The sequence below is a fragment of the Nonomuraea sp. NPDC050643 genome (assembly GCF_040654715.1).
Lineage (GTDB): Bacteria > Actinomycetota > Actinomycetes > Streptosporangiales > Streptosporangiaceae > Nonomuraea.
Window position 1 is genome coordinate 56,345 of the sequence record NZ_JBFAIM010000045.1, and the last position, 57,250, is coordinate 113,594.

Sequence of the window (57,250 nt, forward strand, 5' to 3'; positions counted from 1 at the left end):
GGAAGCCGAGCACCACCAGCATCAGCGGCACGACCCAGGGGCGCCTCCACAGCCGCGGCTTCCGTACGGCAGGCGGCGGCGTGGCGTGATCTGCTGGTCTCGCGAAATCAGTCATGCCCGGAGCCTGAGGTCAGACGCTGACCACTCACCTACCGCGCGCTTACCGGGGGCATACTGCGCCGGCCCGTGGCCGGACGAAGGTGAGCGTGTCGGCACCTCAGCCTGGGCCAGTGGGGGATCGGGCCGCTGAGGTCATTCGGCTGATCTCGGTCAGTGCGGCGTCGATGCGCGTGCGGGTGTCCTCGGTGCTGTACCACTCCGCCGGACACTCGTCACGAGCCCGGATGAGGAGGGTACGCGCCTCCGCCACCTCGCCGCGTGACAGCTCCATCTCTCCCATGCCGAGGTAGGCCAAGGCCATCGTCTCCATGGAGCCGTACCTGCGCGACAGCTCGGCGGCCAGCTCGTAGTCGGCCCCCGCGCCCGCCGGATCGCCCAGGCTCAGCAGGGCGTCGCCCCGCCGGCACAGCGCCTCGGCGATCTCCGTCCCGGCGCCCAGCTCGCGTGCCATCGCCAGCGCTTCACCGGCCAGGGCGTGGGCCCTGCGGTGGTCGCCCCGCTTCTGGTGCAGAGAGCCGAGCCCGGACAGTACCAGCACGGCGCCCCAGCGCTCGCCGATGGCCTTGAACGCGGCCAGGCTCCGCTCGAAATGGGCCAGCGCCTGCTCCACGTCGCCGAGCACGTCGAGCACGAACGCCGAGCCGGCCATCGCCAGCGCCGCCTGCCACGGGGAGAGACTGGCGGACTTCCGCATGACCTCTCCGTATGCCTTCGCGAAGTCGCCGGGCGGTCCCGTGAACATCGACAGCAGCATCACCAGGAACTCGACGCGCTGTGGCACATAAGTCGGCGGAAGCAGCTCGCGGACCTCCTGCAGATGGGCACGCAGCTCGTCGTCGATCTCTCCGGCCCAGGAGGTGACGAGCACGCACATGACGTACTCCTCCTCCATGCCGTCGAACCGATGTGAGCCCAACCTGGTCAGCAGCGCGTCGGCCAGACCGGCGGTGGCGGTGCGGTCGCCGCGCATCCACCAGTAGCAGGTGCTGTGCGCCAGCAAACGCAGCGCCGTCTCCAGGTGTCCCGACTCGGTCGCCCTGCGTACGGCCGCGCTGAGGTCGTCGCTCTCCTCGTCGAGCCTGGCCAGCCACTCCAGTTGCTCGCGGGTGCGCAGCCGTGCGTCGGCCGCGACGACCAGGTCGAGGTAGTACGCGGCATGCGCGTCGCGCATCGCCTCCACCTCGCCGGACTCGGCCAGGCGCTCCGCGCAGAACGCCTGGATGGTCTCCAGCATCCGATAGCGCCCGCCCACGAACTCCACCAGCGACTTCTCCGCCAGCGAGAACAGCACCTCCTCGGGCAGCCCGCACACCCGCTCGGCCGCCTCGGGCCGCGCGCCGTTCACGAACACGGTCAGCCGCCTGATCATGCGCTGCTCGTCGTCGTCCAGCAGGTCCCAGCTCCATGCCACGACCGCGCGCAACGTCTGGTGCCGGGGCAGCGCCGTACGGGAGCCGCGCGTCAGCAACCGGAACCGGTCGTCCAGTCGCGCCGCCACGTCGGCCACCGACAGCGTGCGCAGCCGCGCCGCCGCCAGCTCGATGGCCAGCGGCAGCCCGTCGAGCGCCCGGCAGATGCGCACGACCTGCGCCGCGTTGCCCGCGTCCACGGTAAAGCCCGGCTGGACGGCCGCGGCCCGGTCGGCGAACAGCCGGACGGCCGCGTAGTCGAGCGGGTCGTCCACCTCGGGCGGCGGCAGCCGCAGCGGCGACACGGGCAGGATCGCCTCGCCGGTGATGCCCAGAGCCTCCCGGCCGGTCGCCAGCACCCGCAGCCCCTTGCAGGAGGCCAGCAGCACGTCGGCCAACTCAGCGGTGGCCGCGATGAGGTGTTCGCAGTTGTCCAGCACCAGCAGCAGCTCGCGGGCGGCGAGCGCGGTGACCAGCCGCGCGGCCGGCTCCACGGCCGGTCCCGGCGGCGGTGTGCGCAGGGCGTCGCGGATGCCGAGTGCGGCCAGCACGGCCCTGGGCACGTCCGCGACGTTGGAGACCGGCGCGAGCGGGACGAAACAGACGTCCCCCGGCTCCTGCTCGGCCGCCTCGATCGCGAGCCGTGTCTTGCCCGCGCCGCCCGGGCCGATCAACGTGACCAGCCTGCCGGCTCGCAGGCTCGCGCCGACCTGGGCGAGCTCCTCGGCGCGGCCGACGAAGCTGGTGAGCTGCGCCCGCAGCCCGTGCCGTTGAACGGGCGTGCGTGGCGCGGACGCGCCCAACACCGGGTCGGCCCGCAGCACGGCCAGGTGCGCGGCGGTCAGTTCGGGACCCGGTTCGACGCCGAGCTCCTCGTCCAGGATCTTCCTGGCCTCGTCGTAGACGGTCAGCGCCTCGGCTTGGCGGCCGCTGCCGTAGAGAGCGCGCATGAGCTGGGCCCGCAGCCGCTCCCGCAGCGGGTGGGCGGCGATGAGCCAGCTCAGCTCGGCGACCAGCTCCCGGTGCCGGCCCAGATCCAGATCGGCCTGTACGCGGTCCTCGATGGCGGTCAGCCGCAGCTCCTCCAGCGCCGTCGCGGCGGCCTCGGCGTGCGGGGCGTCGGCCAGCGGAGCGCCCCGCCACAGCTCCAGCGCCTCCCGCAGCAGCGTGGCCGCCCGGCCCGGGTCGCCGCCGGCCAGCGCCTGCCCGCCCGCCCGCGCGAGCTGCTCGAACCGCCGCGCGTCCACGTCCTGCGGGTCGGCGATCAGCCGGTATCCGGCCGGGTGGAACTCCACCAGGTCCCTGCCCAGCGACCGGCGCAGCCTGGACACCTGCGACTGCAGCGCGTTGGCCACGCCCTCCGGGGGATGAGCGCCGTACATGCCCGCCGCCAGTTGCTGCGCGCCCACGATGCGCCCGGCGTGCAGGGCGAGCAGCGTGAGCAGGGCCCGCCCCCGCGGGCCGCCGAGCGCGACGGGCTCGCCGTCCTCGCCCAGCACGATCGTGGGCCCGAGGATCTTGAAGCGCATGCGTCGATTATCGCGGATACGGCAGCGGCGCGGCTGGGTTTGCTGCGTGAGGGGGATCGGCTTCCGACGGTCAGGGACGTGGTGGGCCCAGGTGACGATCAATCCCAACACGGTGCTCAAGGCCTACCGGGAGCTGGAGCACGCCGGGCTGGTCACCGCCGTCCGGGTGCCGGGACGTTGGTGACGGCGACGCTGGCCGGCCAAGGCCCGCCTGGCCGGGCTCGGCGACGAGGACGTCGAAGCCCTGATCATGACCACGTTTCAGGCCGCCGCTCGGGAGGAGATAGCGTGACCGCGGTTCTGCGGGCCCAAGCTCTGGGCAAGAAGTACAAGCAGCGCTGGCGCTGACCGGCTGCACGCTGGACATCCCGGCCGGACATGTGACCGGCCTGGTGGGTCCATGTTCCTGGGCGCCCAGGCCCTGCACAGCCCGGGCGGCAAGGACACCACCTGGGAACGCGACTGGGCACACCGGATGGAAGCGCTGGCTCGTGGTGGCCGGCGCGGAACACGCCTCCTTCACCGACACCGCACTCCTGGTGGAACAACTCGGCATCTACCGCAACCCCAACCTGACCGCGCCCCGCGCGTCGGAGATCACCCGCACCTACACCCGAGCCTTCTTCGACCAGCACCTGCGTAACAAGCCCCAGCCTTCCTTGAGCACGGCCTCCGGCTGGAGCTCTACCGGTCGGCTCCGCTCCCGTACCTTGCCGGTGTCGCCCACACGTTCAGGGCCGGGAGTTCGGCAGAAGTGTCCATGGCGGAGGCACCGCACCAGTCCGTAGGCTCGGAGCCGTCTGCAGCGCGACACGACGAGGAGCCTCCGGTGTCAGCGCGCGGGCCCTGTCGGACATGGAGCGGGGCGCAGCACCGGCCCCCAGCAGCGGACGGTCACCGCCCTGGCGAAGGCGCTCTCGCTGGGAGAGGAGGATCGTCAGCAGTTCACCGACCTCGCACGAGAAGGCCGGCTGCGGGATCACTGGAGGCGCCCCTCCGGCCTGTTCGAGCTGCCTCGGTCGGTTGACGACTTCACCGGTCGGGCCGCCGAGCTGGCCTGGGTGGATGACTTCGTGCACGCCGGTGATACGCCTGGAGCCGCAGGCGTGGCCCTCATCACCGGCGCGGCCGGTCTGGGCAAGACCACCTTCGCCGTCCGGGCCGCTCATGTCCTACGACCGAGCTTCGCCGGCCTGGAGGGGGTGCAACGGCTGAGCCTCGGCCCGTTGCCCATGACGGAAGCGGCCGAACTGCTGACCGGGATCGTCGCCCAGCGTGACTCCTCGGACGGCGGAGCGGCGATCAACGAGCTTGCCGAGTTCTGTGGTGGTTTGCCGTTGGCCTTACGGATCGTCGGGAATCGGCTGGTCAGCCGTCCCGCCTGGCCGGCCGCGGAATTCGCCGACCGGCTGGCGGACGAGGAGCGGCGCCTCGACCAGCTCAAAGCCGGCGACCTCAAGATCGCGACGGCATTCGGGATGTCCTACGAGCAGCTCGCCCCGCTCGCGCAACGCGTCTTCCGCCGCCTGGCGCTCGTGCCCGGCCCGGACTTCGACGCCACCCTCGCCGCGGTGTCTGCGTCCTGTTCTGCGTGGCCGCGCCGCGTGCGTGCGCCTTGGATGAGTGCGTAGGGACAGGCGTCGGGCCTGTCCACCACGGTCAGGAGCGACCATGTCCACCATCAAGGACATCGTGCTCGTGCACGGTGGTTTCGTGGACGGATCCGGCTGGCAGGGCGTCTACGACGAGCTGACCAGGGACGGCTTCCGCGTCCGCATCGTGCAGAATCCGACGCTGTCGCTGGAGGACGACGCCGTGGTGACCCGCCGGGTCCTGGACGGCCTCGACGGCCCGGCCGTCCTGGTCGGCCATTCCTACGGCGGGGTCGTCATCAGCGAGGCCGGCACCCACCCCAACGTCGCGGCGCTGGCGTACATCGCAGCCTTCGTCCCGGACAAGGGTGAGTCGGTCAACACCCTCATCGCCGACCCGCCGCCCGGCGCGCCGGTGCCGCCCATCCTCCCTCCCGAACAGGGCTTCCTCTTCCTTGACCGCGACAAGTTCGCCGCTTCGTTCGCCGCCGACCTGCCGGCGCGGACGGCTGGGTTCATGGCCGACTCGCAGGTCCCCTGGGGCGTGGACGCTCTCGGCGGGGCCATCACCGAGCCGGCGTGGCGGCACAAGCCGGCCTGGTACCTCGTGGCCACCGAGGATCGGATGATCCCGCCTTCCGCCCAGCGCGCCATGGCCGAGCGCGCCGGGGCGTCTTCCGTCGAAGTCATCGGCAGCCACGCCGTATATGTCTCCCAGTCCGCCGCCGTCGCCGATCTCATCCGCGAGGCCGCGGCCTGACGGCGGCCACCGCCCCGGCCTCCCTCCAGGGGATCGGTCAGGACCGGCGTGCCCGGGCCGGCGGCGGCCCGCTCGGCCCCGGTGACCTGCAGGCCGCGGCATGCGTCTCGCCCAGGACCGGGCAGGTGTGGCTGTCGCCGCTGCCGACGGAAGGCGCGAGCCGGAGGGTGTTGTCCCGTTGGCCCCAAACGCTGTAACCTGCCGATTCATCGGGCAGTTATCGATAACAGCGCGGAGAGTAGTCATCTGTGTCGGATTCCAGGGCGACGATCTACACGGTCGCGCGAGCGGTCGGCGTGAGCGCCCAAACCGTGTCGCGGGTTCTCAACGGGACCGGCCAGGTCAGCGCGAAGACACGTGCTGCCGTCCTCGCCGCGATCGAGGCGCAGGGCTACCGGCCGAACGCGGTCGGTCGGAGCCTGCGGGCATCGCGCACCCCGATGATCGGCGTGCTCGTGGCCGACATCGGCAACCCCTTCTACGCCCGGCTGCACCGCGCGCTCGAACGCCGGCTGGCCGGCAGCGGCTACTCGTTGATGCTGATGAACTGTGACGACGACGCGCAGATCGAGCGCCGTCAGCTTGATCTTCTCCGTTCCTACCGGCCGGCCGGGCTCGTCATCGTCCCGTCGAGCGGCAGTTCGCTGAGCGACGACGACCTTCAGGCGTTCGGTCACGTCGTGGGCGTCAGCCGAGTGCTCGACGACGTGCACGTCCCCGCCGTCGTCACCAACGAGCAGGAGGCCGTCGGCTCGGCGGTGGCGGAGCTTCTCGCGCACGGGCACACCGAGGTCGCGATGGTGCTCGGCCCGCGGAAGGCGTCCACCACCCGCGCCCGCGAGAAGGGCTTCCGTGCCGCCCTTTCGAGTCGTCCCGAGTGCCGCGCGGTCGTGCGGTACACCGATGGGACGCGGTCCGGCGGGGAGGCCGCCGCCGGTGAGCTGCTTCGCGCGCATCCCGGGGTCACCGGGATGATCGGCTTCAACGCGCTCGTCACGGAGGGAATCGTCAGCGCTCTCCTCGCGTCCGGGCGGCGTTGCCCGGACGACGTCTCGGTCATCGGCTTCACCGACGCCGGGTGGATGACGCTGCACCGCCCGGCCATCTCGGTGATCGACCAACCGGTGGAGGAGATGGGCGCCCTCGCCGGCCGGCTGCTGCTCGACATGGCCGCGGGCAAGGTCGTTGCCCCCGGCCCCCGGGTCGTGCCGAGCACGCTGATCCGGCGCGGCTCCGTCGCCCCGCCGGCACCGACGAAGGAGCGCAAGGCATGAGAATCGTGGCGGTCAACACCTACGTCGTCACCGAGAAACTGCAGACGCCGTTCGGCATGTCCCAGTGGTTCTGGGAGACCCGCGGCAGTTGTCTCGTCGAGATCGTGACCGACGAAGGCATCACCGGGTGGGGCGAGTGCTTCGGCCCGGCCGAAGGCAACCGTGCGCTGATCGACTCGGTGTTCGCTCCGCTCCTGGTGGGAGCGGACCCGTTCGAGCACGTCTCCCTGTGGGAGTCGATGTACAACCGCAGCCGCGAGTGGGGGCGCTCGGGCGTCCCGATCGCCGCGATCTCGGGCATCGAGATCGCTCTGTGGGACGGCATCGGCAAGGCGCTGGACCAGCCGATCCACCGTCTCCTCGGCGGTCGCGCATCCGCTTCGTTCGACGCGTACGCCTCGGCGTTCTACTACGGCGGCGAGTGGGAGGGCGACGTCGAGGCGGAGGCGCGGCACCTGGCCGCGCAGGGATACCGCCACGTCAAGATGAAGGTCGGCGCCGATCTGCGGTCCGACATCGATCGGGTGCACCGGGTACGCGCCGCGCTGGGGCCGGACGTGCGCCTCGCCGCCGACGCCAACCGTGGCTTCACGACGGCTGAGGCGCTCGTGTTCGCCCGCGAGACCGAGACGGACGCGCTGTGGTTCTTCGAGGAGCCGGTCATCCCCGAGGACCTGGCCGGTTACCGTGAGCTGCGAGCGGCCACCGCGGTGCCCATCGCGGGCGGGGAGTCGTCGTTCACCCGCTGGGGGTTCGCGGAGATGATCGAGTCGCGCGCCGTGGACCTGTTGCAGCCCGACGCCACGGCCTGCGGCGGGCTGCGCGAGACGTTGCTGATCGCGGGCATGGCGAGCGCCCACGGCATCCCCACGCTTCCCCACGTGTGGGGGTCCGCGATCACGGTGGCCGCCGGACTGCACCTGGCCACCGCGTTGCCTGTCGTGACCCCTTCCCTCGGACGCACACCCCCGGTCATCGAGCTCGACCAGGCGCCCAACTCCTTCCGGCAGACCCTCTCGGATCTCCACATCGGCCCGGTGATGTCCGTCCCCCAAGGGCCGGGCCTGGGGATCGAGATCGACCGAACGGTAATCGAGGCGTATCGAGCCTGACAACCCGACATCGAGCCCCGCACACCGCCAGCGTTAAGGAACCACACCGTGCCCTTGGACCCCCGCCCCGGCCCGCACACCCTTCCCGCACCAACCCCGTCCCTCCCGCACAAATGGCTGCGCATCGGCGGGCTGCTGCTGGTCGGCCTGTTCGTCGCCTATCTCGACCGCTCGAACCTGTCTGTCGGGATCAAGAACGTCGCGACCGACCTCGGGTTCGCCGGCGACGACTTCGCCGCCACGTCGAGCCTGGCCCTGACCGCGTTCCTCGTCGGATATCTGATCTCGAACTTTCTCGGCGGCTTCCTCACCGCCAGGATCGACGCCAAGTGGATTCTGCTCGCCACCGTCGCGGGCTATTCGCTGTGCACGTTCCTGATCGGGTTCGCGGAATCGGTCGAAGTCCTCATCGCGCTTCGTGTCGGCGTCGGGGTGTTCGAAGGGATCTACTGGCCGCAGCAGTTCAGGATGGCCAAGGCGTGGTTCGACGAGCGTGAGATGACCCGCGCCAGCGCGATGATCCAGTACTACGGACAGTATCTCGCCCTGGCGCTCGGGTTCTTTCTCCTCACCCCCATTGAGGCGTCGTTCGGATGGCGCCCCATGTTCTGGGCGCTGGGCGCGATCGGCCTCGTCGTCGTTCTCCCGCTCTACGCACGCTTCCTGCCCACCGCGCCGGCCGCCACCACCGCTCCCGCCCGCACCCCGGACAGCCGCGGGCCGTCACCGAAGAAGCTCACCTTCGCCGCCTTCGGCGGCTGGCGATTCGTGCTGATCGTGTTCAGCTACTTCACGAACGGCATGCTCTTCTGGGGCATCACGCTGTTCATCCCGCTCATCGTGCCCACGTTCGGCTTCGCGACCAGCATCAACGGCCTGCTCTCCGCCGCGCCCTACCTCCTCTCCCTGCTGCTCACCGTCCCGATGATGATTCTCGGCGACCGCACCGGCCGCCGCGGCCCCATCGCGATCTCCGGGCTCGTCGTCGGCGGCGTCCTGCTGGCCTGCGTCGCGCTCACCGACTCTCCTGTACTGCAGTTCGCGCTGATCTGTCTTGGCTTGGGCTACTTCACCGCCTCCTACACCCCCAACATCTGGGCGATCGCGGTGACCGATCTGCCCGCCCACGTGGTGGGTCCCGCCACCGGGATCATCAACGGTTTCGGAGCCGGCGGCGGCGGCATCGTGGCGGGCGCTCTCGTCGGCGCCCTGCTCGCCGCCACCGGTACGTACACGCTCGGCCTGTCCATCCTGGGCCTTGTCGCGATTCTCGGTGGCCTCGCACTGTTCCTGTACACCAGGATGCGGCCGGGGACTCCTGCCGCCTGATGAGCCGGTCGGCGCGGCGGGTGGCGGCGACCTCGACGGCCTCGTCAAGCGCCTGGCGCTGGCGAGTGTCAGGTGATGCGGGTGGCGACGATCTCGATCGCGACCCTCAGGTGCCTGGCGGCCATGCCCCGGCCCTTCGTCAGGCCGAAGGCGTAGCGGTCGATCGTGACCGTGGCACCGGCCGTCAGGAGGGTGTCGTTGCCGGTTGCGGAGCGGAGGGCCAGGCTGAGCGGTCGGCCGACGCCGCGTACGGTCAGGTGACCGTGCAGCACCGTCGGCGCTCCCGCCTGGACGGGCAGCCTGCCTCGGAAGGACATGGTCGGATGAGTGTCCACATCGAGGAAGTCCGCCGCGCGCACATGCCGGTCGCGCATCCGCAGCCCGCTGGTGAAACTGTCCGCGGGGACCTCCACGACGACGTCCGACTCGTCCAGCGGGTTCCGGACGCTGATCACTCCCTTTCCGATCGTGAACGTTCCGCGTACCGGAAGCACCCCGAACAGGGCGCGGGTCCTGAACCGGATCGTGGACCTGCCGGGGTCGATGCGATAGTCGCCGACGGGCGGGGACGACTCCCGGCCGGCAGGGAGAGTGCCTTCCGGCGTCTCGGCCTGATCGTCGATCGACACGCAGCCGATCATGCGATGGGTCATGGTGCTCCAAAAGGTGTCCGAGACGGTCTCGCTCGCGCGTCGAGGTCAAACCCAACGGCGAATGGCGTCGATCGTTGTTTCCGGTGAGGTGTTGAAGCAGAAACGAATTCCGGGAGTCGTCGCCGCCAGAACGTTGATCAGCCGTTCGAACAGGAGGGTGTGCTCAGGGGCCATGCGGACCCCGCCGCCGATCATGACCACGTCGAAGGGCCCCTCCGGCAACCGTTCACGGACGGTCTTCTCTGCCTCGTCCGGGTCGGTGCCGACCTGGCACGGCACCGCGTCGAGGCCCGCCGCGCGCAGAGCCGCGTTGCCCTGCTCGATCCGGGCGGTGAGCGTCGCCTCGTCGAGGCCGGGGAATCCGGTGTAGTCGATCGTGCTCGGATGCAGGCCGATCGTCAGGATCTTGGTCATCTTCACTCCTACCATGGGATGGGGCCATCACTGCCGAAGAAGCCTCCCGTCGGCCCGCCTGGGTCCACGGTGGCCAACCTGATGATGGCATCGGCTCCCTCGGCGACGGTGTGGACACCCGTGTGGTGGTTCATGTCGGTGGCGGGGTTGCCCGGGTCCGCGGCGTTGACCTTGAATTCGGGCAGCGCCCGGGCGTACTGGGAGACGATCATGTTGAGCGCCGCCTTCGACGAGGCATAGTCCAGGCTCAGAAAGCCGTGCTCGGGGCGGGCGGGGTCGGCGCCGCGTGCCAGCGAGGCGAGGGAGCTGGACACCATGACGATACGGGGCCGCTCCGACCTGCGGAGCAACGGCAGGAACGCGTGGGTGACCCGCACCTGACCGAACACGTTCACCTCGTACAGCACCCGGAGCGCGTCGGCGTCCATGTCGGCCGGGCTCATCATCGGGCCACCGACGCCGGCGTTGTTGACGAGCACGTCCAGGCGGTCCACCCGCTCGGAGACGGCCTTCACGGCCGCCGCCACGGACTCGTCCGAGGTCACGTCGAGCTCGACGAACTCCACCTCGGCGCCCTCCTCCGCCAGCGCCTCGGCGGCCCGGCCGCCGCGTTCCCGGTCACGCGCCGCCAGGAAGACCTGCCACCCCTTGCCGGCCAGGCGGCGTACGGTCTCCCTGCCCAGCCCCTTGTTCGCTCCGGTGACCAGCGCGACTGTCTTCACTTCTGTCATGGAGCCGAGCTTGGCCGCTTGCGCCGGGGCCCACCAGGACCGGTGCGGCCTGGGACCGGCCGTACCACCCGGCCGCGGCGAACCGCGAGGCATAGTTGAAGGGTGAACCGCGCAGAACTCGCCGAAATACTCCGCACGGCCCGGGCTCGGGTACGACCGCACGACGTCGGGCTGCCCGCGGGAACGCGTCGCCAGGTGCCAGGTCTGCGCCGAGAGGAACTGGCCATGCTCGCGGGCCTGAGTGTCGACTATGTGGTCCGGCTGGAGCAAGGGCGCGGACCTCGGCCCTCCCGTCAGGTCATCGCGGCCTTGGCCCAGGCTCTGCGGCTCGACGACGACGACCGCGACCTGGTGTTCCGGCTCGCCGGTCACGAGCCGCCCCAGGCGGGGCGCATCGCGATGGTCGTCCGGCCGAGCGTGCTCCGGCTGCTGGACCGCATGGCGGACCTGCCCGTGCTGGTGTTGTCGGCCAAGGGCGACGTGCTGGCCTGGAACCCCCTCGGGGCGGCGCTCCAAGGCGACATGTCCGCCTGGCCGCAGGGGCGACGCAACCTCATCTGGCAACGTTTCCTCGGCAGCAGCCGCTGCGAGGTCGCCGCGAGCCCGGAGGAGGACGATGCCGCCGCCCACGCCGCGGTCGGCACGCTGCGTGCCGCCCAGGCCCGCTACCCCGGCGACCCCGACCTGATCGAGCTGATCGCGGAACTACGTCGTGGCAGCCAGCGGTTCGACGAGCTCTGGCGGGAGGGACGGTCCTCCCCATGGCGTACCGCGACCAAGACCATCAGGCACCCCAGCCTGGGCACGATCTCGCTCGACTGCGACACCATGCTGCTCCCGGACGGCCACCAGACCGTGCTCGTGTACTCGGCCGAACCCGGGTCCCCGGAAGCGACCGTGCTCGACATGCTGCGGGTGATCGGGCTGCAAAAGGTGTGAGGCTCGACCCGCGCGTCGTACGGCTCCGCCTGGACACTGAGCATCCCGGCCTTCGTCGGTGTCGATGTCGATGCCCTGCTCGATCACGTGTAGGCCGATCTTCCGCTCGGCGGCCTGCGGCATCTACGGCGTCGCACCGTACGGCCGATTGCTCGCCGGACGGGGTTCTACCTGGTACTGGCTGGCTTGGAGGCGGAAAAGCCTGGCGTACAGGCCCTCCAGTGCCATGAGTTCGTCGTGGGTGCCGCGTTCCTCGATCCGTCCGGCGGATATCACGACGATATGGTCGGCGTCTCGAATCGTCCCGAGGCGATGGGATATGAGCAGGCTGGTCAGGCCGGCGCGATGCGCGTGCAGGCTGGAATGTATTTCGTACTCGGCCATCGGGTCGAGGCCTGACGTGGGTTCGTCGAGAATGAGGAGATCGCGCCTGTCCCTGAGCAGGCCGCGAGCCAGCGCCACGCGCTGCCATTGCCCGCCCGACAGCGGCGCCCCCGCGTCCGTGCCTTCCGCGTCAGGGCTTGCGGAGAACATGCGAGTCAAGAGGGTGTCATATCCGCGGGGCAGCTCGGCGATCGACTCGTGGATTCCGGCAAGCCGGGCAGCCCGTACGATTTCCTTCCGGTCGTCGATGGTGGCGAGGTCACCCAGTCCGATGTTCTCGGCCGCGGTCATGTCGTACTGCATGAAGTCCTGAAAGACCGCTCCCGTTTTCTGCCGGAGTTCGGCCACGGGAAGGTCGCGCAGGTCGACGCCGTCCCACAGAATCGCTCCACGAGTGGGGTCATAGAATCGGCACAACAGTTTCACCAATGTGCTTTTGCCTGACCCATTCCGGCCCACCAGCGCCGTCGCTCCGCCGGACGGGATGAACAGGTTCACCCCTCGCAGGATCCATGGGTGCTCGTCCGAATATCGGAACCAGACGTCCCGCAGTTCGATGCCTGAACGCAAGGGAGGCACGGGCCGCGCGACGGAAGGTGAGGGCAAATCCGGCTCAGCATGGATCACCGTCAGATAGTGGTCGAACATGAGGAGCTGCTGATGTGCCGCCGCCGTGGCCGACGTCGCCGAGTTGATGGCGCTCTGGATACCGGCGACCGCTGCGACGAACATCGCCACGTCACCGATTCCGATGCGGCCGGATGAAGCGGCGACGATCGCCCAGATGAGTCCTCCGCCCCCGATCGCCGCCGCGAAGAACGCGAGACCGCCGTGCACGGTCAGCTCGCGCCGGTCGACAAGGGCGTGTTCCCGGTTGATGCTGATCCGTTCGGTGAGCATCCGCCGGTGCAGGAACGGCCCGGTCCCGAACAACCGCAGTTCTTTCGCCGCCTCAACGGTCGACAGCAGGCTCGCGTAGAACCATTCCCGCCGTTCCACAGGGCTGACCTTCCACATCATCGCCACATTGCGTCGAGAGAGGTGAAGTTCCGCGGCGTAGATCGGTACGGCGGCCAGAGTCACCGTACCCGCCATGACCGGATTGATGATGACGAGCGAACCGAAGAACCCCGACCCCGACAGGACGGCGGCCAGCAGGCTCAAAGCGGTACTGACGATATGGCAGGGGGCCTGGCCACCGGCTTGCTGCGCCAGCCGCAGCCGATCCAGGAAGACCGGATCCTCGAAGCGGGCCAACCCCGAAAACCGGCCCACCGCGGTGAACAGCCGATCCTGTACCAGGAGACGGACGGACCGCTCACCCTGGGCTTGAAGGTATTGCCCGACACGCGGCAGGACCGCGCCGACCAGCGTCGCGCCCGCAAGAGCGCCGGCGACCGGGAGGACACCGCTCACGGACCCACCGGGCGAAGCGAGTTGATCGAAAACGTTCTTGGTCAACCAGGCCACGCCCACGGGAAGCGTCCCAGAGACGATCCTGCACACGGCGAGCAGGAGGAGATACCGGGGGGCCGCCCGCCAGAAAATCGCCAGAGCCGCCGCCAGAACCGACCCGCGTGCCGCTCCGGTTCCCGTCGTGGCCGTCGCCGGAGTCGACATCAAGCGGCCACCGTGGACGGTAGCTCAGCGGCGCGAAGAGCGCTTCCCCGAACAACGCCGTCCGCGACGTACAAGAAGCTCGGCCACGCCTTCACCTGAAACGCAGCGGTGATGCCCGCGTGCGAGTCGGTCACCGTCACGACCTTGGCGACAGGTTCCAGGTCGGCGGCCATGCGGTGGGCAACCTCCTCCGGACCTTCCACGACGGCGAGGACGCCGATGGAACCGCCGGCCTGCCGCGCCGCCCAGTCAACGAATATCGGCAACTGCTCATGGCAGAAGTCGCAGTCGGTGGAGAAAAAGGCCACCAGAGTGCGGTCGGCGAGAAAACCGCGGTCGATGACCATGCCATCGTTGGTGAGCGCAGAGAATTCACCCACCGGCTCGCCGTCTGCGATTCGAGGCCTCACCGGGGTGCCAGGCGCCGTTCTCGTCGCCAGCAGATCGCCGTGCTCTCGTAGTCGCCGGATGACGCCGTACGTGAAGGCGAGATTGAACGTACAAAGGAGGGTGAGGCCGACGAGGGAGATGATTACAGGAGTCATGACAAGTTTAAATCTCGCGCCACATGGCATCGATTCAAGGACACCATCATGGCGTCGCCCGAATCGATGCAGGTGGCGGCGTTATCCGCACACAACATCACTTGTGTAGCATTCTCCGCACTTCAGGGGTCCGCCAGGCTGGCCCACCCACTCGCAGTTCTTGTAATTATGATATTTGTCGGTGAAGATGTTGTCCCTCCAGCAGCCGCAGTACTGCACGACCGTGGCCGCGGCGGTGGTCCGAGGTGCGACGAGCTCTACCAGCCGGTCGCTGAAGCGCGTGAGCAGGGTCATTTAATGCCTCCGAGAGTTGATTGCCCGGTAAAAGTCGCCCCTGGGTGACGGAGAAATGTCGAGGTGAATTCGACTGGTGCAAGGAAGCGATGTGCGCGAAGCGGAAGCCGCCTGCGGGGCTTCCTGACCTCACGAAGAACATTGTGCCGAAGATATCTTTCACTGGGCTGTCGTGCGTCTGTCGTGTGTCATCGCCCCCGGATCCGACGTGCTCCCCGCTGTGTGGAGCACGTCACCGCCGATCCGTTCGATCCGCCGGCCCTGACCGCGCAGCCGCCGCGGACTGCCGAGCGCTCCACCATGGAACTGCCGTCCGGAGCGTGGGAAGGGTTGCTTGGGACGGCCACGGGCCAACGCGGTGCGGTGCGCCTCCCGGCACCCCCGGCGGCGAGAGCCGTTGATCAGGCGATCGCCCGGTGGCCCGGCCGGTGGCCGGGCGCCACAAGATCGTTGATCCACCCATGTGCGAGGCTTTGCCCGCTGGTTGGTGGCACAATGTGAACACTGCGACCTACAGTGTCTTTGACCAAGTGCACGCGTGTTCTTGACCAAATGTTCCGTCGATCTGTCATGGGCTCCGTTGGCCTGTGACGCCTCGGTCAACGCTGGGCCCAGTAACTTTTGGTGACTCCCCGCAGCTTATGGAAGGTTGATGATGGCCGACGAACCCGGTCGTACGGACAAAATCCGGTCGCACGTGCCGCACACGGCGCGGATCTGGAATTACTGGCTGGGTGGCAAGGACAATTTCGCCGCGGACCGGGAGGTCGGTGACCGGGTCCGGAAGATCTTTCCGGTGGTGATCGAGCTGGCCCGGGCCGACCGGCTGTTCTTGGGGCGGGCTGTGCGATACGTGGCCGCTGAGGAGGGGGTGCGGCAGTTCCTCGACATCGGCACGGGGCTGCCGAGCCAGGACAACACCCACGAGGTCGCGCAGCGGGTGGCCCCCGAGTCGCGGATCGTGTACGTCGACAACGACCCGCTGGTGCTCGTGCACGCACGAGCCCTGCTGACCAGTTCCGCGGAAGGCGCCACCGACTACATCGAGGCTGATCTGCGCGACCCCGACACCATCCTTCAGTCGGCGGCCAAGACGCTCGACTTCTCCCAGCCGGTGGCGATCATGCTGCTGGGCATCATGCACTTCATCAGCGACGATGACGAACTGCAGCGCATCATCGACCGATTGCTGGCCGCCGTGCCGTCCGGGAGCTACATGGTGGTGGCCAACACCACCACAGCGGTCAACGGTGAGGCCACCGCCGAGGCGGTACGCGTATGGAACCTGGACGCCCAACCGAAACTGAAGCTGCGGACTCCCGAGCGGATCGCCGCGTTCTTCGACGGACACGAGGTGGTGGAGCCGGGGTGGGTCTCGTGCTCACGCTGGCGGGCGGAGCCGGAGTACGACGGCAGTCTGCCTGTCGAGGTCGACCAGTGGTGTGGGATCGTCCGCAAACGCTAGATGATCGCTTCCAGGGTGTGGGCTTGAACCTCACGTAGCGAGAGGTTCAAGCGTTGCTGTCGTGATCGGGAAAGACGCCGCCAGCCGCCGACGGAGCATTGGCGAGCGGGCGGACCGCCTCGAGCCACCGCCGCTATACCGCGGAGGACATGCGGCGGCTGTACCGCGTGCGGGCGCTACGTGCGCTCGGGATCCCGCTGGAGGAGATCAAGGGTGTGCTCGCGGCCTCGTCGGAGGACGTGGCGGGGATGCGCGGTCTGCTGGTGGCGCAATTGGGCCGGCTCACCGTGCAGGCGGAGACGATTCAGCAGCTCATCCAGCAGGTCGGCGGACTGCTGCAGCGGCTGGAGGCAGGGTCGATGCCCGATCCGCACCAGTTCATGACGACCTTGGAGATGATCTCTGTGCTGGAGAGCCATTTCACCGACGAGCAGCGCGTACAGATGGCCCAGGGCCTGGCGGCGGCGGCCCGGAGGCGGTCGAGGAGGCCAAGACCCGCTGGGCCGGGCTGGTCGGGCAACTGCTGGGCCATGTGCGGGACGACACCCCGGTCGACGACCCGCAGGTGCAGGACCTCCCGAGCAGGCGAACCGATCCGATCGTGCCCTGTTGCGGCGACGGTTCCGACTCCGGGTGTGCTGCTTCTTGACCGACGGCGGCGGGGCGTTGCGGAGGTGTCATGGCCGGGTAACGGTTGGAGAACAGCGGGTTACCGCGCGGTGCGCAGGCCGGGCAGCATGGAGGCTGTGGCACTATCCCGGGGGGCTTTGCGTGAGCGCCGGGCCTCCCTTGTGAACCAGGCCGTGCACCAGTTGCGGTCCTGGCCTGCTCTGGTGTTCGTTCCCACTACGGCGGGGGCCGTTTTCACCAGCGGCGGTCATGAGATCGTCCGGCTGCCAGACTCCGGCAGCGCGCACCTGCACCTGACCGTCCCCGTGATCGACCGCTTGCGTGCCGTCCTGTGCGCCTGTACGCATCTGGGGATGGGTGAGGAGCGAGGGTGGGTGGCCGTCCCGGTGGAGACCTCGGTCGATCTCGACCTGCTCCTCGCGCTGGTCAGCGTGGCGATCAAAGCGAACGAGTGACCTTCAGGCGATCTGGCCCATCGCGTATTGGTGCTGGAGCCGTAGTACGCCTCCGGCGTGCCCGAGCGGAGATCGCTTGCGTGGCTGTCGCGACGGAGTGTCGAATGGGGTCGGTACGCGGGAGAGACGTCGGCGCACCCCTTGGAGGGGCAATGAGGCCGTTGGCCATCGCCTTGGTCGTGGTTCTGGTGGCCGCGGGCTGTTCGACGCCGAGACGGGACAAGATCACGGTCGCGTGCGGCGCGAGCGAGCGATGGTGCGCGATGATGGTCAAGAGGTTCGCCGATTCCACCGGTGTGGAGGCCGACTTCGTCCGGCTGTCGAGTGGGGAGGCGCTGGAGCGGATCAAGGCGGCCAGGGCGCGGCAGGAGTTCGATGTCTGGCATGGCGGTGAGGCCGCCTCCTACGTGGCCGCCAAGGGGCAGGGATTACTAGAGACGTACAAATCCGAAAAATCCGGCGAAATCCAGCAGGGGTGGGCTGATCGGGAGAACGCCTGGAGCGGGATCTACGTCAGCGTGCTGGCGTTCTGCAACAACACCAAAGAGCTGGCCAAACGAGGCATGCAGCCGATCCGCTCCTGGCGGGAGTTGCTGGACGAGCGGTTGCGCGGCGGCGTCGCCATCGCCCATCCGGCCACCTCCGGAACCGCCTACGCCGGACTGTGGACGCAAATGGAGCTCAGCGGCCGCGATCAGGACGCCGCGCTCGGCTACATGAGCAGGCTTCACCCGAACGTGCTGAGATACAACGCGGCCGGCGGCGCGGCGGCCTTGCAGGTGGCCAAGGCGGAGGCGGCGGTCGGCGTCGTCTTCTCCCATGACTGCGTCGCCGCCCAGGAGCAGGGTTATCCGAACCTGCAGGTGACCTTTCCGCAGGAAGGCACCGGATACGAGCTCGGTGGCCTGGCGGTGCTGGCTGGGGCCCACAACCCCGGCAGCGCACGCAAGTACGTCGACTGGGCGCTGAGCGGCGCGTCCCAGCGGCTCGGACCGCTGGTGAAGTTCTATGCCCTGCCCACCAACACCAAGGTGCCGGCGCACTCCAAGGCGGTCGACCTGGCGACGGTCAAGCTGGTCTCCTACGATGTGGAGGTCGCTGGGCGTGCCAAGCAGGCGCTCGTCGACAGGTTCGGAGCGGAGATCGCCGGGCCGCCCGCCTAGGAGCACCCCTCGAACTGCGGAACCGAGATCACCGACAGGTCGATGCCCGACCTGCCGAACCACTTGTCCAGCAACATGTGCGCCGTGCCGTCCTGGTACATCTGGGTGATGGCCCGGTTGAGCTCCTCGCAGCCGTCGACGTCGCCCTTGCGGACGCCGATCGATGTGCGCTGCTCGTTGAAGGTCGCGCCGACCAGGTGCAGGTCGACGCCCGGCTTGGTGAGCAGCCCCGCCAGGATCTGGCTGTTGGTGGAGATGGCGTCGATCCTGCCGTCCTCGATCATCTCCAGGCAGACGTTGTAGTCGGGTGCGGAGACGGGGATCGCCTTGACCCGGCGCTCGTCGACGATCCGCTGGGCGATGTTCGTGCCGCGCACCCAGCAGATCTTGCGGTCCTCCAGATCGCGAACGTCGCGGATGACGCCCTTGTCGGCCGGCCGTACCGCGATGTCCTGGAAGTCGACGTGGTACGGCCCGGCGAAGTCGATCACCTTCTTCCGCTCCGGGGTGACCGACATGTGGGCGAAGACCAGGTCGGCACGCCCGTCCGTCAGCACGGTGAGCTGGTCGCCGGCCTTGATCTCCAGCCAGCGGATCCGCTTGCCCAGTCGGGAGATGAGATCCTCTGCCACGTCGATGTTGAAGCCGTCGTAGGCTCCGTACCGCCCCTTGAAACTGATGAGCGGGACGTCGGAGCGGATGGCGACGGTCACTTCGTCCTTGTCCACGAGGGATTCCGGCCGTGTGGCGCCGCAGGCGGTGAGCAGCAGGAACAGGCAGATCAGCAGTCTTCTCACCGGTACTCCCTGAGCCGTGGCCAGATGCCGATCAGGATGAGCAGGGCACCGGCGGCCAGCCCGGCGGGCACCGATCGCCACAGTGCTTCCAGGGCTCTGTCGCCGTTGTCGACGGCGCGCTCGAAGTCGGACTCGTGCCGCCGTATCAGCCCCTCCAGCACCTTGTCGTAGCCCTCGTAGGCCTGGGTGAGCTCCCCGTCCCAGAACTTGATCGCCGCTTCGCCCGACAAGGTCCGCATCCGCGCGTCCGCCTGCTGGAACTTCTGGTAGGCGGCGAAGAGCCGTTCCCGGTCCTGGCCCGTCGATGTGCCGAGCAGGCCCTGGAAGTTCGCCCGCAGCTTGCTCTGGTAGTCGGGCAGGCTGGTGGACTCGACGGCCGCGATCGTCCGGGACTTGTCCAGGAAGGTGTGTTCGTAGGTGTCCTTGCGGAAGCGGTCGAGCAGGTAGCGGCTCTGGTCTCCGTGCATGCTCCTGCTGATCGCCCGCGCTCTGGTCAGGGTGAGCACCGAGTCGAAGCCGTCGCGCTTGGCCTCCTCCAGTGCCTGGCCCTGCCGGTTGAGCAGGGCCGTACCGGTCACCAGGCCGGCCGCGGTGAGCACGGTGGCGACCACCAGGGCCGGCGCGAAGACCCGGCGGAACCTGCGGGTCAGATAGACCTGCAGGTTCAGCAGGCAGACCAGCGCGAGCAGCCCGGTGACGATGATGGCTGAGCGGGCCAGCGAGGTGGCCGAGCGCTCGGCCTCGTGCGCGCGCCTGACGATCGTCCCGGTTTCCAGCGTCAGGTTGTAGGCCTGGGGGAGCAGTTCGCGGTGCATGAGGTCGGTGGCCTTCTGATAGGCCTGGACCACGTGGTCGGGCGGTTGTCCCGCGGTGTGCTCGGACTGCATGTCCAGCAGCCGGGCCTGGGCCGCCAGCCGTTCGTAGCGGCCCAGCCCCTCGATCAGCGACTCGACCGTACGTTGCTCGGCGGGGTTGTCCAGGGCCAGCCGGTAGGCCTTGAGCAGGCTCTCGGAGATCTCCAGCCGTCGCTGATCATAGCTGGTCAGGTCGGCCTGCTGCTGCGGGCCGTACTCCCTGCCCAGCAGCAGGGTCTCGGCCACCAGCGCGTCCATTTCCGACATCTGCCGATACAGGCCGGTAGTGGCGAGCACCTGCGGCCCCGCGTCATGCCCGATCGTCCGCAGGCCGGAGCCCGTACTCGCCGCGCCGGCCAGGATCGCGGCCAGCAGCAGCGTCAGGGTCAGCAGGGACAGTCCGGCCAGCGTGCGCAGCCGCCCGGAGACCGACTCTCCGCGCAGGACCGGAGGCATCGCCGTCACCGTCATGGGCTGCTCCCGCGGGAGACGCCGGGATCGTTGGCGTACACCGCGCCTCCCGAGATCAGCTCGTGCTGGGAAATCGAGCATGGCTGCGAAGGCGGCAAATCCGCAAGAGGCAGACGGCTCCGCGAAGACCACGCCCGCAAGGTCGTCGATTTCGAGCGCGGCCCGGCCTGGCAGGGATCACTCGACACCGCGCCGATGACGGGCCGGAGCCGTTCACCTGGGCCCCCGGCTTTGTTACCGAGCAATTTCTTTTGGGCTGAGCCCTTGACCTGGACCCCGGGAGGGGGGAGTTTGGTCGGCATCGGATTTACGAGTCATTTACGAACCTGGTTCGTAAAGGGGTGTCGTGTGGCGATTGTGATCGGAGTGGTGACCCACTCGACGCACGGGGAGTTGTTCCGGGAGGCCGCGAACACGCTCGGTGGGGTCGACCTGGAGTGGGTCAGCTACGACCATGAGGACGAGATCCACGCCAAGGTCGCCGAGTTCCTGAGCACGACCCGGCTCGACGGTTTCCTGGCCGGCCCGGTCCCGTACACGGCCAGCCGCGCGCTCCTCCCACCCGGCCTCCCGGTCGGCGTGATCCGCTCGTCGGCGCTCGACCTGACCCTCGCGCTCTACCGCGCCCAGGAGCGTGGCTGGGGTCGCACCCCGGTCAGCATCGACACCTTTCCCGCCGAGGCGGTCGACGCGGTCGCCGCCGCGCTCGAACTCGACGCCGACGCCATCGACTGCCTGCCGTACGCCCCCACGCAGTCCGTGGAGGACATCGTCGAGTTCCACCGTTCCGCCTACCACCGGTTCGGCGACCGCAGCTACGTGATCAGCGTCCGCGCCGCCGTCCGCGAGCGACTGTCCGGCGAGATCCCGATCATGAGCGGCATGCCGGTGCCGGCGACGATCCGGACCGAGCTGCACGAGCTCGCGCTCCGGATCGAGTCCGAGCGGGCCAGCGCACAACGCTTCGCCGCCGGAGTCTTCCTGATCTCGCATTCGCAGGACGAGGAACGCGCCCGGATCGGCCTGATGAATCTGCTGCTCAACACCCCCGAGTTCGCCGGCGCGTGGATCGAGGACCGCGGCCGGCGCGGTGTCGTCGTCTTCGCCCACAAGGCCCTGTTCGAGCGCATCACCCGCAACTGGGTCGCCGTACCCGCGCTCGCCGAGGCGGCCGCGGCGCTCGGTGCGCAGGTCTCGGCCGGGTTCGGCGTCGGCGCGTCCGCCCGTAACTGTGTGGCCCTGGCCGAACAGGCGGCCGCCCGGGCCGAGCGGGAGAGCGAGCCGTGCGGCTACCTGATCGAGGACAGCGGCGTGATCATCGGCCCGATGGGGCCGGTCCGGGCGGCGCTCAGCTACTCGTACCGCGAGCACGGCGACGACGTCGAACAGCTCGCGAAGTCCGTCGGCCTCAGCGCCGCGACCGTCTCCCGCCTGGCGGCACTGGACCACGAGCTGGAAGGTCGCGCGATCTCGCCCGGTGAGCTCGCCGGCCATCTCGGCATCACGGATCAGAGCGGCCGCCGGCTGATCCGCACACTCGACGCTGGGGGCCTGGTGAGCGTCGAAGGCACTGCTCAGCACCATCCGAAAGGACGCCCGACGCGTCTGTACCGGCTACGCATTGCCCAAGCGTTACTGCGCCCATCGCGTTGAAGGGACGACCATGGAGCTCAACCGCCGCCAGATCCTGAAGTACGCCGGCCTCGGGCTGGCCCTGCCCGCCGCATCGCCCCTGCTGTCCGCCTGCTCCAACGACAAGTCCGCAGGCGCCGGCGACGGCAGCGTGAAGTTCGAGGGCTGGGACTACGAGGCCGCGCTCGTCCAGCAGAACCTCGACAACTTCACCAAGACCAGCAACATCAAGGTCAACTACACCCCGATCACGAGTGCCCAGTACGTGCAGAAGGTCGTCGCCGAGTTCACCGGTGGCGGCGGCCCCGACGCCCTCTATGTCTACGACGACTCCCTCGCGGGCTGGGTCGAGGGGGACTACCTGCAGCCGCTCGACGGCATGCCGGGCGTCGACGAGGTGTACGGCGCGATCTACCCGGGCAACGCGGCCGCGATGACCTATCAGGGCAAGCGCTACGGCCTGCCGTACTACACCGACTCCAACTGCCTGACCTACAACGCCGACATCCTGGCCAAGGCCGGGATCACGAAACCCCCTGCCAGTCTGGAGGAACTGGAGGCGCAGGCAGTCAAGATCAAGAGCGCCGGCCTCCTGGAGTACCCGATCGGCGTACCGGCGCAACTGTCCGACACCTGGTGGTCCTGGGTGTGGGCGCTGGTCTTCGGCAGCGGCGGCAACATGTTCGACGACCAGCAGACGCCGATCATGAACACCACCGACTCCGTGGTGAAGGACGTCTTCGCCTGGCTGCAGCAGGCGGCGACCAAGTCGAAGGTGATCGACCCGGCCTGCCTGCAACTGCTGGCGGTCCCGATCGACAACGCGATGAAGGCGAACCGGTACGCGTACACGATCGGCGCGCGGTACGCGAGCCGCGACTACAACGACGCGACCAAGTCCAAGGCCGCGGGCAAGATCCGGATGGCGCTGGTACCGAGCCTCGATGGTCAGGTGCACGGGACGGTCAGCAACACCCGGCTCTATGCGCTGGCCAAGGACACCGAGGTGAAGGACAACGCGTTCAAGCTGCTCACCTACCTGGGCGGACTCGACGCGAACAAGAAGCCGTACACCGCGAAGTTCTGGTTCCTGCAGCGTGGTCTCGGGTTCGCCTACAAGTCGATGGCGACCGATCCGGAGATCGTCGCGTCGCTGAAGAAGTTCGCCGACCCCGCCATCTACGCCCACCTGGGCGAGATCGCCAAGCCGCGCAACGTGCTCGGTGTGCCGTGGTACACCGAGTTCGAGATCGAGATGCACAAGGTCGTGCAGGGGGTGCTGAGCAACCAGACGCAGCCGTCCGCGGCGGTGGCGAGCTTGGCGCAGTCCGTCGACACGCTGAAGAAGAAGTACAGCTGAGGATGGCCGTCCTCGCCGAACGCCGGCCGCTGGGCGACACCGCCAAGGCCTGGGCGCTGAACGCGCCGGCCATGATCGTGATCGCCCTGCTGGTCGCCTACCCGATCGCGTACTCGTTCTGGGTCAGCCTGCAACGGAACAACCTGAAGCGCCCGCGGGCGAACAAGTTCATCGGCTTCGACAACTACCAGGCCCTGCTCAGCGATCAGGCCTTCCTGTCCGCGCTGAAGGTGTCGGCCCTGTTCGTCCTCGTGGTGCTCGGGCTGACCGTCGTGCTCGCGCTGATCCTGGCGCTGGTGCTGAACGAGCAGTTCCGCGGCCGCGGTCTGCTGCTCAGCCTGGCTCTGCTGCCTTGGGCCATGCCGGGGGTGGTGAACGGCCTGATGTGGCGGACCATCTTCGACGCGAAGACCGGAGCCCTGAACGGCCTGCTGACGCAGCTCGGACTGATCGACGGCTATCACGCCTGGCTGACGTCCGGGACCGGCGCGTTCCTGTTCACCGCCCTGGCCCAGGTGTGGAACACGCTCCCGTTCTCGGTCATCATCCTGCTCGCCGGACTGTCGACCATCCCCTCCGAGTTGTACGACGCCGCCACCGTCGACCGAGCGGGCGCGGTGCAGCGGTTCGTCCAGGTGACGGTGCCGTGGTTGCTGCACCCACTGCTGATCGTGCTGATTCTCGAGACGATGAACGCGTTCCGCGCCTTCGACACCATCTACGTGCTGACCGGTGGCGGACCGGGTGACGCGACCACCACCATCGCCCTGCTCGACGTGCAGACCGTCCTGACCTTCACCGACTTCGGCCTGGGCAGCGCCTACGCCTGGGTGATCACCGCGATCACCCTCCTGATCTCGGTGGGCTATATCGGCCTGCTCTACCGGAAGGGGAACTTCGAGGTATGAGCACCGTGGTGAAGGTCCCCCTGCGCTACCGCATCCCCTGGAAGAAGATCGTCCTGTACGTGCTGGCGGTCGCGTTCGCGCTGTATCTGGTGTTGCCGTTCTACTGGATCGTCGCGATGAGCTTCATGCGCGAGGTGGATGCGATCGCCGTTCCGCCGCACTGGATTCCGAGCCACCCGACGTTGGAGAACTATCTCGGTTTCATCCATCCGAGTGAGGCCCAGCAACTCGTCGGCGGCCGGGCGATCGACGAGACGCCGTACTCCTTGCGGAACAGCCTGATCGTCGCCACCTCGACGGCGGTCCTGAATCTCGTGCTGGCCACGTTCGCGGCGTACTCGTTCTCGCGGCTGAAGTTCCGTGGCAGTCAGGTGCTGCTGGTGCTCTACCTGCTCACCCGGATGGTGCCGGGGATCGCGATCATCATCCCGTTCTACCTGCTGATGCGGACGCTCGGGCTGCTGGACACCTACCTGGCGCTGATCCTGTCGTACACGACGTTCGCGCTGCCGATCACGATCTGGATCCTGAAGGACTTCTTCCGCTCGGTGCCGCGCGAGCTCGAGGAGGCGGCCCGGGTGGATCGGTGCGGCTGGTTCCGGACCATGTGGTCGGTGTTCCTGCCGGTCGCGGCGCCGGGGCTGGTCGCGGCCGCGGTGTTCGCGTTCATGACCGCGTGGAACGAGTTCATGTTCGCGTTGTTCCTGACCAGTACGAAGGCGGCGAAGACGATCCCGGTGGTGGCGGCGAACTTCGCCACCGACTTCAACACCCAGTTCACCGTGATGGCCGCGGCCGGCGTGCTCGCGGTCGTCCCACCTCTGGTGCTGGCCCTGCTCTTCCAGCGCAAGCTGGTCCAGGGCATGGCCGCCGGATCCGTGAAGGGCTGACAGATGGCAGAGGTTCGACTCGAAGGCATCACCAAGTCGTTCGGCGGCAAGACCGTGGTGAACGACCTGAATCTGACCATCGAGGATCGGGAGTTCCTCACCCTGGTCGGCCCGTCCGGTTGCGGAAAGTCGACGACCCTGCGGATGATCTGCGGCCTGGAACGGGCCTCCGAGGGCAACATCTTCTTCGACGGCAAGCCGGTCAGTTGGCTGCCGGCCAACAAGCGCGACGTCGCGATGGTGTTCCAGAGCTACGCGCTCTATCCGCACAAGACGGTCCGGCAGAACATCGGGTTCGCGCTGAAGATGATGCGGGTGCCCAAGGCGACGATCGCCGAGCAGGTGCTGCAGGCGGCCCGGACGCTGGACATCGAGGACCTGCTGGATCGCAAGCCGCGCGAGCTGTCCGGTGGCCAGCGGCAACGGGTCGCGCTCGGTCGCGCGATCGTGCGGGATGCCGGCGCGTACCTGCTCGACGAGCCGTTGTCCAACCTGGACGCGCAGCTCCGGGTGCTGATGCGCGCGGAGATCAAGCGGCTGCACGTCGATGTCGCCCGGACGTTCATCTACGTCACCCACGACCAGGTCGAGGCGATGACGATGTCGGACCGGATCGCGGTGATGCGCGACGGCGTGATCCAGCAGTGCGCGACGCCGGAGGAGATCTACGAACGTCCGGCGAACCGTTTCGTCGCGTCGTTCATGGGCTCGCCGCCGATGAACTTCGTCACCGGTGAGCTGGCCGACGTCGACGGCGTCCGGACCTTCCGCAGCGGCGCGTTGAGCCAGGAGCTGGGCCGGTACGACGTTTCGCCGGACGACCCGGCCGTCGTCCTGGGCGTCCGGCCGGAGGACATCACGTTGTCGCCGACCCCGGTCCCGGGCTACCAGCCCGGGAAGGTGTTCGTGTCCGAGCCGCTCGGCCCGGACGTGCTCGTCACGGTCCGGATCGACGGCGAGCTGCTGAAGGCCCGCGTGCCAGTGCCGTTCCGGCTGGGTCACGACAGCACGGTGTACGTCGGCTTCGACCAGAACCGCCTGCATTTGTTCAAGGCCTCCGACGGCACCGCGCTGCACGCACCGCATCGGGCCTAGGCACCGCCCCGCAAGCCCCCTATCGAGAGGACCGCTTTTGAGAAACCCCGAGAATGCGATCGTCGAGGTCGAGCTGCCGGACGACTTCGACGAGTTCTGGGCGGCCGGCCTGGCGGACTGCGCGTCGTACCCGCTGGACCCGGTGCTCACCGAGATGCCGTCGCTGTCCACGGACAAGGTGATCGTCTACGATCTGCGTTACACCAGCTACGGCGGTTTGCGGGTCGCAGGCTGGTACACCGTCCCGCGCGATCGGCCGGCCCCGGACCAGGCTCGGTATCCGGCGTTGGTGACGATCCCCGGTTACATCTCCGAGCCGACGATCCCGAAGGAATGGTCCGAGCTCGGGTACGCCGCGCTCGCGGTGGCGCCGCGCGGCAAGCTGCGGTCGAACGGCGTGTTCAACCCGGGCTACCCGGGATTGCTGACGCACAACATCGTCGACCGCAACACGTACGGGTATCGCGGGTTCTACCTCGACGTGGTGCGGGCGGTCGAGGTGCTGCTCGATCGTCCGGAAGTCGACGATCTGCGGATCGGACTGCAGGGGTCGAGTCAGGGCGGCGGCCTCGGGATCTCGACAGCCGCGCTCATGCCGGAGGTGATCCGGTGCGTTGCGGCGGGAGCGCCGTACCTGTGCGGGATCATGACCGCGCCGACACTGACCCGGTCGTACCCGTACGAGGAGATCAATGAGTACCTGCGGCTGCACCCGAAGGACGTCGACCGGGTGCGGGAGACGGTCGCGTACTACGACGGGCTCAACTTCGCGCCGAAGGTGCGGGCGCCGACGCTGCTGTACATCGGGCTCGAGGACGACGTGTGCCCGCCGGAGACCGGGTTCGCGCTGCGGCGGGTGCTGACCTGTGAGACCACCCTGCACGCCTACCCGCACTGCGCGCACCACGCCGGGCTGCCGGGTGTGATGCGGATCGTGGAGGACTTCCTTGCCGGACACCTCACCCCGGGACGGTGAACCGATGAACTTCGACAGCTACTGGTCCGCCGTCGACGAAGAGCTGGCCGCGATTCCCGCTCGGCCCGTGCTCGATCTGGTGCCGGCGCGGACGACGGACGAGGCGACCAGCTACACCGTGCGGCTCACCAGCACCGGGCCGTACCGCGTCTTCGGTCATCTCAGCATCCCGGCCGGTGACGGGCCGTTCCCCGCGCTCCTGCAGACGCCGCGTCACGGGAGCGTCAACGACATGCCGCACCCGAACGATCGGAGCCGGTACGTCGTGTTCGGCCTGATGCACCGTGGTCAGCGACTGGCCGACGAAGGGTTCTCGGCGGCGTACCCGGGATTGCTGACGATGGGCATCGACGACCCGGCGTCGTACGTCTATCGCGGGATCGCAGCGGACTGCCTGCGGGCCGCGGAGTTCCTGATGAGCCTGGACGAGGTCGATCCGGCGCGGGTGGCCGTGCGTGGAGACGACCTGGCGCTGCTGACGGCTGCCCGGCGGCCGGGGTTCAGCGCGGTCCGGCTCTCGGGGTTGCTGTTCTACCGGGCGGCAGAGGCACGGCTGAAGTCGAGCCACTATCCGCTCGAAGAGCTCAACGATCACCTCCGTGCCGGCTCGTCGGCGCAGGTCGTCGACAACACTCTTGCCTACTTCGATCCGGTCCGGCATGCGTCCGCGGTGACCGCCCGGACGTTGCTCGCCGTCGACGATCCCGACTGGTGCGCCGCGCTGATCGAGGCCTTGCCCGCCGCGAGCGTCTACAAGCTGACCCACCTCGACGGCACCGACAACGACTTCCTGGATGCCTGGCTGGCCGAGCTCGCCGGCGTACCACCGATGTCGAAGTTCCTCGTATGACCAATCCGTTCGGGGTCCGGCCGGTCATCAACGCCTCCGCGACACTCACCGCACTGGGCGGCTCGCTGATGCCGCCCTCAGTGCTGAAGGCGATGACGGAGGGCGCGGCCCACTTCGTCGACCTGCCCGAACTCCACGACCGCGTCGGTGAGCGGCTGGCCGTGCTCACCCGCAACGAGGCGGCCTGCGTGACGTCTGGTGCCGCGGCGGCGATCACCCTCACGGTCGCGTCATGTGCCGGTGAGCCCGCGCAGGCGTTCCCGGCCGATGCCGAGGTCGTCATGTTCGCCGGCCAGCGCAACGGCTACGACTACGCGGCCCGCCTGACCGGCGCCCGCATCGTGGAGGTCGGTCCGTCGGCCGAGGAGCTTCGAGCCGCCCTGGTACGACGCCCCGCCTGCGTACTGTGGTTCGCCGGCGCCCACTACGCGGCGGATGCTTTGCCGATCGAGGACGTGATCCGGGTCGCCCGGGAGCTCGCCTCGGCCGGCCCGGCCCCCGCCGGTCGACCGGCCGTGCCGGTGATCGTGGATGCGGCGGCCCAGATCCCACCCGTCTCCTCGCTGTGGCGATTCACCACGGAGCTCGGTGCGGATGCCGTGATCTTCAGCGGTGGGAAAGGGTTGCGCGGACCGCAGTCGAGCGGGCTGGTGCTGGGGAGGCGATGGATCGTCGACGGGTGCCGGGCGCATGCGTCGCCGAATCAGCAGATCGGGCGCGGGATGAAGGTCGGGAAGGAAGAGCTGCTCGGGCTGTACGCCGCGGTCGAGTGGACCCTGGAGCAGGACGAGAAGGCACTGCTCGCGAGCTATGAGCAGATTGTCGAGCGGTGGATCGCCGGCCTGCGCGGAGTGCCGGGTGTCGTCGCCGAGCGCGGGTACCCGAGTGAGGCGGGCCAGCCGCACGGGCGCGCGGTTGTCCGACTGTTGACGACCAGCGGCTGGACCCGGGACGGGTTGGCGCAGGCCTTGTGGGACGGGGACCCGCGGATCGCGGTCGGCGTGTCCGGCGTACCCGACGACGCGATCGCGCTGAACCCGCAGACGCTCGCGCCGGGGGAGGACCTGATGGTTCTCGACGCACTGGTCCGTCACCTGAGTCACGGCAGCACACCATACCCCCACGGGGAACCCATGTGATCACCTTCGGGCACGAGGAGACTCCCTTCTGCCGCTCGATACGGTCGGCCGGAAATGCCGCTCGTGCCGGCGTGAACCGTACCGAATCGTCGAGCCGGCGACCGCCGGTGTGGCGGTCCTGGAGGGGATTGCGATATTCATGATCACGCCCCAAGATGGGGGGCCAGCCGACACCTCCTGGAGGAGCGACATGCTGACCGTGATCGGCGCGGGGTTCCCGCGCACCGGTACGAGTTCGATGAAGGCGGCACTGGAACGGCTGGGATTCGGGCCCTGCCACCACATGTTCGACGTCGGGTCCGACTCCGACCGCGCCCGGCGGTGGGCGCCTCTGGCCAGCCATGACACGGTCCCGGAGTGGGAGCATGTGTTCGAGGGATTCCGTTCCGCTGTGGACTGGCCGGCTTCGTTCTTCTGGCGCGAGCTGGCGGCCAGGTACCCGGAGGCCAAGGTGGTCCTCACGGTACGCGACCCGTACGCCTGGTTCGCGAGCATGAGGACGCTCATCACCAGCGGCCCGCCACGCTTACAGGCCGGGAAACTGGCGCCGGAGGCGGCCGGCCTGATGGAGAACATGAAGACCACCCGTCCGCTGCTCGAGCGCATGATACGGGAGGGGCTGGGCAGCGACCGGCCCTTCGGCGAGGTCCCCGACGAGAAGGAGACCATCGTGGCGTTCGAGCAGCACACGGCCATGGTGAAGGAGAGCCTGCCGCCTGAGCGGCTGCTGGTGTTCGACGTGCGGGAAGGGTGGGAGCCGCTCTGCCGTTTCCTGGAGGTGGATGTCCCTGCCGGTGAGCCGTTCCCGCACCTCAACGACAGCAAGATGATGCAGCAGTCGATCGACAGGCTGATGGACGGGGAGAACATCGGACTTCCCTTCCACCCCGCGGGCTGAGCACCGGTTCAGCCGGCCCCGCCGAGGCGCGGGCGCTGAACCAGCGTCCGCCGTCTCGCTCGAAAACCCGGTTTGATGCTGTGAGATGGGGTTGTGCCGCGTGGTCAGCGCACCGGCCGGCGAGTCGGCCCGCCTGGGTCATCGGATCACGGCCGACGCACGCGCCCCCGGTTCGATCCTGACGGCCGGGGGTGCGTGCGTTTCACCGGGTCACGCGTAGAGGAAGTAGTAGCCGTACCGGCCCTCCCATACGCATGAGTAGTCGTCCCACCAGTGCTGGTTGATGCCGTAGGTTCCGATCCGCTCGCACTCCGATCGATCTCTGAAGACGCCGGCCAGTCTGTCGGCGTGCGCCGGGGTGGCGCCGATCGTCAGCGACACTGCGAGGACCATGACGGCCGAGACGAGAACAGCGCGTGCCTTTCGCATTCATCCTCCTGCGGCTGTGGAGATCATGACGCTGGACAGTAGCACTCAACACGCACCACGAAAATTGTCAGGGCCGAATCGGTCGCGGAAGGAGCTCAAACTTTCATCGGCGTTATCGCGAACACTTGCAAATTTAACCAACTTTACCGCCGGTAATTCCGTCGTCACTTCTTGAGGTCGCTTTTTCTGGCTGCCTGTGCATGCCATGGATGATCTGAGCCTGTCGTCGCTCTAACTGCCTATAAAGTACGTTTTATGCCTCTTTTCCTGGTCGGTTAGCGTGATGCGGTGAAACCTTTGACCATCATTACTCGCGTGACATATCGTCTCCCCGTCCATATCGATGTGAGCCACGGCACTCGAGCGGGACGTTCGTTCTCGCACGCGCCTCGGCCGGCGCGCTGATCGCGGCTGCCCCCGGCACCGCAGGAGACCACGGACGGCCACCGGGGAAGCGGCGATCATCCGACTGACCGGAGTCACACCATGCAAGCTCGAACCCGCACGGCCATGCTCATCGGCGTGGTGATGACCGTGCTGGCCGCCATCGGTGTGCCGGCATCCTTCGCGCCGCCGGCCCACGCCATGCAGGCGATCACCGACATCGCTTACGCGCCCGCACAACCGGCCGGTAGCAGGGGGCATCTCCTGGACCTCTACCAGCCGTCCACCGGCACCACGCCCCGGCCGCTGCTGATCTGGCACAAGGGCTCGGCGTGGACGAGTGACAACGGCAAGGCCGGCACGGACGCGATCGCGGCCATCTTCAACCCGCTGGGCTTCGCCGTGGCCGGCGTCAGCGTCCGGTCCAGCGCCCAGGCCATCTTCCCGGCCCAGGTGCACGACATCAAGGCGGCCATCCGCTGGCTGCGCGCGAACGCCGCCACGTACAACCTCGATCCCGCTCGTTTCGCGATCATGGGCGACTCCTCGGGCGGCTGGCTGACGGAGATGGCGACCCTGTCCGGCGGCGTGGCGGCGCTGGAGGGCACCGTCGGCACGACCGGCGTCTCCAGCGCCGTGCAGGTGGGGCTCGCCCTCTTCAGCCCGACCGACTTCCTGCAGATGAACGCGCAGAACCTGCCGACCGGCGGGCTGGACCACAACTCTCCCGCCTCCCCGGAATCCCTCCTGGTCGGCTGCCCGATCCAGACGTGCCCGGCCACGGTGGCCCAGGCCAATCCGATGACGTACGTCGACGCCAACGACCCGCCGCTGATGTTCCTGCACGGCCAGGCCGACTTCCTGGTGCCGCACGGGCAGAGCGTCCTGCTCTACGACAGGATCAAGGCTCAGTGCGGTGACGCCACGTTCGTCTCGGTGCCCGCCGCGGACCACATGATGGTCCAGATCATGGACCCCGCCCACTACGGCCTGCAGACCGTCCGCACCACCACCGACTGCGGCGAGACCGTCAGCACCGGCACACTGGACCCCACCTGGGCCAACTTCGCGACCTTCCTGCGCGGCGGGCTCAAGATGGGCACGTCCTGCGAGGTCGCCTATGCCACCGGCGTCTGGGACGGCGCCTTCAACGGCAGCGTGACCATCAGGAACACCGGCACGACCCCCGTCGACGGCTGGAGCGTGACCTGGGCCTGGTCGGGCAACCAGCAGATCACGACCGCCTGGAACGCCACGGTGGTCCAGACCGGCACCCAGGTGACCGCCCGCGACGCCACCCACAACCGTTACATCGGCCCCGGCTCCAGCCAGAGCTTCGGCTTCTCGGCGACCGCCACCGGGTCGAACGCCTCACCGGCCGAGTTCAAGCTCAACAACACCGTCTGCACCAGAGTGCCCGCCTGAGCCGGCGTGCGCCGGGCCTGAGCCGAATGGCGAGGCCCGGTGCCGTTCTTCCGTCGTCCGAGTTGCATTCGGAAATACCGTGACGTGGCGCGGAAGGGCACATTCCCAGAATTAAACACGTTCCGTTTTGCTGTGATCACGGAATGTCGCTGACCATGATCTTGCCTTATTCGATGAGCCGACCCTATCCTTGCCTCTGGCGGCGCGCCGGTCTATTTCCCGGTTCTTTCTTCGACCGGCCGGAGTGCGCATATTCCGAGACCCAAGCAAATCGGATAAGCCGCCTTCCTTTGCCCCGGGGGCCGTTGTCCGGATCGTCGATGAGTTAGGGGACGTATGCGTACACCCAATATGTTCGTCAGGAGCCTCGGCGTCTATGTGCCTGACAGTGTGAGTGCCGAGCAGGCGGTTCGTGAGGGCTGGTACCCGGAGGGGGAGGCCGAGAAGTTCCAGCAGATCGGCGCGGCGGTGGCCGGCGACAAGCCCGCGCCCGAGATGGCGCGGCTCGCGGTCCTCGACGCGTACGACCGCTGGGGTGAGTCCTCCCCTCGCGATCTCGACCTGCTGCTCTACCCGTCGGTCTGGCACCAGGGCCCGAACGGCTGGCAGCCCCAGCACTACCTGCAGATGCACCTTCTCGGCGGGAACGTGCCGGCGTTCGAGATCCGGAGCGGCTGCGTGGGGATGATCAGCTCGCTCGAGCTGGCGGCGAGCTACCTGCGGGCCGAGGCGGACAGGGAGACGGCCATGATCGTCTCCTCGGACAACCACGGCACCCCGCTGGTGGACCGCTGGCGGATGACCCCCGGGGCGCTCATCGGCGACGCCGCGGCCGCGCTCATCCTCGGCAAGGAGTACGGCATGGCCGAGCTCCTGTCGGTGAACGCGACGGTGATCCCGCAAGCCGACGCGGTCAACGACGGCGCCTACCCCCTGTTCCCCCCGGACGCCACCATCGGCAGGGGGCTGAGCTTCGGCGACCGGCACGAGGAGTTCCGCCAGCGGCTGCTCGCGGCGCAGGGGACCGGGATCCACCTGACGATCCAGAAGACGATGATGCAGCAGGTCGAGAAGACCCTGGACGAGGCCGGGATCGGCCTTGCCGACATCACGCGGGTGGCGTTCCCGCACGGCCGCCGCGAGGACCTGGACGGGCAGATGTCCTGGCTGGGCATCGACGAGGACCAGACGACCTGGGACTACGGGAGGCGCGTCGGCCACTGCGGCGCGGTGGACCAGTTCATCGCCTTCGAGCATCTGATCGCGACCGGCGGCCTCGTGGCCGGCGATCACCTGCTCATGGTCGGGTTCGGCTCCGGGACGTCGGTGGCCGCGGCGGCGTTCAGGATCCTGTCCACCTCTCCCGCCACCAGAGGAGCACGCGCATGACCGAGCTCACGCAGAGCCTCATCACGCGAAAGCTGGTCGACTTCATCCAGGACAACCTCGTCCTGGACGGTGACGACATCAAGGTCGAGGAGACGACCCCGCTCCTCGTGTCGGGGCTCCTGGACTCCTTACGGACGGCGCGGCTGCTGAACTTCCTGCGCAGGGACATCGGTGTCCCGATCCCCGCCGCGAAGCTCGACCCCGAGAACTTCAGAGACGTCGTGACCATCGTGGCGATGGTCCAAGAACTCGAATCCGCTTAGCCGGGCGAGGGCGAAGTCATGCAATATACGGACACGTACGTCAGCGGGGTGGGAGTCTTCCTCCCCCGGACCGTCGTCAGCGTCGAGAAGGCCGTCGCCAAAGGCTGGTACCCGGCCGAAGAGGCCGAGCTGCACAACCTGGCCGGGACGGCGGTGGCCGGTGACGTACCGGCTCCGGAGATGGCCCTGCACGCGGCGCGGAGCGCCATCAAGCGCAGCGGGCGGGCGCCGGCCGACCTGGACCTCCTCCTGTACGCGTCGACCTGGCACCAGGGGCCGGACGGCTGGCCCCCGCACTCCTACCTGCAGCACCATCTCGTCGGCGGCGACGTCCTGGCCACCGAGATCCGGCAGGGCTGCAACGGGATGTTCATCGCCCTGGAGCTCGCGGCCGGCTACCTGCACGCCGCTCCCGGCAGGCAGGCCGCCCTGCTGGTCGCCTCCGACAACTACGGCACGCCGCTGATGGACCGGTGGGGGATGGGCCCCGGCTACATCGGCGGGGACGCCTCCGCCGCGCTCGTGCTCGCCAAGGAGGCGGGTTTCGCGCGCCTGACGTCGGTCTGCACGACCACGGTGGCCGAGGCCGAGGAACTGCACCGGGGCAGCGAACCCCTGTTCCCTCCGGGTGTCACGGTCGGGCGCCGGATGAGCTTCGCGGCCCGGAGCGAGCAGTTCCGGCAGCAGGTCATGCCCAAGGGCGAGGCCACCGCGGCGCTGTTCAACATCCAGCGGGCGCTCATCGAGGTCGTCGAGCGCGCGCTGGACGAGAGCGGGATCGAGGCCGGCGATCTCACCCGGGTGGCGTTCATGAACTACTCCGAAGAGATCGTCGAACAGCGGTGCATGGCCCTGCTCGACCTGCCCATGTCCCGCTCGACCTGGGACTACGGCCGCACCATCGGCCACTGCGGCGCCAGTGACCAGGTCCTTTCCCTCGACCACCTGCTCCTGACCGGGCAGTTGGGCCCCGGCGACCACCTGCTGATGCTCGGCACCGGGCCGGGAGTGACCGTCTCCAGCGCCGTGATCAAGATCATCGACACTCCTCAATGGGCCTGACAGCGAAGGGATACGTCCGCAATGGTCAACAGTCCACGCGGAGACCAGGTGGAACCGGTGGCGGTGGTCGGGATCGGATGCCGCCTGCCCGGCGACGTCCGCTCACCGGATGAGTTCTGGGACCTGTTGTGCAGCGGCCGGAACACGACCCGGCCGCTGCCCGCCGAGCGCTGGCGCCGGTATGAGAACCGGAGCCCCGAGTACGCCGCCGCGCTGCGCGACGCCGTGCGCCACGGCAGCTTCCTGAGCGACGTCGAGGGCTTCGACGCCGAGTTCTTCGGCCTGTCGCCCCGCGAGGCCGAGCTGATGGACCCGCAGCAGCGGATCCTGATGGAGACCGCGTGGGAGGCGCTGGAGCACGCCGGCCTGCCGCCGCACGAGCTGGCCGGCACCGACGCCGGGGTGTTCGTCGGAGTCTGCACGGCCGACTACGGCAGCCGGCTGCTGGAGGACCTGCCCCAGATCGAGGCGTGGACCGGGATCGGCGCCGCGACGTGCGCCGTCGCCAACCGCATCTCCTACTCCCTGGATCTGCGCGGCCCCAGCATGGCGATCGACACCGCCTGCTCGGCGTCGCTGGTCGCGCTGCACCTGGCCGCGCAGAGCCTGCGGCTCGGCGAGAGCGACGTCGCCCTCGCCGGCGGCGTCAACCTGCTGCTCACCCCGGGCCAGACCCTCACGCTCGGCACCGCGGGAGCCCTGGCCCCCGACGGGCGCTCCAAGTCCTTCGACGCGTCGGCCGACGGCTACGGACGCGGCGAGGGCTGCGGCGTGGTCGTGCTCAAGCGACTGACCGACGCGCGGCGCGACGGTGACCGGATCCTCGCGCTCGTCATCGGCAGCGCCGTGAACCAGGACGGGCACACCAACGGCATCATGGCGCCGTGCGGGGAGGCCCAGGAACACGTGATGGCCCGGGCCTGCCGGCAGGCGGGCGTCGCGCCGTCCACCGTGGACTACGTCGAGGCGCACGGTACCGGGACCCGGCTCGGCGACCCGCTCGAGGCGGGGGCGCTCGCTTCCGTGTACGGTACACGGCGGCCTCCCGGCGACCCGTGCCTCATCGGCTCGGTCAAGTCCAACATCGGCCACCTCGAAGGCGCCGCCGGCATCGCCGGCGTCATCAAGGCCGTACTCGCCCTCCACCGCGGCGAGATCCCCGCGAGCGTACTGACCACCCTGAACCCGGCCATCCCCTGGGAGGCGTCCGGCCTCCACGTGGTGACCGAACGCTCGGCCTGGCCGGAGCGTGACCACCCCAGCCGGGCGGGCGTCTCCAGCTTCGGGTACGGCGGCACGGTCGCGCACATCGTCCTCGAACAGGCCCCTCCGGCTCCTTCGGTGGCTCCCGCCGAGGGGGCGGGGGAGCGGCTGTTCCCGCTGACGGCCGCGTCGGAGCGGGCCCTGCGGCAGTACGCGGGCAGGCTCGCCGACCACCTCGGAGAGGGGCTCGACCTGGCGTCGGCAGGGCACACGCTGGCGCTGCGGCGCACCCATCTGGCCCGCCGCGCCGTCGTCATCGGGGCGGGCAGGGACGAGCTGGCGGGTCATCTGCGCAGGCTCGCCGAGGACGTGCCGAGCGAGGCCGTCCTCACCGGGGACGTCCTGCCCGAGCCCGGTCCCGGACCGGTCTGGGTCTTCTCCGGTCAGGGCTGCCAGTGGCGCGGGATGGGGCAGGACCTGCTCGCCGTGCCCGAGTTCGCGTCCCTGGTCGACGAGGTGGAGCCGATCTTCGCCGAGGAGATCGGCTTCTCGCCCCGGCAGGTCCTGGCCGACGGCGATCTCGACACGATCGACCGCGTGCAGACCATGATCTTCGTGATGCAACTGGGCCTGGCCAGGCTGTGGAACGCGTACGGGGTCGCCCCGAAGGCCGTCATCGGTCACTCCGTCGGCGAGATCGCGGCGGCGGTGACGGCCGGCGCGATGACCGTCGCCGACGGCGCCCGCCTGATCTGCCGCCGCTCCCGGCTGCTGCGCCAGGCCGAGGGCAAGGGGGCCATGGTGATGGTCGGCCTGTCCTTCGAGGAGGCGGCGCAGAGACTCGCCGGCCGTACCGACCTGGTGGCCGCGATCTCGTCGGCGCCCGGCTCCACCGTGCTGTCCGGCGACGTGGCCGCGGTCGACGCGGTGGTGGACGAATGGCCGGCCGAGGGCATCGTGGTGCGGCGGGTGGCCTCGGACGTCGCCTTCCACAGCCCCCACATGGAGTCGCTGGCCGTCGAGCTGGCCGCGGTCACCGCCGATCTGGCGTTCGGCGCGCCCCGCATCCCCATGTACACGACCGCGCTGGCGGACCCCCGGTCCACGTCCGTCCTGGACAGCGCGTACTGGGCGGCCAACCTCCGGGAGCCCGTGCGGCTGACCGCGGCGACAACGGCCGCGGCGCAGGACGGCCACCGTGTGTTCCTGGAGATCTCCCCCCACCCCGTGGTCGCGCACTCCGTCACCGAGACGCTCTCGGAGAACGGGTTCGAGGACGTGTTCGTCGGCACGTCACTGCGCCGGAACCAGCCGGAGTGCTCGGCCTTCCTCATCGCGGTGGGTACGGCGTACTGTCACGGCGTCGAGGTGGACTGGAGCCGGTTGCAGCCGGCCGGTGGGCCGGCCGATCTGCCGCCGTACGCCTGGCAGCACCGCCGCCACTGGCGCGAGTCCTACGGCGAGGACGGCAATCCGGGGCACGACGTGCACTCCCACACCCTGCTCGGAGCCGTGGGCGGCCTCGCGGGCAGCCGGACCCGGGTGTGGCGGACCAGCCTGGAGGACGCCAACCGGCCCTACCCGGGCAGCCATACCCTCAACGGGGTCGAGATCGTGCCCGCCGCCGTGCTGGTCAACACGTTCCTGCACGCGGCCGAGGACGAGGACGTCACGCTCACCGGCGTGGAGATGACGCATCCGCTGATGACCGCGGAACGCAGGCAGATCCAGGTCGTGCACGAGCCGCCGGCGCTACGGCTCGCGGCCCGTACGCCGGCCGGCCCCGACGAGCCCGAACCCGCCTGGCTGGTGCACGCCACCGCGGACGTGGCCGCCCCGGGGCAGGTCAAACCCGACATGCTGCCGGATGCCGGCGCTCTCACGACGATCGACCCCGGGTTCGTGCGCGAACGGCTGGCCGCCGTCGGCGTGCCCTCGACGGGTTTCGAGTGGACGATCGAGACGCTGCTGGGCGGCGACGGCGTGCTGCGGGCCACGGTCCGCACCGGCGAAGCGGGGAGCTGGACGCCGGCGCTGGACGCGGCGATGTCCGTGGCGCCCTGCGTGTTCCCCGGCGATCCGGTGCTGCGCATGGTCGTCCGCATCGACGAGGTGGTGCTGACCGGCGCGCCACCCTCGACGGTGATCGTCCACGCGGCCGTCGACCCGGCCGCCGACGACACCGTCCGGGTGCTCCTGGCCGACGTGGACGGCCGGGTGGCGGGACACCTCGCGGGACTCCGTTATCCGGTGATCGACGCGCCCGCCCCGGCCGAGGAGGATCTCGGGGGGCCCGCGGAGTCGTTCGCCGGCCTGGCGCCCGAGGACCTGCGCGAGCGCGTCCTGCCCCAGATCAGCGCGGAGATCGCGGTCGTGATGAGGCTGGCCCCTGAGGACCTGGCGACCAGGCGTCCCCTGGTCGAGCAGGGGCTGGACTCGGTGATGACCGTCATGGTCCGGCGGCGGCTGGAAAAGCGCTTCGGCTGCCGTCTCCCCGCGACCCTGCTGTGGCAGCAGCCCACCATCTCCGCGATCGCGAACCACCTGGTGGAGCTGCTCGTGGCCGCCAGACCGGCCGCGGAGACCGTTCCCGAGGACATGCCCGCGATCGGGGGCTGACGCCGTCGCACGGAAGAGATCAGCACGTCGTCACCGGCCATCAGCACCGGCTCTGACCCCGTCACCACGGCAACGTGGCCATGAACGCCATGCTGACCGCCATTCCGGCCGAGCACAGATCCTGGCCGATCATCCTCCGCTTTCCGTCCCGCGCGGGCAGAACGCGGATGAGCCGGGCGCAGGTCCAGACCGACCCGATGACCAGGCCCACCGTCGCCAGCGGACCGCCCGCGTGCGCGTGCCCGGCGGGAGGTCCGCCGAGCGCCGCCAACACCAAGAGGATGGACATGACCACGAGGTCTGGGATGTGATGACCACTTTCCGCGCGGCGGGACGGGGAGCCGCACAGCCAGCCGGCGGCCGGCAACGCGCGCACCCCGGCCAAGAAGAACGACCCGCCCAGGTGCCCGGCCGCCATACCGAGCGCCATGACGACGTGCGGCCACCTCCGGGTGGGCCCTGCGGCGGGCAACAGGGCCGGCACGAGGGCCAGGACGCATCCCACCGTGTGAAGGAGGGCCATGACGCACTCCTTGCCCTCGTCGGATCCGCGGTCCGTCAGGGCGTCGCCGCGGCCGGCGGTTCACCGTGCAGCGGGCAGGTGCGCGCGCTCCCTCCGTCCGGCGGAGGGCCGAGGTCGTCGTCGCGCCCGGCCCGCAGGCGCGGCCACTGGGCGGTCGGCCGGCCGTCGAGCTGGAACTGGCCGCCCGTGGAGCCCCAGCGCTGCGGCCAGCCGTCCGGCGAGTCCTCCCAGTCTTCTTGCCGTCCGTAGACGGTGCGATCCAGCAGTCCGTACGACGGCGCCATCGCTTCGTTGGCGCGGCCGGTGGTTCAGTAGGTCTCGTACACCTGGTCACCGTCCCGCAGATAGCAGGCCAGGATGCCGAAGTGCCGGCCGGCGACCAGCCGGTCCACGGAGTCCTGCGGCACCGCGTACCAGGGCACGGGGTAGCCCATGAAGTCGCGGTAGCGCGAGGCCTCCTCGTAGGACCCCTCAGCCAAGACCGCGTAGCCGACGTCGCGGGAGTGCAGGTAGGCCGGCTCGGTGACGTGGGAGGTGCTGAAGGTGCAGCCCTCGCACTGCTGCGCGGCGGGCCGGCCGGGGTGCCACATGTGGAAGTAGGCGATCAACTGCGACCGGCCGGCGAACAGGTCGATCAGCGGCACCGTCCCGTCCGCCCCGGTCAGCGGGGTCCGTGGATCGATCTGGACCATCGGCAGGCGGCGGGCGGCGGCGATCGCGTCGCCCTCACGGGTGTGGGCCTTCTCCCGGGTCCGAAGCCGGTCCAGCTCGGCCTGGAACGCGGCCCGGTCGGCGACCGGGGGCTTGGCCGCGACGCCGATCGGTGAAACATGGGGTTCGGTCATGGTGCAATCCCTTTCTTGTCAATCCGGCCGGTTCTGCGTGGAGAACGTCCATCACCATCGGTACGCGGCCGCGTGCTGGTGACGAAGCGGCCGCGACGCCTGGCCCCAGGCGATCACCTGGTCCTACCTGCCTGCGGCGACGAGGTCCTTGCCGGGCTCGGTTAGCCACGGCCGCCGCTCAGAGCCGCCTGCGGTTATACCCCGTTGCGACACCGATCCAAGGCATTCACCCGCTCCAGGGTCGGGGCGCAGCGGGTTCGGGAGGATGCGGTCGCTCGCGGGCGAGGAGCGCACCGAGGGCGGCGGCGAGGAGGGGAAGGCCGGCGACGACGGCTACGATCGCCGGCCAGGGGGTCTCGAACGGCACCCGTAATGGCGCCTCCCACGTGGTACGCACCGTCAGGGGCCACAGCAGCAACATCCCGGCGGGACTTCCGGCGACCGCGCCAAGGACGGTTCCGCACAAGGCGGTCAGACCCGCGCGGAAGGCGCAGAACCACCGGAAGGCCGCGGCTGATCCGTTGCCGGCCCGCCTCAGGACCTGGGCCTGGCGCGCGTTCGCGGCCTTGCTGAAGCCGGCGGCCAGCGCGCAGGTGAGGGCGATGAGGAGCGCCGCCGCGACGACGGGCAGCCATCCGGTCGAAGCCTTGAAGCCCCGCTCGACGTAGGTTTCCGCGACCGCGTCGTCCAGTCGGTCGTCGAGGCGCTTCTGCTCCTGCACCGTTACCCGGTGGAGGGTGGGGTCGATGATCAGCTCGGCCGGTTGGAGCTGGTAGCCGAGGTCTCGGACGATCTTCGAGGGGATGAAGATCGTCTGCATGTGCAGGTCGGCGGTCCTGGCACTGACCGCCCGGACGGTCCTGGTGGTCGTCGTCTCGTCGTTGTCGTCGGAGATTTCGACCGAGTCGACCTTCACGCCGGCTGACGTGATCACCACGGCCGTGCCTTCGTCGTACGGTGCCGACTGATCGCCCGTGAGATACCGCAGCAGTTTCTCGTCACCGATGGCCTGATCCCAGTAGACGGTTTCCTCGGGTATTTCGACGTTCTCCGCCCTCGCGCGGAAGTGCCGAGATTCGATCGAAGGGTGCTCGCTCTGGGCGATCGGCACCCCGGGTAATTCCCGTTCGATCGCTGCTCGTACGGTGCCCGCATTCGCGGCCGAGAATGGTTCTGCGAACATGGCGCTCGACTGGACCACTAAGGTGCCCGGCCGGGCCCGGGGAGAGTATTCGGCCCTGCTCTGCGTCGTCTCGCCGACCGCGATGACTGTCAGCGCGATGCCGACGGCCGTGGCCATCATCGCCAGCGTGATCGCGAGCACCGCACGCGTACGACGGGGGCCAGGTCACGGGCCGCCAGGCGGAAGGGCAGCGGCAGCCGTTCCGCGTACGGAGCGAGGATCTCCAGCAGCCACGAGGGCAGCGGGCCGAGACCGGCGACCAGCAGACCAGCGCCTATGAGGGTGATCAGCAGCATCCCGAAGGATTCGATGGGGCCGTAGCGCGAATCCTCACTCCCCAGCCACGCGCCGAGCCCCATCAACCAGGCGCCGGCGAACGACACGAACAATCCCACGACGACGAATCTCCGGCTGACGAATTCGTGGCGGTTGGGCGGGGCGGAGAGCACAGCGGCAGGGATGGCCCCCGGCCGCGGGAACACCCGCGAACAGGATTAAGAACAGGACCAGGAATGCGTACCGCGCAAGATCGAAAGGCATGGCGAAATAGTAGTGAGCCGCAGCGGCGACGCATACGCGCGCTGAACGCCAGGAGGCGGGCCGTTCCGAGACCCTCAGCGTCTCTGTCTCAATGATCAATCTGCGCACGGAGCACGAATCAGGGGCGACCATCGAAAGATCAGGCAGAGGTTCGAGGCCAAGGCCATCCGGCCGATCATCGTTGCACGTGCCGACGTGGAACGGGCTGCGGCGCCGGGCCGAGTGCGCCGCGGGGAATGATCCTTCCGTCCGCGGCCAGGTGCACCGCGGTGGCCTCCGCATGCAACGTCGCCTCCTGACACGGCACGCTCAGCCGCTCGTATGGCCGCCCAAGGGCCAGGCCCGTCCGGAATGGGAAGTATGCGGCTCTCCAGACCTCGTGCAGGAGGTAGGCCGAATTGGGCCTGCCCGGGGGCGACCATGCTGACCGCGTCCAGCAGCGTACGCAGCCACTCCCGTGCGCTCGCCCAGCTCGCGCCACGTCGGTGATCGCTATCTCGCCAGATAACGAAGGCTATCTAGGACCCGATACGAGCAAGAGGGATGTCTTCGAATCATTGGCGGCTCTATGGCCCGGCTTGGCGACGGCGTTCATCAGCGCGGGTCAGTTACCGCGACGACCTCGCCGCAGCGGCAGCGAGGTAGTCGTGCAGTACGGCGTGCCGGAACTGATACACCGGCCCCGCGGTGCGCAACAAGCCAAGACGGTGGGCATCGTCCAGGAACGCCATCAGGTTACGAGGAAGGTGCCCCGCCCAGGCCAGTCGCCAAGTGGTGATCTTGCAGATCATCCAGGCATGGTGCCTGCCCTGCCTGAGTCCGAGCACCAGCCCCACAACGAGCCCGGGCGCAAGCCCGTCTGTGATGCCCCCCTTGATCCCTCCCACAGAGGCCTCCAGGAGCCCAAATGCCAGCCCGCCCAAGAGCATCGCGGCCGTTGTCCGCAGCAAGGTGAGACTGCGGTCGGACTTCCATATCGCCAGCGGGGAGGTGGCCGTCGCATAGGACGCTGGTTGTTCCAGCCACTCGATCGCCGCCTTGGCGAGCAGGCCGGTCCCCACGCCCACCCACAGCACGGCCGCGAACGAGGCCGTTGCCGCGAATACGATTCCGTCCTGGGCCGTGAGCAGGCGCCCGTCGGTAAGTTCGTACGCGATCTTGAACGCAAGTGCGATCGTGAAGGGGAACAGGACGATGAACGCGATCGCCGTGCGCAGGCGTCGGACGAGGGCGGTCATCCGCCCGGAAAGCCGAAGGTCGGCGTACCCGGGCGGCTGGTCGAACCATCGTTGAACGTGGGGGGTGACCAAGGTCACGAGCCCGCCCACGAGCCCGGCTATCAAGGCGCCCCCAGCGTCACCTGCATAGGGTGCGCTGAACGACAACGTGAGCCAGGTGGCGACCACGGCGGCGATTTTCATCCCGGTCGCCGAGACGAACGTGATCGCCGGCGCGCCGACGAGCCCCACCGTGAGTCCGATGGGCAATCCTCCCATGAGCCCAACCGGGAGGCCGGATGTCAGACCGATCGCAAGCACGACCGGAAGGCCGACCGGGAGGAGAAAATTGATCCCTGCCGTGATCGTGGCGGTGAGCTTGCGGCGACGCCCGGGAGCGAACCTGGCCGAGAGCCGGCCGGCGAGCGCGAGTCCGGCCGCCAGCCCCACCGCCAGCCCCACCGCCAGGCCGACCGGCAGTCCGAACGCCAGCCCTACCGGGAGGCCGGTCGCGACGCCGGCGACGAGCTTGATGCGACCAGCCACACGGCGTCGCTCGTCGTCAGGCGTGGTGTCAAAGGCCAACCGCCACCAAGCCAGGTCGTAGGTACTGCGGCCATGCAGCACACCAGCGAGATATGACAGGTGATCGCGGGTGCGATCAGGGTCCCACTGGCGGCGGGGCCGAAACTGGTCGGAGCCGGCATCGTCTGGCGGGCGCGTCTTCATGAGCGCCGGGATGAGCCGGTCGAGCAGATGGGCGCGCAACGCCGTGGCGTCCCGCCCCAGAGGGCCGGCCAGCGGCCGGGGGTCTGCGCCGGGAGCCATGAACACCGTACGGATCAACCACAACCACATCGGGATACCGGACAGCTCGGCCAGGGCGGGCACGGAGCCCGAGCGCAGCGCGGCAAGCACCTCAGTCCAGGCGGGCGGTGGTTGATCGGGCAGGCAGGCCGCCAGGTAGTCGGCGGCGGCCGCTCGCGACAGCGGCCTGGCGACGATGACCGCGGCACCAGTGAGTGGGCGCCCCGCATCGCGGACTGCGGCTGTGAACTCGACACGGCGGCTGGTGAGGATCACCCCGTCGCCCTCACTGAGCGAGCTGTTGAGTGCCGCGATGATCCGGACTCGCATCGGCGCCGACACCTCGTCAAGGCCATCCAAGACAGGCAGGATGTACCCGCCGTGAACAAGAGCGGCGGCACCCGTACCGAGCTCCGGCGCGCGAAGCGCCGGATAGTCCAGATCCAGCCGGGCAGCAAGCCAGCTCTGGAGCCGGGGATGGGCTTCAACGTCCCAGCCGGAGACCGGGAACAGCACTGGCACCGGCACGATCTGCCCCTGCCCGGCGGGTGTCTTGTCCGTCGGACGGCTGGCGAGAAGATGCAGCAATAACTGGACGGCGAGCGTCGTTTTCCCCATTCCCGCGCCACCCGCTATGACGATCCGCCGGCGGGCGAGAGATCGAAAGGCAGCGCCCAAGCGGGCGATGTCGTCACTGCTCACATCGAAGTCGGACTCCTGTTCGCCGCTGATCAGACGAGGGTCGCTCGTTACTGTCGGGTCACTGGTCAGCTTCCAGCGCACGGAGATGGGCACCGGGTCATCGAGAAGGCGGTTGCGGGCCTCCTCGCGCCATTGACGCTCCACCAGCCCGGCCAGCACATCGGCGGCCTTGCCGACCTCGGCGGGCACGGAAGCGGGCGCACCACCCCAGCGCAGCGCCCAGGTCAGGACCGCAGCCACCGCGGTGGCCCCGGCCAGCGCCACCGCGGCGAAGTCCGCGAGGTTGACCGCCTCTTTCGGCGAATAGGACCGCCACACCAACAGCACGAGCACGCCAACGACGAAGAAGGCGATCACGGCGAGTGTGGTGCGCCAGCCGAATCCACGCGTGCGCTTGCTCACGCCTACATCGTCGCTGCGGGACGGCTCTTGTGCAGCATGAGCACAGACTCCGATTTCCGGCCACATCACATCCTGGAGGCCCCGGTGATGCCCCCGGTGCCGCTGTGCATGGAGACTTTCCGTCCACCTGTCTGATCACGCCCTGCGACTGATATTTGGTCGGCTTCGATCCGATCGCAGGTCTCCGGCATCCGGTACCGGTTGCCGTGCATCTCGGGGAGCCGTCCGTCCTGGCGAGCGAGGGTGGCCACCCTCGAGCGGTTCTCGAAGGACCGGATCGTGCGCTCGGCGATGCCGCCGCGGCCAATCCGGCAGGTTTCGACTGGCGTTCGGCAGACAAGGGCCTTGTTTGTCGGGCGATGCGGTCGATGATCAAGATTGTGCTGACGTGCCGGAAACTCGGCGGAGATGTGCTGAGATTTCAGCTTAGATGGGGCCATGTTTCCCGATCTCGTGGTGCCCCCGAAGCTGAAACCTGGTGACCGTGTGGCAGTGGTCTCGCCGTCCTTTGCCGCACCGGCGATGTTCCCGGCCGTGCACGAGCTGGCGATGCGGCGGCTCCGCGAGGAGCTGGAACTCGAAGCCGTGGAATACCCGACCACCCGCCGGCTCGACGCCTCGCCCAGGGACCGCGCGGCCGATCTGATGAATGCCTTCGCCGATCCGGACATCCATGCGGTGCTGGCCACGATCGGCGGCAGTGATCAGCTCACAGTGCTTCCCCATCTCGACCCTGCGGCAGTCTCCGTCCCCAAGCCGTTCTTCGGCTACAGCGACAACACCAACCTGCTCAACTGGTTGTGGAACTGCGGCGTGGCCGGCTATCACGGTGGCTCCACGATGGTGCACCTGGGTCGTGGCGGCGGTCTGCACCCGGTGTCCACCGCGTCGCTGCGGGCGGCGCTGTTCACCGGCGGCGACGTCGTCCTGCACCCGGTCGACGAGTTCAGCGAGGACGAGCTCGACTGGAACGACGCCGCCTCTTTCGACCGGGCAGCGGCGGTTCAGCGGAGTCAGGGCTGGATTTGGCACCGGCCCGAGCGGGTCGTCACCGCCCCGACCTGGGGCGGCAACCTGGAGATCGTGCACTGGAACCTGGCCGCCGGCCGCTGGATCCGCCCGGTCGACGACTACGCGGGATGTGTCTTGCTGCTGGAGACCTCTGAGGAGATGCCGTCGGCCCAGGAGGTGTTCCACATGCTGCGCAACGCCGGCGAGCGAGGGCTGCTCGGCCAGTTCCCCGCCGTCCTCGTCGGTACGGCGAAGGCTTCGGCGCTCGGCCGTCGCACCACTCCGGACGAGCGGGAGAGGTACCAGGCGGAACAGCGGGAAGCGGTTCTGCGGGCTCTGGGGGCGTACAATCCCGAGGCCATGGCCGTGTTCGGCGTCGACTTCGGACATACCGACCCGCAGTGGATTCTCCCCTACGGTGGATCGATGACGGTGGACGGCCCGGGCCGGCGCATCGTCGCGCACTACTGACATACGCCGCCCTGCATGCTCCGGCCTCTCCTTGCTCGTGACGGTGGGTCCCGGGCGAACGACTCGGTGCGGTTGTCGGGCGACGTCTCTCCTGACGGCGATCCGCTTGGTGCGACGGCTTGGATGAAGGGAGGGCCCGGCTGGGTCGGCCGGGCCCGGGGACGGTCAGACGTTGGGCTGGTCACCAGCGGCGGCCATGGCAGGCACCCGCTCGGCGGCGGCCTCCTGGCCCTCGCCGGCACCCGTTACGGCGGGTGCCGGCGAGCTCTGAGCGGGCTGGTCACGGAGGACTCTGAGCACTGGGGCTCGTACGTGCGCGGCCCTGGACGATGACGTGCACGCCCCGTCGCAGGTGATGAACAGGCCCTCGCCGTCGCGCCACTCGTTGGTCTGGCGGTCGCGGTAGCGGGGTTGGATGCGACTCGGAAGCGGGCTACGCCGTGCCCGGTCTGGCCCGGCGATCGGGAGTTCCAGATCCTGCACATCACGCCGAGCCGCGCAGGCGACGGCGCGGAGTTCACGATCACAGATGAGGCATGGCCGCTCGTCCAAGAGGACGAGGCGTTCCAGGGCTTCCAGGCGAAGGTGGCCAAGGACGTCCGCGGCTGACCCTCGGCATGCGTCGGGGACCGATGCCGCGCGGCCGAGCACGAACGCGACGATCTGGGTGCCCATTCATCGGGTGCGCAATGTCCGGCCTATGTCCTTCGCCTGTCCTGGCCCGGCTCACATGCAGGTATGAGCATGGGGAGCGCGTTACCCAGGTTGGGCAGGTCGCCCCAGGTTGGGAGTCCTAACAAAAGGAGACGTAATGCGCCTCATCGGAACGGCCGCAGCGATTCTCTCGGGGCTGTGCTTGTTCGGCTCCGCCGTGGCGTCCGCTGCTCCCGCATCTGCGGCGGTGTCAACGGCCGAGAGAAGCGAAGTCGGCATCGTTGGAGCTCAGGCAGACTTCCGTCTCTACACCAGGGGCAGTGGTCGCTGTCTCATCAACAGCGGCGGCTCTATCAGCGGCGTCTTCACCGGAAGCTGCACGACAGGGGGAAACCGCTACTGGTATGGAGTCGAGGACATCGGGGGTGGCCGCCTCGTCAACAGAGGGACGGGGCGCTGCCTGACCGCCAGCACCGGTAGCGTCTGGACGGCCCCGTGTAACGGTTCCCCTGTTCAGGTATGGATACGTGCCGGTTTCGGCCTGGTCCAGAACGCCGGTAATGGCTACTGCATGCAAGGGGCGACCACGGGCGGAGGGGTCTTCATGGCGAGCTGCAACCAAAGCAGCCTGTATCAGCAATGGCCCATGCTCTGAGGCTCCTGCTAGCGAAGGTCGCCGAGCACGTCCACGCCTGACCCGGACACGAAGAGAGGCCCGCCGCGGCGTACGTGGCGGGCCTCTTTTCCCAGGGGTCCGGGTCTGCAACTCGACGGACTGCGCGAACTCCGGGCATCGGCCAGGAGCATGGCCTGGACGACTCCCGGGAATCACATCGCCGGCAACAACGGGGTCGGTACTGGTGGACCACCGGGACAGGATCAAGTTCTCGGTCTAAGTTGGACTGCTTCGGGCGTGTGGGATTCGAGCTGAGCGAGCTCTATCGCCCGGCGGAGGAGCGTGATCTTGGAATGTCACCTGCTTCGCGGGGCCGGCCCGATGGGCGTGTTCATGACGCTCCTGATCTGCTGGGGCGTCAGCGGATGGTCGTAGACGCGGACCTCGTCGATGATCCCGCCGTTGAGGTGGTCGCCGCTCTGCCGGGGGCCGCCGAGCCAGAGCTGGGCGGGGCCCAGCATGGAGACGTCGACCCCGGAGTACATGCCGACGCGCTCACCGTCGACGTACAGGCACAAGACCTTGTACGTGATGTCGTACGTGGCCGCCAGGTGCACCCACGTGTCGATGGGCAACGGGTCGCGGCCCGGCACTCTGTGGTCGTCGGCCCAGATGACCGGCGCGTTGTGGAACCTGTCGTGGGCGTAGAGCTCGAAGGAGTTCTGGGTGCCTGCGGCCCAGAGGGCGGCGACCCTGGGGTAGTCGGCGCGTTGCGGCTTCACCCACGCGGTCACCGTCGGCGTGGCCAGGGTCGGCAGGCCGGTCGCCTCGACCGTGGTGTCATAGCCGAACTTCAGTGCCTTGCCGTGCTTGCCCGTCACCCACTGCGGGTTGGTCACCGTGCCCTGGTACGCCCACGGGGCGACGGTGTTGGAGACGGTCGTCCCGCTGCCCTCGTCGAGGCCGTACGCGGCGCGCAACGCCGACCCCAGGTCCGGCGGGCCGGCGACGTAGGCCGACGACACGGGTGACGGCTCGCTGACGTGGGAGGTCGTGTCCACGGCGACGGTGCGGTAGTGGTAGGTCGCCGCGGACGGCACCTGGTCGGCGTAGTCCCAGACGTCTGGATCGAGGGTCGCGATCAGTGTTTCGGCGGACGGCGTGAATCCGGGGAGCGTCGAGCGGTGCAGCCGGACCTCGGTGACGGCGTCGTCGTCCCTGCCGCCGCTGAGCAGGAGGCGGGCCCAGCCGGTGCGCGGCTCGATCCGCACCTCGGGCGCTCTGGGCGGGCAGTCGGGCGTCAGGACAGGGACCTGGATGGCGCCGGTGGGGTCGCTGGGCTGGGACAGGGTGTCGTAGGCGACGACCCGGTAGTGGTAGGTGCCCTCCGGGATGCAGCCCTCGGTCCATGACAGGCCGGTCACCGTCGCGACCTTCGTCTCGGGGGAGACCTCGAAACCGGCTCCGTAGCCCCTGTGCACCTCGTACTCGGTGATGCCCTTGTCGTCGGTGGCCGCCTGCCAGGACAGTACGGCCGTCTTGGCGCCGCCGTCGTCCGTGAGGCCGGCCGGGGCCGAGGGGCGCTCGTCGGGGGCGACGGCCTTGAACCTGTCCCGGGCGATCTCCTGGTTCGACAGGGCGCGGTCGTACAGCCGTACCTCGTCGATGACGCCGGTGAAGCACGAGGACAGGTCTCCCTGACCGCCGATCACCAGCGGGCCGGGGCCGCCGTCGAGGTCACCCGTCGCCGGCACGGTGAAGCCCTCCCAGCCGTTGCCGGTCAGGCGCACGCTGGTTCCGTCGTAGACGAGTGCCAGGTACCACCATTCCTCGGCGGGCGATGCGGTGTGGTCGCCGTGCAGTTGCCCGCCGATCCGTACACCTCCCGGGCCGTTGACGAGGCCGTAGGAGAAGGTGGTCGCGTCCATCATCTTGGCGACCACCTGGCAGCCGGCCAGGTCCACGTCCGGCCGGATCCAGGCGGTGAGCGTCATCGCCGACGTCGGGCGCAGGGCGGCGGCGTCGGGGACGGCCAGGGCCCGGCTGAGGTCCGCGGCACCGTCGAACCGCAGCGCCCTGCCGAATCTGCCCGCCGTCCACAGCGGGTCGCGCACGGTGCCGTCATGGCCGTTGCCGGACATGTCGTGCACGGTGCCGCCGTCGCCCTCCTCCATTCCGTACGCGGCCACCAGGCCGGGCATCGAAGCGGCCTGGGCCTGGGCGGGAGTCGCCACCAGAACCGCCGCCGGCATGATCAGTCCCATCACGGCATGACGTAACCCGCGCATGCGCTTCCCCGTTCCATGACCCCGATGGCCCCAGCCAACACCAGCCGCCTGTCTGCTCCCTGTCGCCCGCCGAGCGCGGGTCCTCCGCGCTGGACGACGGCGAGATGGCCAACAACGCGACCAGGGTGACGCCGAATGCGGAGGCGAGTTCGGGCAGCACGTACCGCAGATCGATGGCGACCTTGCCCCGGTGCCGAGTTCGACGCCGGTGCCGGAGGCGTCGCCGGTCTCGTCGAGGTTGAAGTCGTCGTTGGTTCCGGTCACTACCAGGCCCAGCCGGTGGCCTGCCGTGGACATCGGCAGCCCGGGCGCCTGGAATGGCGGTCAGGAGGTTGCCACGCTACGAGGGACGGCGGGATGAGGCGTGACGAGGGCGGTGGCCGGGCCGGTGAGGCCGCGGACTGGTCGTGGAGCGATCCTGGGGTGTGGGAGGCCAACGCGTGTGGCGAGGTGACGCCTGCCCAGCGAGCGGTGCTCGTCGGTCCGCGGGTGCGCCCGCCCGTCCTGGCGTGGCTGCTGCTGGCCGTCCTCGTGATCGTCGAGGGTGGCGCCGGCATGCTGGGCGCCACACCCAAGGTCGGGTTGCTGGTCGAAGGCGGGCCGGTCGGCGCGGTGGCGACGATGGTCTTCATGATGGTCGTGCTGGGCTGGCAGCTCCTGCTGGCGGCGCTGGTCGCCGGAGTGCCGAAGTGGGGCGACCGGCGGGCGCGCCGCCGGATGATCGCCGAGCTCGCGGCCTGCCGGGTGGGCAGCGCGGTCGGCGAGGTCGTCGGCGCCCGGCACGCGCGGGTGGGGGCCCTCGACGTGCGGGTGAACGTCGGCCGCCTCGACCGCGTCCCGGCCGCGACCTCGCGCGCGGCCTTCGCGATCGCCAGAGAGGCGCTCACCAACGCCCTGCGGCACGGGCAAGGGCCGATCACGATGGACATCGCCACCGGCGGCAATCTGCTGCTGACCGTGGAGAACAGGGCGGCCGACGTGTCCCCGCCGACCGTCAGGGAAGGGCGCGGCCTTGCCGGCATGCGCATGCGGGCCCGCCTGGCCGGCGGCACCTGCACACGAGAGGAGGTGGACGGCACGTGGCGCATCCAGGCGAGGCTGCCGATGTGATCCGCGTCGTCCTGGCCGACGACGAGATGCTGATCCGTTCGGGATGGGCGACCATGCTCTCCCTCTACGACGACATCGCAGTCGTGGGGGAGGCGGCCGACGGCCGGGAAGCGGTCGAGGCCGGCGCCGGCGCGGACGTCGTGCTCATGGACATCCGCATGCCCCGGCTCGACGGCCTGGCCGCGACCCAGGAGCTGGGCCGCCGTTTCCCGGCGACGCGGGTCATCGTGGTCACGACGTTCGAGAACGACCAACTGGTCTGGGGCGCGCTGCGCGCCGGAGCCGCGGGCTACGTGCTCAAACGCGCGCCCGCGGACGAGCTGGTGGATGCCATCCGGCTGGTGCATGCCCGCGACGCGGTGCTCTTCCCCGACGCGCCGCGCCGCATCGCCGGCCCGCACCACGGCACGTCGAAGCCGCGAGTGCCGGTCGAGCCGACCCCGCGCGAGCTGGAGGTGCTGCGGTGCATCGCGCTGGGGCAGAACAACGCGGAGATCGCCTCGACGCTTCAGGGTGTCGGCCGATCCGGAATCGAAGGATTGTGAAGTGGCCATGCAGATCTCTTCCGTCACACCTATGGGAAGATCACTCGTACGCCACTCCCGCGGACGCGTCGCTGGTGCCGTCTACGTCTGGATGTGGCCTTCAGGCGTTGAACCGGGGCGAGAAGTCAAAAGCCACAGCGCGGCCAAGGTGATCATGATGCCGACGGCCAGGCCCAGGAAGCCGTACGACAGGACGCCGACGATCGCACTGGAGACGATTGTGCCCGCGGCGGCGCAGACGTTGATCAGGAGGCTGGACAGGCCTTGGACATCGGGGCGGCGATCGATGGGGACGGATTCGGCCACCAGGGCGGATCCTGCGATCGTGCCGCAGGACCAGCCAAGTCCGAGCACGATCAGGGCCGTGGTGATCTGCCAGATGCGGTGGTCGGCCGTGCCGACCATGACTGCGGCGGCCAGCAGGAGCGCCATGCCGAGGACCAGTACGGGCAGCTTGCCCACCTTGTCGGCCAGCCACCCGACAACCGGCGACAGGACGTACATGCTGGCGATGTGCAGACTGATCACGAAGCCGATGACGTTCAGGGACGAGCCGTCGTGGTGAAGCTTGACCGGGGTCATCGTCATGATCGACACCATCGCGGTGTTGGTGAGCACGAGCATGACCATCGCGCGGCGGGCCATCGGCGTGATGCGCAGTGTCTGCCAGGCGGTGTTGATCGTGCCCTTGCGTTTTGCGGCGCTGTCCTTGTCGCCATGGAGTTGGCGGGCCAGCGTGAACGGATCGGGGCGTAGCAGGACCAGAATGATGACCAAAGCCAGGGCGAAGGCCAGCCCCGCGAATGCGAAGGGCCCTGCTTCGGCCACCAGCCCTATCCGTCTGCCGATCTGGTCAGTTGGCGCAGCCAGATTCGGACCGGCGACGGAGCCGATGGTCGAGGTCCAGGCGATCAGCGACAGATGCCGGGCCGTATGTCCCTGGGGGGACAGGTCGGTCGCCGCATAGCGCGCGGTTATGCCACCCGTGGTGCCGCCGGCGGTCAGTATGAGTCCGGCCAGCAGCAACGGCCAGTTCCGTAAGCTGAGTGCGGCCACCGAGATGGCGCAGCCGGTCAGTGCGGCCGTGTACGCCAGCGTCATCCCCGCGCGGCGCCCGGCCCTGCCGGTGACCTTGGCGACCGGCAGGGCGAGCAGCGCCGCGCCGACCGCGGTGGCCGTCCTCGCGAAGCCGCTGATAACCGTGGATCCCGACAACTCGTCGAGTACGACCGTGCTGAGCGTAAGCCCGACGCCGACCCCCATCCCGGCCATGATCTGTGCCGCGGACAGGACGCCCAGAGTGCGACGCTGGATGGCAGGCACACGATCTGGCGTTGTGGCCGCGAGAGTTCGCATCGATCGCTACTTTCACCAGGTGGAGATTTCAAGCCCGATCCGACTGGTTCCAGCGGCCCGGCATAGCTCTGACGTGGCGCTCCGACATAGGGTGTTTCGCCAGTCGCAGGTGGGTACTGCGACTGGCGAAAACACGCATCTCCTTTATCGGTGTTCAGTCGAGGCGCTTACTAACCCCCCTCGCCGCAAAAGCCCGCCGCCGTGTAGTCGGCGCTGTTGTCCTGCGCCTCCTCGACGAAAGTCTGGTTCTCCATGGATTCTCCCTCCTTTCCGTATGTCGACACTTCACGGGTGGCCGGCTGTGTCACCCGCGAGCTTCAGAGGAGCATGCCCATGGCAATCGACTGGGAGATGATGCGCTCAGCGTCGACCAGTTCGATCTCGCACTGGGCTGCCAAGTCCGCCAAGCGTGGAATGGATGCATAACTCACCAGCAGGCATGCGACGGAAGGCTCGACGCGGAAGATTCGAATCGGCTCCCGATCGTTTCGGTGGAGAACGATGTGGGTCTCCGCCGGAGGCCATTTCTCCGGTAACTCATGGGACAGCGCACTGCTGCGCATGGCCAGGACGTCATAATCGAAGCTGACGATCTCCGTCCCGCCTGTGAGACGCCCGCTGGATGTCCTGCCTGGATTCGCGTTCTCACGTGTGATGATCGGCCGCGTCATGACGTCATATCGCACCACCTCGAAGGCGGTCAATTGCGCAAGCGCTGCTGAAACCCGGACGTCCTCCTGCAGGAAGGCAGAGAACCGAAGCGCCTCTGCGAGCTGCTGGCGGGGTTCGTCGGACTCTCGCCACGGGAGCACGCTGTCCAGGTAGTCCGTGACCACCACATGGCCGACGGCATCGTCGAACAGTAACGTGCGAGTGGCTGGAAGGATCCAGCCGAGCTGACGTCGTCTCTTCCCGTGCAGAATGTGTGCGGCGCGAGCCAGTCCCGCCTCATCTATCCGGGCCAATCGCTTGATGTCCGCGTCGGAGGCGGCGAATCGCGCTTTGAGCAGATCCGGGTTCACTTGAGCCGTCGTCACCAGAGAGGGTTCGAGCAGCGCGTGGGCGAAAAGGTCCTGTGCACCAGTGATGCGCGCCATCGTGCTCCCTCACCCGCTCCAGCCGACTGCTCGCGCCGCATGGCGCATGTCGTCGAGCAGCTCGGAGAGATCGGAGGGATATGCGGCGTCTCGTTCGATGAGTATCCCGCGCAGGCTTGCCGGCGATCCAACCTCTTGCAACAGGTCAAGCACATGGTCTGGTATCGGGCGATCGTGACTGTCATGCCAGATGCCCTCGTCGTCTCGTGCGCATCCGGCGAGGTGGATCTGAATGATCCGGTCCACGGGAATCTGATCGAGGAACGCACGCGGATCGTATCCGTGATTGGCCGCGTTGACGGAGAGATTCGTGACGTCGAGAAGGAGTCCGCAGTCACAGTTGCTCAGGAACTCCGCCAGAAACTCGGCCTCGGTCAGCTCGCTCGGAAAGCTTACGTGGTAGGTGATGTTCTCCAGAGCAAAGGGGCGGCCTAGCTCGTCCTGGATTTTCTGGGCGTTCTCGGCGACGACCCGGGCGCGAGCGGATGACCATTCCACGGGAACGATGTCCGCGAGAGTAAAGGTCTGGGTGTGGTTGAAGCCGAGATGGTCAGTTACCCATGGCGCTTCGATCATGTCGGATATCATCCGGACTTTGGAAAGATATTCGACATCGACGCTGTCCGATCCTACGGACATCCCAACACAATGAGGAACGATGACAAAATCCTGGCGCAGCTCCTCCAGTTCGTCTAGGGCATAGGGGTTGTCGACGTACTGATCTAGAGGTATTTCCAGCCAGTCGATGGCCGACTTATTCTGTCGGATTTGTTCCGAGAAAGCCGATCTGTAAGCCAGGCCGACCCCTAGCCTTTTCGGCTCGCCGTCAGGCGTCCCCACTATTGCACCTCTAATCCTCTGTCTGGAAAGCTCTCAGTGGAGAGCACCGCACCAACTCTCGACGGCCGACGCCTTATCAGTGATACCGGTGAAGCTACTTCGAGCGCTTGCCCGCCGTCATCGCTCGTCCACGGGAACGTATGACCAGGTATTCACGATTAGGGGCGAACGGCGCTACGGTGAGTCCACGACTTCACGATCCATGGTTTGCACGCCTAGCGTGTAGTCGCAGAAGAGCAGGCGGTCCTGGTCCACAGGACAAGCCCCATCCGAACGCGGGAACCCAGTCTGAATTGGCGCCGGCAGGTTCAGGTAAGGAGCGGCACCATACTTGTTGGTGCGTCACTCGCTTCAGGCGGGCAGTCGAGAATTATTGCTTTGCCGAGATGACACTCACTGCCGGCGGCAGCAATCCGATTTCTTGCGCCCTCGCTCCCAGAGCCACTAAACTAGCTGCTTCCAAGAGCTCCATCAGGAATCCGATTCGTCGCTGAACGGTGCGCCTGGAGATATGCACATGTCTGCTGATGGCCGCCTGGCTGTAGCCGAGGTACAGCAATGCCAGAATCTTTCCGTCGATCGCTTCCAATCGCACGCCCATGGCCCTTCCAGCCAGTTTTCTGCAGTCGAATTCGACCTCTGACGTATTTCTGTTATGCTGTGGCCAACTATATGATGCGCTCATATAAATCGCCTATATGAGCGGTATAGGAGCGGCTCCATAGCATATTTCAACGCTTGACAGGCTCTCGAATCTTTCGCGAACTATGACGAGGCTGCTGATCGCGGCAGTACGCACGTGCGGCCGAGCTGGTCGAGGGCTAAGCAGGCGGTTTGTCATTCTCCCCACCTCGGCCGGGGAGCCTCCGCGTTCCATGAACCACCGGCGTTCAATGAGAGGCTCTTGCGCGCGCTCGCCATCTTCGATGGCTTCCGGATGGATGCCTCCAGCATCAGCGATCCACCAAGTCCAACGGGCGGATTCGCCGTGGATGTTGAACAGCTCGTTGACGGAAGCTTCTGAGGGAGTCCTGCCCTTGCCGGAGATCTGCACAGCCGCGTTGCGGCTACACCACAAGATCCAGGACGACGCCCAGCAGGAGGGCGTCGCCACCATGCGCGATCGGTCACGCCAGGTTTGCCGTTCTTCGCGAGAGAGGATCGTCCTGTGCTTCTTCACTCGACGCATGAGCGCCTCGTGGGCAACAATCGGCGCTAACGCCACGAACGCGCCACCGAGCTACCCGGGTGAGGAGTGGGTTGTGGTCGATGCGGCCTTCAAGGTCTTGGGGCCGGTGCAGGTGTGCCGGCCCGATGGTCGGGAGGTTCATCTGACCGGCAAGCAGCGCGCCGTGCTCGCCACCCTGCTGGTCAACGCCAACACGCTGGTTGCCAAAGAACGGTTGATCGCTGCGCTGTGGGAAGATCCTCCCCCGTCGGCTGTCCCCAATCTGATCACCTATATCGCCGGGCTCCGCAAGGCGTTACCGACCGGCACGCGGCTGGCAACCAAGGAAACGGGATACCTCTTCGAGGCAGGCGCCGAGGAGGTGGATCTTCTGCGATTCGAGCAGACGATACGGCTGGCACGGAGCAAGGCAAAGGAAGGTGACCTTCACGCGGCCGTCCGCCAGTACGAAAATGCGCTGTCGATGTGGCGGGGCAAACCCGCCGAAGGCACCAGGCTCGTCGGCCCCATGCTCGCTCGCGTGGCCGAGCTGGAAGATCGGCTGGGTGCGGCAAGACTGGATTGGGCCGAAGCCAGACTCGCCCTCGGCCAGCCCGCGGACGTCATCGAGAAGCTCCGCCTTTTCATCGCTGAGCAGCCGTTACACGAACGCGCCTGGCATTCGCTCATGCTCGCCCACTCACAAGCGGGACAACGGGGCGGATTCAATCGGTCGTCGCAACACCCTGAACTGGAGGTGTTGCATGGGGAGATCAGCGGGGTGGATGACGACGCGCACGGGACGTCCGGCAA

The 57,250-nt window shown here is 68.4% G+C and carries 50 protein-coding genes (1 of these 50 only partly in view); 29 read left to right on the plus strand and 21 right to left on the minus strand.

Translation table 11 applies throughout. The annotated features are described in order from the left end of the window. Positions 1-22, minus strand: partial view of a DUF2306 domain-containing protein gene (locus AB0I15_RS42715; RefSeq protein WP_358109595.1) — the start only. It extends 698 nt beyond the left edge of the window; the window shows 22 of its 720 coding nt (coding positions 1-22); its start codon is at positions 20-22; its stop codon lies beyond the left edge, outside the window. 195 nt (positions 23-217) lie between these two features. After that, positions 218-3,058: a BTAD domain-containing putative transcriptional regulator gene (locus AB0I15_RS42720; RefSeq protein ID WP_358109458.1), complete on the minus strand. Its 2,841-nt coding sequence runs from the start codon at positions 3,056-3,058 to the stop codon at positions 218-220. Positions 3,059-4,119: 1,061 nt separating this feature from the next. Here AB0I15_RS42720 and AB0I15_RS42725 point away from each other — a divergent pair. The 5 genes from AB0I15_RS42725 to AB0I15_RS42745 all read left to right on the plus strand — a co-directional run bounded on the left by AB0I15_RS42725 (position 4,120) and on the right by AB0I15_RS42745 (position 9,125). Beyond that, positions 4,120-4,689, plus strand: coding sequence for a hypothetical protein (locus AB0I15_RS42725; RefSeq protein WP_358109461.1), 570 nt, complete (start codon positions 4,120-4,122; stop codon positions 4,687-4,689). 40 nt (positions 4,690-4,729) lie between these two features. Further along, the gene (locus AB0I15_RS42730; RefSeq protein WP_358109464.1) at positions 4,730-5,410 is read left to right on the plus strand and encodes an alpha/beta hydrolase; all 681 of its coding nucleotides are present in this window, start codon (positions 4,730-4,732) and stop codon (positions 5,408-5,410) included. 248 nt (positions 5,411-5,658) lie between these two features. Further along, positions 5,659-6,684, plus strand: a complete 1,026-nt coding sequence (locus AB0I15_RS42735) for a LacI family DNA-binding transcriptional regulator (protein ID WP_358109467.1) — start codon at positions 5,659-5,661, stop codon at positions 6,682-6,684. Then, on the plus strand, positions 6,681-7,796 hold the full coding sequence (locus AB0I15_RS42740) for a mandelate racemase/muconate lactonizing enzyme family protein (RefSeq protein ID WP_358109470.1): 1,116 nt from the start codon (positions 6,681-6,683) through the stop codon (positions 7,794-7,796). Before AB0I15_RS42735 ends, AB0I15_RS42740 begins: the two co-directional genes overlap by 4 nt. A gap of 48 nt (positions 7,797-7,844) precedes the next feature. Next, positions 7,845-9,125: an MFS transporter gene (locus AB0I15_RS42745; protein WP_358109473.1), complete on the plus strand. Its 1,281-nt coding sequence runs from the start codon at positions 7,845-7,847 to the stop codon at positions 9,123-9,125. Positions 9,126-9,193: 68 nt separating this feature from the next. On the opposite strand, the gene AB0I15_RS42750 is transcribed toward AB0I15_RS42745, so the two are convergent. Genes AB0I15_RS42750 through AB0I15_RS42760 form a run of 3 tightly spaced genes read right to left on the minus strand, consistent with a single transcriptional unit; the run spans position 9,194 to position 10,923 of the window. Beyond that, the gene (locus AB0I15_RS42750; protein ID WP_358109476.1) at positions 9,194-9,778 is read right to left on the minus strand and encodes a YceI family protein; all 585 of its coding nucleotides are present in this window, start codon (positions 9,776-9,778) and stop codon (positions 9,194-9,196) included. A gap of 45 nt (positions 9,779-9,823) precedes the next feature. Next, complete coding sequence (locus AB0I15_RS42755) at positions 9,824-10,192, minus strand: hypothetical protein (protein WP_358109479.1); 369 nt, start codon at positions 10,190-10,192, stop codon at positions 9,824-9,826. A gap of 8 nt (positions 10,193-10,200) precedes the next feature. Continuing rightward, positions 10,201-10,923, minus strand: coding sequence for an SDR family NAD(P)-dependent oxidoreductase (locus tag AB0I15_RS42760; RefSeq protein WP_358109481.1), 723 nt, complete (start codon positions 10,921-10,923; stop codon positions 10,201-10,203). Positions 10,924-11,025: 102 nt separating this feature from the next. On the opposite strand from AB0I15_RS42760, the gene AB0I15_RS42765 reads away from it, so the two are divergent. Continuing rightward, positions 11,026-11,862, plus strand: a complete 837-nt coding sequence (locus tag AB0I15_RS42765) for a helix-turn-helix transcriptional regulator (protein ID WP_358109484.1) — start codon at positions 11,026-11,028, stop codon at positions 11,860-11,862. A gap of 123 nt (positions 11,863-11,985) precedes the next feature. On the opposite strand, the gene AB0I15_RS42770 is transcribed toward AB0I15_RS42765, so the two are convergent. Together AB0I15_RS42770 and AB0I15_RS42775 are read right to left on the minus strand one after the other, a co-directional pair. Next, complete coding sequence (locus AB0I15_RS42770) at positions 11,986-13,866, minus strand: ABC transporter ATP-binding protein (RefSeq protein WP_358109487.1); 1,881 nt, start codon at positions 13,864-13,866, stop codon at positions 11,986-11,988. Continuing rightward, on the minus strand, positions 13,866-14,411 hold the full coding sequence (locus tag AB0I15_RS42775; protein WP_358109490.1) for a hypothetical protein: 546 nt from the start codon (positions 14,409-14,411) through the stop codon (positions 13,866-13,868). Before AB0I15_RS42775 ends, AB0I15_RS42770 begins: the two co-directional genes overlap by 1 nt. A 949-nt stretch (positions 14,412-15,360) precedes the next feature. Between AB0I15_RS42775 and AB0I15_RS42780 the strand changes: the two genes are divergently transcribed. The 3 genes from AB0I15_RS42780 (at position 15,361) to AB0I15_RS42790 (ending at position 18,418) form a co-directional block, all read left to right on the plus strand. Then, a complete protein-coding gene (locus AB0I15_RS42780; RefSeq protein ID WP_358109598.1) occupies positions 15,361-16,170 on the plus strand; it encodes an SAM-dependent methyltransferase in 810 nt (269 codons plus the stop codon). A 98-nt stretch (positions 16,171-16,268) separates the two neighbouring features. Then, complete coding sequence (locus AB0I15_RS42785) at positions 16,269-17,255, plus strand: luciferase family protein (protein ID WP_358109493.1); 987 nt, start codon at positions 16,269-16,271, stop codon at positions 17,253-17,255. Between the two features lie 152 nt (positions 17,256-17,407). After that, entirely contained in the window at positions 17,408-18,418 is a 1,011-nt protein-coding gene (locus AB0I15_RS42790) for an ABC transporter substrate-binding protein (RefSeq protein ID WP_358109496.1), read from the plus strand. On the opposite strand, the gene AB0I15_RS42795 is transcribed toward AB0I15_RS42790, so the two are convergent. Continuing rightward, on the minus strand, positions 18,415-19,215 hold the full coding sequence (locus AB0I15_RS42795; protein ID WP_358109499.1) for a transporter substrate-binding domain-containing protein: 801 nt from the start codon (positions 19,213-19,215) through the stop codon (positions 18,415-18,417). The two genes, AB0I15_RS42790 and AB0I15_RS42795, sit on opposite strands and share 4 nt — an antisense overlap. Then, complete coding sequence (locus AB0I15_RS42800; RefSeq protein WP_358109502.1) at positions 19,212-20,540, minus strand: hypothetical protein; 1,329 nt, start codon at positions 20,538-20,540, stop codon at positions 19,212-19,214. Before AB0I15_RS42800 ends, AB0I15_RS42795 begins: the two co-directional genes overlap by 4 nt. 348 nt (positions 20,541-20,888) lie before the next feature. Here AB0I15_RS42800 and AB0I15_RS42805 point away from each other — a divergent pair, with 348 nt between their 5' ends. The 9 genes from AB0I15_RS42805 (at position 20,889) to AB0I15_RS42845 (ending at position 30,288) form a co-directional block, all read left to right on the plus strand. Continuing rightward, positions 20,889-22,193, plus strand: a complete 1,305-nt coding sequence (locus AB0I15_RS42805) for a hypothetical protein (protein WP_358109505.1) — start codon at positions 20,889-20,891, stop codon at positions 22,191-22,193. A gap of 10 nt (positions 22,194-22,203) precedes the next feature. Beyond that, positions 22,204-23,532 carry an extracellular solute-binding protein gene (locus AB0I15_RS42810; RefSeq protein ID WP_358109508.1) on the plus strand — a complete coding sequence of 443 codons (1,329 nt, stop codon included), beginning with the start codon at positions 22,204-22,206 and terminating at the stop codon, positions 23,530-23,532. Positions 23,533-23,534: 2 nt separating this feature from the next. Continuing rightward, on the plus strand, positions 23,535-24,440 hold the full coding sequence (locus tag AB0I15_RS42815) for a sugar ABC transporter permease (RefSeq protein WP_358109511.1): 906 nt from the start codon (positions 23,535-23,537) through the stop codon (positions 24,438-24,440). Then, positions 24,437-25,330: a carbohydrate ABC transporter permease gene (locus tag AB0I15_RS42820; protein WP_358109514.1), complete on the plus strand. Its 894-nt coding sequence runs from the start codon at positions 24,437-24,439 to the stop codon at positions 25,328-25,330. The genes AB0I15_RS42815 and AB0I15_RS42820 overlap by 4 nt, the downstream gene beginning before the upstream one ends. Before the next feature lie 3 nt (positions 25,331-25,333). Then, positions 25,334-26,425: an ABC transporter ATP-binding protein gene (locus tag AB0I15_RS42825; RefSeq protein ID WP_358109517.1), complete on the plus strand. Its 1,092-nt coding sequence runs from the start codon at positions 25,334-25,336 to the stop codon at positions 26,423-26,425. 37 nt (positions 26,426-26,462) lie between these two features. Then, a complete protein-coding gene (locus AB0I15_RS42830) occupies positions 26,463-27,401 on the plus strand; it encodes an acetylxylan esterase (RefSeq protein ID WP_358109520.1) in 939 nt (312 codons plus the stop codon). A 4-nt stretch (positions 27,402-27,405) separates the two neighbouring features. After that, positions 27,406-28,251: an acetylxylan esterase gene (locus tag AB0I15_RS42835; protein ID WP_358109523.1), complete on the plus strand. Its 846-nt coding sequence runs from the start codon at positions 27,406-27,408 to the stop codon at positions 28,249-28,251. Beyond that, entirely contained in the window at positions 28,248-29,390 is a 1,143-nt protein-coding gene (locus tag AB0I15_RS42840; protein ID WP_358109526.1) for a hypothetical protein, read from the plus strand. Before AB0I15_RS42835 ends, AB0I15_RS42840 begins: the two co-directional genes overlap by 4 nt. A gap of 190 nt (positions 29,391-29,580) precedes the next feature. Then, complete coding sequence (locus tag AB0I15_RS42845) at positions 29,581-30,288, plus strand: sulfotransferase family protein (protein WP_358109529.1); 708 nt, start codon at positions 29,581-29,583, stop codon at positions 30,286-30,288. A gap of 210 nt (positions 30,289-30,498) precedes the next feature. Here the strand turns inward: AB0I15_RS42845 and AB0I15_RS42850 are convergent, their stop codons facing one another. After that, on the minus strand, positions 30,499-30,717 hold the full coding sequence (locus AB0I15_RS42850; protein ID WP_358109532.1) for a hypothetical protein: 219 nt from the start codon (positions 30,715-30,717) through the stop codon (positions 30,499-30,501). Between the two features lie 486 nt (positions 30,718-31,203). Here AB0I15_RS42850 and AB0I15_RS42855 point away from each other — a divergent pair, with 486 nt between their 5' ends. From AB0I15_RS42855 to AB0I15_RS42875, 5 genes are all read left to right on the plus strand, one after another. Continuing rightward, on the plus strand, positions 31,204-32,526 hold the full coding sequence (locus AB0I15_RS42855) for a cellulose binding domain-containing protein (RefSeq protein WP_358109534.1): 1,323 nt from the start codon (positions 31,204-31,206) through the stop codon (positions 32,524-32,526). Positions 32,527-32,862: 336 nt separating this feature from the next. Beyond that, the gene (locus AB0I15_RS42860; protein ID WP_358109537.1) at positions 32,863-33,915 is read left to right on the plus strand and encodes a ketoacyl-ACP synthase III family protein; all 1,053 of its coding nucleotides are present in this window, start codon (positions 32,863-32,865) and stop codon (positions 33,913-33,915) included. Next, the gene (locus tag AB0I15_RS42865; protein ID WP_358109540.1) at positions 33,912-34,178 is read left to right on the plus strand and encodes an acyl carrier protein; all 267 of its coding nucleotides are present in this window, start codon (positions 33,912-33,914) and stop codon (positions 34,176-34,178) included. Before AB0I15_RS42860 ends, AB0I15_RS42865 begins: the two co-directional genes overlap by 4 nt. Before the next feature lie 18 nt (positions 34,179-34,196). Then, positions 34,197-35,240 carry a ketoacyl-ACP synthase III family protein gene (locus AB0I15_RS42870; protein WP_358109543.1) on the plus strand — a complete coding sequence of 348 codons (1,044 nt, stop codon included), beginning with the start codon at positions 34,197-34,199 and terminating at the stop codon, positions 35,238-35,240. Between the two features lie 48 nt (positions 35,241-35,288). Further along, positions 35,289-39,062 carry a beta-ketoacyl synthase N-terminal-like domain-containing protein gene (locus AB0I15_RS42875; RefSeq protein ID WP_358109545.1) on the plus strand — a complete coding sequence of 1,258 codons (3,774 nt, stop codon included), beginning with the start codon at positions 35,289-35,291 and terminating at the stop codon, positions 39,060-39,062. A gap of 61 nt (positions 39,063-39,123) precedes the next feature. On the opposite strand, the gene AB0I15_RS42880 is transcribed toward AB0I15_RS42875, so the two are convergent. The 6 genes from AB0I15_RS42880 to AB0I15_RS42905 form a co-directional block, all read right to left on the minus strand. Then, the gene (locus AB0I15_RS42880) at positions 39,124-39,585 is read right to left on the minus strand and encodes a hypothetical protein (RefSeq protein WP_358109548.1); all 462 of its coding nucleotides are present in this window, start codon (positions 39,583-39,585) and stop codon (positions 39,124-39,126) included. Between the two features lie 35 nt (positions 39,586-39,620). Further along, on the minus strand, positions 39,621-39,869 hold the full coding sequence (locus AB0I15_RS42885) for a hypothetical protein (RefSeq protein WP_358109551.1): 249 nt from the start codon (positions 39,867-39,869) through the stop codon (positions 39,621-39,623). A gap of 24 nt (positions 39,870-39,893) precedes the next feature. Then, complete coding sequence (locus AB0I15_RS42890; RefSeq protein WP_358109554.1) at positions 39,894-40,430, minus strand: DUF899 family protein; 537 nt, start codon at positions 40,428-40,430, stop codon at positions 39,894-39,896. A gap of 226 nt (positions 40,431-40,656) precedes the next feature. Further along, positions 40,657-41,754 (minus strand): hypothetical protein, encoded by a 1,098-nt coding sequence (locus AB0I15_RS42895; RefSeq protein WP_358109557.1) that lies wholly within the window; start codon positions 41,752-41,754, stop codon positions 40,657-40,659. After that, a complete protein-coding gene (locus AB0I15_RS42900; RefSeq protein WP_358109559.1) occupies positions 41,730-42,008 on the minus strand; it encodes a hypothetical protein in 279 nt (92 codons plus the stop codon). Before AB0I15_RS42900 ends, AB0I15_RS42895 begins: the two co-directional genes overlap by 25 nt. A gap of 753 nt (positions 42,009-42,761) precedes the next feature. Further along, positions 42,762-45,281 (minus strand): hypothetical protein, encoded by a 2,520-nt coding sequence (locus AB0I15_RS42905; RefSeq protein WP_358109562.1) that lies wholly within the window; start codon positions 45,279-45,281, stop codon positions 42,762-42,764. Positions 45,282-45,767: 486 nt separating this feature from the next. Here AB0I15_RS42905 and AB0I15_RS42910 point away from each other — a divergent pair, with 486 nt between their 5' ends. The 3 genes from AB0I15_RS42910 to AB0I15_RS42920 all read left to right on the plus strand — a co-directional run bounded on the left by AB0I15_RS42910 (position 45,768) and on the right by AB0I15_RS42920 (position 48,072). Continuing rightward, positions 45,768-46,763: an LD-carboxypeptidase gene (locus AB0I15_RS42910; protein ID WP_358109565.1), complete on the plus strand. Its 996-nt coding sequence runs from the start codon at positions 45,768-45,770 to the stop codon at positions 46,761-46,763. Positions 46,764-47,174: 411 nt separating this feature from the next. Further along, positions 47,175-47,372 carry a hypothetical protein gene (locus AB0I15_RS42915; protein ID WP_358109567.1) on the plus strand — a complete coding sequence of 66 codons (198 nt, stop codon included), beginning with the start codon at positions 47,175-47,177 and terminating at the stop codon, positions 47,370-47,372. Between the two features lie 202 nt (positions 47,373-47,574). Continuing rightward, positions 47,575-48,072 carry a ricin-type beta-trefoil lectin domain protein gene (locus AB0I15_RS42920; protein WP_358109569.1) on the plus strand — a complete coding sequence of 166 codons (498 nt, stop codon included), beginning with the start codon at positions 47,575-47,577 and terminating at the stop codon, positions 48,070-48,072. 317 nt (positions 48,073-48,389) lie between these two features. Here the strand turns inward: AB0I15_RS42920 and AB0I15_RS42925 are convergent, their stop codons facing one another. Continuing rightward, positions 48,390-50,297, minus strand: coding sequence for a LamG domain-containing protein (locus AB0I15_RS42925; protein ID WP_358109571.1), 1,908 nt, complete (start codon positions 50,295-50,297; stop codon positions 48,390-48,392). Between the two features lie 381 nt (positions 50,298-50,678). Here AB0I15_RS42925 and AB0I15_RS42930 point away from each other — a divergent pair, with 381 nt between their 5' ends. Together AB0I15_RS42930 and AB0I15_RS42935 are read left to right on the plus strand one after the other, a co-directional pair. Further along, positions 50,679-51,431 (plus strand): hypothetical protein, encoded by a 753-nt coding sequence (locus AB0I15_RS42930; protein WP_358109574.1) that lies wholly within the window; start codon positions 50,679-50,681, stop codon positions 51,429-51,431. After that, entirely contained in the window at positions 51,428-51,976 is a 549-nt protein-coding gene (locus AB0I15_RS42935; protein ID WP_358109577.1) for a response regulator transcription factor, read from the plus strand. The genes AB0I15_RS42930 and AB0I15_RS42935 overlap by 4 nt, the downstream gene beginning before the upstream one ends. Positions 51,977-52,057: 81 nt before the next feature. Here AB0I15_RS42935 and AB0I15_RS42940 read toward each other — a convergent pair whose 3' ends face one another. The 4 genes from AB0I15_RS42940 to AB0I15_RS42955 all read right to left on the minus strand — a co-directional run bounded on the left by AB0I15_RS42940 (position 52,058) and on the right by AB0I15_RS42955 (position 55,870). Beyond that, positions 52,058-53,299 carry an MFS transporter gene (locus AB0I15_RS42940; protein WP_358109580.1) on the minus strand — a complete coding sequence of 414 codons (1,242 nt, stop codon included), beginning with the start codon at positions 53,297-53,299 and terminating at the stop codon, positions 52,058-52,060. A gap of 350 nt (positions 53,300-53,649) precedes the next feature. Continuing rightward, entirely contained in the window at positions 53,650-54,429 is a 780-nt protein-coding gene (locus AB0I15_RS42945; RefSeq protein ID WP_358109583.1) for a hypothetical protein, read from the minus strand. Positions 54,430-54,438: 9 nt separating this feature from the next. Next, positions 54,439-55,269, minus strand: a complete 831-nt coding sequence (locus tag AB0I15_RS42950) for a DUF692 domain-containing protein (protein ID WP_358109586.1) — start codon at positions 55,267-55,269, stop codon at positions 54,439-54,441. Between the two features lie 370 nt (positions 55,270-55,639). Then, positions 55,640-55,870 carry a winged helix-turn-helix transcriptional regulator gene (locus AB0I15_RS42955; RefSeq protein ID WP_358109589.1) on the minus strand — a complete coding sequence of 77 codons (231 nt, stop codon included), beginning with the start codon at positions 55,868-55,870 and terminating at the stop codon, positions 55,640-55,642. Positions 55,871-56,306: 436 nt separating this feature from the next. Between AB0I15_RS42955 and AB0I15_RS42960 the strand changes: the two genes are divergently transcribed. Beyond that, a partial coding sequence (locus AB0I15_RS42960) for a BTAD domain-containing putative transcriptional regulator (RefSeq protein ID WP_358109592.1) occupies positions 56,307-57,250 on the plus strand: 944 nt, incomplete at its 3' end.

What these genes read in the sequence shown, in the direction of transcription:
- AB0I15_RS42750 (WP_358109476.1), bottom strand. Translation starts at nt 9,778, where the DNA reads ATGACCCATCGCATGATCGGCTGCGTGTCGATCGACGATCAGGCCGAG.
- AB0I15_RS42925 (WP_358109571.1), bottom strand. Translation starts at nt 50,297, where the DNA reads ATGGGACTGATCATGCCGGCGGCGGTTCTGGTGGCGACTCCCGCCCAG.
- AB0I15_RS42800 (WP_358109502.1), bottom strand. Translation starts at nt 20,540, where the DNA reads ATGACGGTGACGGCGATGCCTCCGGTCCTGCGCGGAGAGTCGGTCTCC.
- AB0I15_RS42775 (WP_358109490.1), bottom strand. Translation starts at nt 14,411, where the DNA reads ATGACTCCTGTAATCATCTCCCTCGTCGGCCTCACCCTCCTTTGTACG.
- AB0I15_RS42835 (WP_358109523.1), top strand. Translation starts at nt 27,406, where the DNA reads ATGAACTTCGACAGCTACTGGTCCGCCGTCGACGAAGAGCTGGCCGCG.
- AB0I15_RS42880 (WP_358109548.1), bottom strand. Translation starts at nt 39,585, where the DNA reads ATGGCCCTCCTTCACACGGTGGGATGCGTCCTGGCCCTCGTGCCGGCC.
- AB0I15_RS42740 (WP_358109470.1), top strand. Translation starts at nt 6,681, where the DNA reads ATGAGAATCGTGGCGGTCAACACCTACGTCGTCACCGAGAAACTGCAG.
- AB0I15_RS42760 (WP_358109481.1), bottom strand. Translation starts at nt 10,923, where the DNA reads ATGACAGAAGTGAAGACAGTCGCGCTGGTCACCGGAGCGAACAAGGGG.
- AB0I15_RS42790 (WP_358109496.1), top strand. Translation starts at nt 17,408, where the DNA reads ATGAGGCCGTTGGCCATCGCCTTGGTCGTGGTTCTGGTGGCCGCGGGC.
- AB0I15_RS42870 (WP_358109543.1), top strand. Translation starts at nt 34,197, where the DNA reads ATGCAATATACGGACACGTACGTCAGCGGGGTGGGAGTCTTCCTCCCC.
- AB0I15_RS42955 (WP_358109589.1), bottom strand. Translation starts at nt 55,870, where the DNA reads ATGGGCGTGCGATTGGAAGCGATCGACGGAAAGATTCTGGCATTGCTG.
- AB0I15_RS42860 (WP_358109537.1), top strand. Translation starts at nt 32,863, where the DNA reads ATGCGTACACCCAATATGTTCGTCAGGAGCCTCGGCGTCTATGTGCCT.
- AB0I15_RS42730 (WP_358109464.1), top strand. Translation starts at nt 4,730, where the DNA reads ATGTCCACCATCAAGGACATCGTGCTCGTGCACGGTGGTTTCGTGGAC.
- AB0I15_RS42845 (WP_358109529.1), top strand. Translation starts at nt 29,581, where the DNA reads ATGCTGACCGTGATCGGCGCGGGGTTCCCGCGCACCGGTACGAGTTCG.
- AB0I15_RS42825 (WP_358109517.1), top strand. Translation starts at nt 25,334, where the DNA reads ATGGCAGAGGTTCGACTCGAAGGCATCACCAAGTCGTTCGGCGGCAAG.
- AB0I15_RS42865 (WP_358109540.1), top strand. Translation starts at nt 33,912, where the DNA reads ATGACCGAGCTCACGCAGAGCCTCATCACGCGAAAGCTGGTCGACTTC.
- AB0I15_RS42755 (WP_358109479.1), bottom strand. Translation starts at nt 10,192, where the DNA reads ATGACCAAGATCCTGACGATCGGCCTGCATCCGAGCACGATCGACTAC.
- AB0I15_RS42885 (WP_358109551.1), bottom strand. Translation starts at nt 39,869, where the DNA reads ATGGCGCCGTCGTACGGACTGCTGGATCGCACCGTCTACGGACGGCAA.
- AB0I15_RS42840 (WP_358109526.1), top strand. Translation starts at nt 28,248, where the DNA reads ATGACCAATCCGTTCGGGGTCCGGCCGGTCATCAACGCCTCCGCGACA.
- AB0I15_RS42890 (WP_358109554.1), bottom strand. Translation starts at nt 40,430, where the DNA reads ATGACCGAACCCCATGTTTCACCGATCGGCGTCGCGGCCAAGCCCCCG.
- AB0I15_RS42850 (WP_358109532.1), bottom strand. Translation starts at nt 30,717, where the DNA reads ATGCGAAAGGCACGCGCTGTTCTCGTCTCGGCCGTCATGGTCCTCGCA.
- AB0I15_RS42815 (WP_358109511.1), top strand. Translation starts at nt 23,535, where the DNA reads ATGGCCGTCCTCGCCGAACGCCGGCCGCTGGGCGACACCGCCAAGGCC.
- AB0I15_RS42945 (WP_358109583.1), bottom strand. Translation starts at nt 54,429, where the DNA reads ATGGCGCGCATCACTGGTGCACAGGACCTTTTCGCCCACGCGCTGCTC.
- AB0I15_RS42720 (WP_358109458.1), bottom strand. Translation starts at nt 3,058, where the DNA reads ATGCGCTTCAAGATCCTCGGGCCCACGATCGTGCTGGGCGAGGACGGC.
- AB0I15_RS42770 (WP_358109487.1), bottom strand. Translation starts at nt 13,866, where the DNA reads ATGTCGACTCCGGCGACGGCCACGACGGGAACCGGAGCGGCACGCGGG.
- AB0I15_RS42920 (WP_358109569.1), top strand. Translation starts at nt 47,575, where the DNA reads ATGCGCCTCATCGGAACGGCCGCAGCGATTCTCTCGGGGCTGTGCTTG.
- AB0I15_RS42855 (WP_358109534.1), top strand. Translation starts at nt 31,204, where the DNA reads ATGCAAGCTCGAACCCGCACGGCCATGCTCATCGGCGTGGTGATGACC.
- AB0I15_RS42780 (WP_358109598.1), top strand. Translation starts at nt 15,361, where the DNA reads ATGGCCGACGAACCCGGTCGTACGGACAAAATCCGGTCGCACGTGCCG.
- AB0I15_RS42820 (WP_358109514.1), top strand. Translation starts at nt 24,437, where the DNA reads ATGAGCACCGTGGTGAAGGTCCCCCTGCGCTACCGCATCCCCTGGAAG.
- AB0I15_RS42930 (WP_358109574.1), top strand. Translation starts at nt 50,679, where the DNA reads ATGAGGCGTGACGAGGGCGGTGGCCGGGCCGGTGAGGCCGCGGACTGG.
- AB0I15_RS42810 (WP_358109508.1), top strand. Translation starts at nt 22,204, where the DNA reads ATGGAGCTCAACCGCCGCCAGATCCTGAAGTACGCCGGCCTCGGGCTG.